At 62.2% G+C, this 57,545-nt stretch carries 51 protein-coding genes and 1 pseudogene (1 of these 52 only partly in view); 28 read left to right on the top strand and 24 right to left on the bottom strand.

Going from position 1 to position 57,545, the window contains the following annotated elements; all coding sequences use genetic code 11:
• The 5 genes in view from ASF72_RS16325 to ASF72_RS16305 are tightly spaced (at most 4 nt apart) and all read right to left on the bottom strand, a layout consistent with a single transcriptional unit that may run on beyond the window.
• Positions 1–822, bottom strand: the 5' portion of a protein-coding gene (locus tag ASF72_RS16325; protein ID WP_056600606.1) for an ATP-binding cassette domain-containing protein. The gene continues 78 nt to the left of window position 1, outside the view; the window shows 822 of its 900 coding nt (coding positions 1–822); its start codon is at positions 820–822; its stop codon lies beyond the left edge, outside the window.
• Positions 819–1,679: an ABC transporter ATP-binding protein gene (locus ASF72_RS16320; RefSeq protein WP_056600604.1), complete on the bottom strand. Its 861-nt coding sequence runs from the start codon at positions 1,677–1,679 to the stop codon at positions 819–821. The genes ASF72_RS16325 and ASF72_RS16320 overlap by 4 nt, the downstream gene beginning before the upstream one ends.
• A complete protein-coding gene (locus ASF72_RS16315) occupies positions 1,676–2,596 on the bottom strand; it encodes an ABC transporter permease (RefSeq protein WP_056600602.1) in 921 nt (306 codons plus the stop codon). The genes ASF72_RS16320 and ASF72_RS16315 overlap by 4 nt, the downstream gene beginning before the upstream one ends.
• Entirely contained in the window at positions 2,593–3,528 is a 936-nt protein-coding gene (locus ASF72_RS16310; RefSeq protein ID WP_050685394.1) for an ABC transporter permease, read from the bottom strand. The genes ASF72_RS16315 and ASF72_RS16310 overlap by 4 nt, the downstream gene beginning before the upstream one ends.
• A gap of 4 nt (positions 3,529–3,532) precedes the next feature.
• The gene (locus tag ASF72_RS16305; protein ID WP_056600600.1) at positions 3,533–5,158 is read right to left on the bottom strand and encodes an ABC transporter substrate-binding protein; all 1,626 of its coding nucleotides are present in this window, start codon (positions 5,156–5,158) and stop codon (positions 3,533–3,535) included.
• 192 nt (positions 5,159–5,350) lie between these two features.
• Between ASF72_RS16305 and pdxA the strand changes: the two genes are divergently transcribed.
• Together pdxA and ASF72_RS16295 are read left to right on the top strand one after the other, a co-directional pair.
• Positions 5,351–7,750 (top strand): 4-hydroxythreonine-4-phosphate dehydrogenase PdxA, encoded by a 2,400-nt coding sequence (gene pdxA, locus ASF72_RS16300; protein ID WP_056600598.1) that lies wholly within the window; start codon positions 5,351–5,353, stop codon positions 7,748–7,750.
• A gap of 63 nt (positions 7,751–7,813) precedes the next feature.
• The gene (locus ASF72_RS16295; protein ID WP_056600597.1) at positions 7,814–8,581 is read left to right on the top strand and encodes a DeoR/GlpR family DNA-binding transcription regulator; all 768 of its coding nucleotides are present in this window, start codon (positions 7,814–7,816) and stop codon (positions 8,579–8,581) included.
• 56 nt (positions 8,582–8,637) lie between these two features.
• On the opposite strand, the gene ASF72_RS16290 is transcribed toward ASF72_RS16295, so the two are convergent.
• The 3 genes from ASF72_RS16290 to ASF72_RS21110 form a co-directional block, all read right to left on the bottom strand.
• Positions 8,638–9,093 (bottom strand): hypothetical protein, encoded by a 456-nt coding sequence (locus tag ASF72_RS16290; protein ID WP_157371024.1) that lies wholly within the window; start codon positions 9,091–9,093, stop codon positions 8,638–8,640.
• Between the two features lie 65 nt (positions 9,094–9,158).
• Positions 9,159–9,638 (bottom strand): nucleoside deaminase, encoded by a 480-nt coding sequence (locus ASF72_RS16285; RefSeq protein ID WP_056600592.1) that lies wholly within the window; start codon positions 9,636–9,638, stop codon positions 9,159–9,161.
• A gap of 271 nt (positions 9,639–9,909) precedes the next feature.
• A complete protein-coding gene (locus tag ASF72_RS21110) occupies positions 9,910–10,203 on the bottom strand; it encodes a hypothetical protein (RefSeq protein WP_056600590.1) in 294 nt (97 codons plus the stop codon).
• Between ASF72_RS21110 and ASF72_RS21105 the strand changes: the two genes are divergently transcribed.
• From ASF72_RS21105 to ASF72_RS16260, 5 genes are all read left to right on the top strand, one after another.
• Positions 10,123–10,392, top strand: coding sequence for an HNH endonuclease (locus ASF72_RS21105; protein ID WP_235504755.1), 270 nt, complete (start codon positions 10,123–10,125; stop codon positions 10,390–10,392). The two genes, ASF72_RS21110 and ASF72_RS21105, sit on opposite strands and share 81 nt — an antisense overlap.
• Positions 10,393–10,517: 125 nt before the next feature.
• Positions 10,518–10,892 carry a PH domain-containing protein gene (locus tag ASF72_RS16275; protein ID WP_056600648.1) on the top strand — a complete coding sequence of 125 codons (375 nt, stop codon included), beginning with the start codon at positions 10,518–10,520 and terminating at the stop codon, positions 10,890–10,892.
• A gap of 244 nt (positions 10,893–11,136) precedes the next feature.
• Positions 11,137–11,688, top strand: coding sequence for a hypothetical protein (locus ASF72_RS16270; protein ID WP_056600588.1), 552 nt, complete (start codon positions 11,137–11,139; stop codon positions 11,686–11,688).
• 129 nt (positions 11,689–11,817) lie between these two features.
• Complete coding sequence (locus ASF72_RS16265; protein ID WP_056600585.1) at positions 11,818–12,543, top strand: hemerythrin domain-containing protein; 726 nt, start codon at positions 11,818–11,820, stop codon at positions 12,541–12,543.
• Between the two features lie 90 nt (positions 12,544–12,633).
• Positions 12,634–14,220 (top strand): alkaline phosphatase D family protein, encoded by a 1,587-nt coding sequence (locus ASF72_RS16260; RefSeq protein WP_056600583.1) that lies wholly within the window; start codon positions 12,634–12,636, stop codon positions 14,218–14,220.
• A gap of 58 nt (positions 14,221–14,278) precedes the next feature.
• Here the strand turns inward: ASF72_RS16260 and ASF72_RS16255 are convergent, their stop codons facing one another.
• The gene (locus tag ASF72_RS16255) at positions 14,279–15,316 is read right to left on the bottom strand and encodes a bile acid:sodium symporter family protein (RefSeq protein WP_056600580.1); all 1,038 of its coding nucleotides are present in this window, start codon (positions 15,314–15,316) and stop codon (positions 14,279–14,281) included.
• 131 nt (positions 15,317–15,447) lie between these two features.
• On the opposite strand from ASF72_RS16255, the gene ASF72_RS16250 reads away from it, so the two are divergent.
• The 7 genes from ASF72_RS16250 to ASF72_RS16220 all read left to right on the top strand — a co-directional run bounded on the left by ASF72_RS16250 (position 15,448) and on the right by ASF72_RS16220 (position 21,715).
• Positions 15,448–16,119 carry a GntR family transcriptional regulator gene (locus ASF72_RS16250; protein WP_056600578.1) on the top strand — a complete coding sequence of 224 codons (672 nt, stop codon included), beginning with the start codon at positions 15,448–15,450 and terminating at the stop codon, positions 16,117–16,119.
• Positions 16,116–17,534 (top strand): amidase, encoded by a 1,419-nt coding sequence (locus tag ASF72_RS16245; protein ID WP_056600576.1) that lies wholly within the window; start codon positions 16,116–16,118, stop codon positions 17,532–17,534. The genes ASF72_RS16250 and ASF72_RS16245 overlap by 4 nt, the downstream gene beginning before the upstream one ends.
• Before the next feature lie 166 nt (positions 17,535–17,700).
• A complete protein-coding gene (locus ASF72_RS16240) occupies positions 17,701–18,501 on the top strand; it encodes a transporter substrate-binding domain-containing protein (RefSeq protein ID WP_056600573.1) in 801 nt (266 codons plus the stop codon).
• A 6-nt stretch (positions 18,502–18,507) separates the two neighbouring features.
• Entirely contained in the window at positions 18,508–19,209 is a 702-nt protein-coding gene (locus ASF72_RS16235) for an amino acid ABC transporter permease (RefSeq protein ID WP_056600571.1), read from the top strand.
• Entirely contained in the window at positions 19,206–19,955 is a 750-nt protein-coding gene (locus ASF72_RS16230) for an amino acid ABC transporter ATP-binding protein (protein ID WP_056600569.1), read from the top strand. The genes ASF72_RS16235 and ASF72_RS16230 overlap by 4 nt, the downstream gene beginning before the upstream one ends.
• Positions 19,956–20,747 (top strand): fumarylacetoacetate hydrolase family protein, encoded by a 792-nt coding sequence (locus tag ASF72_RS16225; RefSeq protein WP_056600567.1) that lies wholly within the window; start codon positions 19,956–19,958, stop codon positions 20,745–20,747. It abuts the gene before it with no gap.
• Positions 20,744–21,715 carry a DUF4862 family protein gene (locus tag ASF72_RS16220; RefSeq protein WP_056600565.1) on the top strand — a complete coding sequence of 324 codons (972 nt, stop codon included), beginning with the start codon at positions 20,744–20,746 and terminating at the stop codon, positions 21,713–21,715. The genes ASF72_RS16225 and ASF72_RS16220 overlap by 4 nt, the downstream gene beginning before the upstream one ends.
• A gap of 1 nt (position 21,716) precedes the next feature.
• Here ASF72_RS16220 and ASF72_RS21230 read toward each other — a convergent pair whose 3' ends face one another.
• From ASF72_RS21230 to ASF72_RS16210, 3 genes are all read right to left on the bottom strand, one after another.
• The gene (locus ASF72_RS21230; protein ID WP_327019598.1) at positions 21,717–21,809 is read right to left on the bottom strand and encodes a BBE domain-containing protein; all 93 of its coding nucleotides are present in this window, start codon (positions 21,807–21,809) and stop codon (positions 21,717–21,719) included.
• A gap of 133 nt (positions 21,810–21,942) precedes the next feature.
• The gene (locus ASF72_RS16215) at positions 21,943–22,332 is read right to left on the bottom strand and encodes a VOC family protein (protein ID WP_056600563.1); all 390 of its coding nucleotides are present in this window, start codon (positions 22,330–22,332) and stop codon (positions 21,943–21,945) included.
• Positions 22,333–22,416: 84 nt separating this feature from the next.
• Positions 22,417–22,638: a hypothetical protein gene (locus ASF72_RS16210; protein WP_056600561.1), complete on the bottom strand. Its 222-nt coding sequence runs from the start codon at positions 22,636–22,638 to the stop codon at positions 22,417–22,419.
• Positions 22,639–22,696: 58 nt separating this feature from the next.
• Between ASF72_RS16210 and ASF72_RS16205 the strand changes: the two genes are divergently transcribed.
• The gene (locus ASF72_RS16205; protein WP_235504750.1) at positions 22,697–23,887 is read left to right on the top strand and encodes a GAF domain-containing protein; all 1,191 of its coding nucleotides are present in this window, start codon (positions 22,697–22,699) and stop codon (positions 23,885–23,887) included.
• 44 nt (positions 23,888–23,931) lie between these two features.
• Here the strand turns inward: ASF72_RS16205 and ASF72_RS21100 are convergent, their stop codons facing one another.
• From ASF72_RS21100 to ASF72_RS16190, 4 genes and pseudogenes are all read right to left on the bottom strand, one after another.
• Entirely contained in the window at positions 23,932–24,450 is a 519-nt protein-coding gene (locus ASF72_RS21100) for a tyrosine-type recombinase/integrase (RefSeq protein WP_268760282.1), read from the bottom strand.
• A gap of 320 nt (positions 24,451–24,770) precedes the next feature.
• Positions 24,771–24,899: pseudogene (locus tag ASF72_RS21285) on the bottom strand (hypothetical protein); the annotation flags it as partial.
• A gap of 152 nt (positions 24,900–25,051) precedes the next feature.
• Positions 25,052–25,363 (bottom strand): hypothetical protein, encoded by a 312-nt coding sequence (locus tag ASF72_RS16195; RefSeq protein ID WP_157371023.1) that lies wholly within the window; start codon positions 25,361–25,363, stop codon positions 25,052–25,054.
• A gap of 738 nt (positions 25,364–26,101) precedes the next feature.
• On the bottom strand, positions 26,102–27,301 hold the full coding sequence (locus ASF72_RS16190) for an HNH endonuclease (protein ID WP_056600554.1): 1,200 nt from the start codon (positions 27,299–27,301) through the stop codon (positions 26,102–26,104).
• 420 nt (positions 27,302–27,721) lie between these two features.
• Between ASF72_RS16190 and ASF72_RS16185 the strand changes: the two genes are divergently transcribed.
• Positions 27,722–28,627: a phage major capsid protein gene (locus ASF72_RS16185; RefSeq protein WP_082484359.1), complete on the top strand. Its 906-nt coding sequence runs from the start codon at positions 27,722–27,724 to the stop codon at positions 28,625–28,627.
• A gap of 676 nt (positions 28,628–29,303) precedes the next feature.
• Positions 29,304–29,822: a glycerol-3-phosphate dehydrogenase/oxidase gene (locus ASF72_RS16175; protein ID WP_056600548.1), complete on the top strand. Its 519-nt coding sequence runs from the start codon at positions 29,304–29,306 to the stop codon at positions 29,820–29,822.
• Here ASF72_RS16175 and ASF72_RS16170 read toward each other — a convergent pair.
• The gene (locus tag ASF72_RS16170) at positions 29,819–30,940 is read right to left on the bottom strand and encodes a hypothetical protein (RefSeq protein WP_157371022.1); all 1,122 of its coding nucleotides are present in this window, start codon (positions 30,938–30,940) and stop codon (positions 29,819–29,821) included. The two genes, ASF72_RS16175 and ASF72_RS16170, sit on opposite strands and share 4 nt — an antisense overlap.
• Positions 30,941–31,528: 588 nt before the next feature.
• The gene (locus ASF72_RS16165) at positions 31,529–32,119 is read right to left on the bottom strand and encodes a helix-turn-helix domain-containing protein (protein WP_082484356.1); all 591 of its coding nucleotides are present in this window, start codon (positions 32,117–32,119) and stop codon (positions 31,529–31,531) included.
• Between the two features lie 51 nt (positions 32,120–32,170).
• On the opposite strand from ASF72_RS16165, the gene ASF72_RS20415 reads away from it, so the two are divergent.
• Both ASF72_RS20415 and ASF72_RS16155 read left to right on the top strand, forming a co-directional pair.
• The gene (locus ASF72_RS20415; protein WP_157371021.1) at positions 32,171–32,401 is read left to right on the top strand and encodes a hypothetical protein; all 231 of its coding nucleotides are present in this window, start codon (positions 32,171–32,173) and stop codon (positions 32,399–32,401) included.
• A 402-nt stretch (positions 32,402–32,803) separates the two neighbouring features.
• Positions 32,804–35,071: an AAA family ATPase gene (locus ASF72_RS16155; protein ID WP_056600540.1), complete on the top strand. Its 2,268-nt coding sequence runs from the start codon at positions 32,804–32,806 to the stop codon at positions 35,069–35,071.
• Between the two features lie 339 nt (positions 35,072–35,410).
• On the opposite strand, the gene ASF72_RS16150 is transcribed toward ASF72_RS16155, so the two are convergent.
• Positions 35,411–36,583 carry an ATP-binding protein gene (locus ASF72_RS16150; protein ID WP_056600647.1) on the bottom strand — a complete coding sequence of 391 codons (1,173 nt, stop codon included), beginning with the start codon at positions 36,581–36,583 and terminating at the stop codon, positions 35,411–35,413.
• A 96-nt stretch (positions 36,584–36,679) separates the two neighbouring features.
• Positions 36,680–36,943 carry a hypothetical protein gene (locus ASF72_RS16145; protein ID WP_157371020.1) on the bottom strand — a complete coding sequence of 88 codons (264 nt, stop codon included), beginning with the start codon at positions 36,941–36,943 and terminating at the stop codon, positions 36,680–36,682.
• A gap of 981 nt (positions 36,944–37,924) precedes the next feature.
• On the opposite strand from ASF72_RS16145, the gene ASF72_RS16140 reads away from it, so the two are divergent.
• From ASF72_RS16140 to ASF72_RS20410, 4 genes are all read left to right on the top strand, one after another.
• The gene (locus ASF72_RS16140) at positions 37,925–38,575 is read left to right on the top strand and encodes a helicase associated domain-containing protein (RefSeq protein WP_056600537.1); all 651 of its coding nucleotides are present in this window, start codon (positions 37,925–37,927) and stop codon (positions 38,573–38,575) included.
• A 513-nt stretch (positions 38,576–39,088) separates the two neighbouring features.
• Positions 39,089–43,087, top strand: coding sequence for an Eco57I restriction-modification methylase domain-containing protein (locus ASF72_RS16135; RefSeq protein WP_056600535.1), 3,999 nt, complete (start codon positions 39,089–39,091; stop codon positions 43,085–43,087).
• Entirely contained in the window at positions 43,084–46,473 is a 3,390-nt protein-coding gene (locus ASF72_RS16130) for a helicase-related protein (protein WP_082484354.1), read from the top strand. Before ASF72_RS16135 ends, ASF72_RS16130 begins: the two co-directional genes overlap by 4 nt.
• Before the next feature lie 128 nt (positions 46,474–46,601).
• Positions 46,602–47,480: a hypothetical protein gene (locus ASF72_RS20410; RefSeq protein ID WP_157371019.1), complete on the top strand. Its 879-nt coding sequence runs from the start codon at positions 46,602–46,604 to the stop codon at positions 47,478–47,480.
• 86 nt (positions 47,481–47,566) lie between these two features.
• Here ASF72_RS20410 and ASF72_RS16120 read toward each other — a convergent pair whose 3' ends face one another.
• Positions 47,567–48,439 carry an endonuclease NucS domain-containing protein gene (locus ASF72_RS16120; RefSeq protein WP_200933669.1) on the bottom strand — a complete coding sequence of 291 codons (873 nt, stop codon included), beginning with the start codon at positions 48,437–48,439 and terminating at the stop codon, positions 47,567–47,569.
• Between the two features lie 218 nt (positions 48,440–48,657).
• On the opposite strand from ASF72_RS16120, the gene ASF72_RS16115 reads away from it, so the two are divergent.
• The 3 genes from ASF72_RS16115 (at position 48,658) to ASF72_RS16105 (ending at position 50,559) form a co-directional block, all read left to right on the top strand.
• Entirely contained in the window at positions 48,658–49,503 is an 846-nt protein-coding gene (locus tag ASF72_RS16115) for a hypothetical protein (RefSeq protein WP_056600529.1), read from the top strand.
• Between the two features lie 77 nt (positions 49,504–49,580).
• Positions 49,581–50,237: a hypothetical protein gene (locus tag ASF72_RS16110; RefSeq protein ID WP_056600527.1), complete on the top strand. Its 657-nt coding sequence runs from the start codon at positions 49,581–49,583 to the stop codon at positions 50,235–50,237.
• 79 nt (positions 50,238–50,316) lie between these two features.
• Entirely contained in the window at positions 50,317–50,559 is a 243-nt protein-coding gene (locus ASF72_RS16105) for a type II toxin-antitoxin system Phd/YefM family antitoxin (protein WP_327019597.1), read from the top strand.
• 150 nt (positions 50,560–50,709) lie between these two features.
• Here ASF72_RS16105 and ASF72_RS16100 read toward each other — a convergent pair whose 3' ends face one another.
• Both ASF72_RS16100 and ASF72_RS21280 read right to left on the bottom strand, forming a co-directional pair.
• Positions 50,710–51,459: a hypothetical protein gene (locus tag ASF72_RS16100; RefSeq protein ID WP_056600525.1), complete on the bottom strand. Its 750-nt coding sequence runs from the start codon at positions 51,457–51,459 to the stop codon at positions 50,710–50,712.
• 517 nt (positions 51,460–51,976) lie between these two features.
• Positions 51,977–52,285, bottom strand: a complete 309-nt coding sequence (locus tag ASF72_RS21280; RefSeq protein WP_442854170.1) for a zinc finger domain-containing protein — start codon at positions 52,283–52,285, stop codon at positions 51,977–51,979.
• 465 nt (positions 52,286–52,750) lie between these two features.
• Here ASF72_RS21280 and ASF72_RS21085 point away from each other — a divergent pair, with 465 nt between their 5' ends.
• Both ASF72_RS21085 and ASF72_RS20405 read left to right on the top strand, forming a co-directional pair.
• A complete protein-coding gene (locus ASF72_RS21085) occupies positions 52,751–52,966 on the top strand; it encodes a tyrosine-type recombinase/integrase (RefSeq protein ID WP_056600522.1) in 216 nt (71 codons plus the stop codon).
• Between the two features lie 985 nt (positions 52,967–53,951).
• Entirely contained in the window at positions 53,952–54,113 is a 162-nt protein-coding gene (locus ASF72_RS20405; protein ID WP_157371018.1) for a hypothetical protein, read from the top strand.
• Between the two features lie 14 nt (positions 54,114–54,127).
• Here the strand turns inward: ASF72_RS20405 and ASF72_RS16085 are convergent, their stop codons facing one another.
• The gene (locus ASF72_RS16085; protein WP_056600520.1) at positions 54,128–57,118 is read right to left on the bottom strand and encodes a hypothetical protein; all 2,991 of its coding nucleotides are present in this window, start codon (positions 57,116–57,118) and stop codon (positions 54,128–54,130) included.
• Positions 57,119–57,545: the final 427 nt, after the last annotated feature.

Here is a 57,545-nt window from a genome sequence, read left to right as displayed (position 1 = left end):
GCGGCCGGTCATGGTCAGCGGGTCCAGCGCGGCGGCCCGCAGCGCACGGGTATAGGGGTCGCGGGGCGTGGTGAGGACCTGCTCCGTTGGCCCCTGCTCCACGATCCTTCCCTTGGACATCACCAGGACGTGGCTGCTGCTTTCGCGCACCACACCCAGGTTGTGGCTGATCATCAGGTACGTCAGGCCGGTGGCTTGCTGGATGTCCGCCAGCAAATCAAGGACCTGCGCCTGGACGGAGACATCCAGGGCGCTGGTGGCTTCGTCGCACACCAGCAGCTCCGGTTTGGAGGCCAGCGCCCGGGCAATGCCGATGCGCTGCCGCTGCCCGCCGGAAAACTCTGCCGGCCGCCGGCCCAACGCCGAGGACGGCAGGCCCACCTGGTCGATCAGCTTGGCTGCCTCGGCCCGTCGTTCCTTCGCGGAGCGGATGCCCCGGAGGGTCAGCGGTTCGGCCACGATGTCCTCGGCCGTCAGGTGCGGGTCCAGGGAACCGTAGGGGTCCTGGAAGACCATCTGTACCTTGGCGCGAAGGGGCCGCAGCTGGCGTGCCGGCATCCGGGCGATGTCCTGGCCGCTGAGCAGGATCTGGCCGGAGGTGGGGGTGAGCAGCCGGACGATTGCCTTGGCGATGGTGGACTTGCCGCAGCCCGACTCCCCCACAATCGCCACGGTGCTGCCCCGGGGCACGTCGAAGCTGACGTCGTCCACGGCCCGGAAGGTGCTGCGGTGCACGGCGTAGTCCACGGTGAGGTTCTTGACGGACAGCACCAGGTCCTTCGCCGGCAGCGTTCCGGCCGGGGTCTGCAGGGTGGCGCTCACGGGTGTGCTCCGTTCAAAGTGTTGGACGTGGCCGGGTTGAAGACCGGGGCATTGTGCTGTGGTTCCCCGTCCCAGTGCCCCAGCTTGGGCACCGCGGCCAGGAGCTTCTGCGTGTATTCGGTCTGCGGGTGCTCCACAATCTGCTCCACTTCACCGCTTTCGACAAACTTTCCGTCCTTCATCACGTGGATCCGGTCCGAGACCAGCCGGGCCACGCCCAGGTCGTGCGTGATCATAAGGATGGCCACGGAGGTGCGTTCCTGCAGTTCCATCAACAGGTCCAGGATGCCGGCCTGCACGGTAACGTCCAGGGCGCTGGTGGGTTCATCAGCCACCAGCAGCACCGGATCCACGGCGAGCGCCATGGCGATCAGGACGCGCTGGAGCATGCCGCCGGAGAGCTGGTGCGGGTACTTCTTCAGCTGCGCGTCCGGGCTGGGGATGCGGACCTGTTCCAGCAGCTCCAGGCAGCGCCGGTTCAGGTCGGCTTTGGACATGGCACCTTTGCGGAGCACGGCCTCGCCCAGCTGCCGGCCGATGGTGTGCACCGGGGACAGGGCCGTCATGGCGTCCTGCGGGATCAGCGACACGGACCGGCCGCGGAGTTTCGCGAATTTCTTCGGTTCGGTGACCACGTCCACGCCGTCCAGCATGGCGTGGCCGGAGATGACGGCGAGGTCGTCCGGCAGGAGCCTCAGGAGGCCCATCGCCGTCGTACTTTTTCCCGATCCTGACTCACCGATGATGGCGACGGTCTGGCCGGCGTCGATGCTGAAGGAGACGCCGTCCACGGCGCGGATCACCCCGCCGGTGGTCATCAGTTCGATGGAAAGGTCGCGGACCTCGAGGACGCTCATGCTGTGGTTTCCTTCCGGCGGCGGACGCGGTCCCGGAGGCCGTCCGCCAGCAGGTTGACCCCCACCACCAGGATGGCGATCACGGCGCCGGGCAGGGTGACGATCCACCAGGAGGTGGTGAGGAAGTCCTGGCCGTCGGAGATGATGCGGCCCCAGGTGGCGAACGGGCGCTGCGGCCCGGCGCCCAGGAAGCTCAGGGCGCTTTCCATCAGGACGGCGGTGGCCAGCAGCAGCAGGACCACCACGATCACCTGGTTGATGACGTTGGGGATGATGTGCTTCACCAGTGTGGTGATTTGGGGCAGTCCCAGCACCTTGGCGGCCTGCACATAGGGCTTTTCGCGTTCCACCAGGACCAGGGACCGGGTGAGGCGGGCGGGTTCGGGCCATTGGGCGATCGCGATCACAAACGTGATGACCGGGATGGACGGGCCAAAGAGGGCCACCACCAGCAGGAGCATCATGAGCAGTGGCAGCGAGAGCTGGGCTTCGATCAGGCGGGACACCACGGCGTCCACCCAGCCGCCGAAGAACCCTGCGAGGGCACCGAGGACAACGCCCACGACGCCGGAAATCACCACGGCGAGCACGCCGATGGTCAGTGACACCTGGCCGCCGTGCAGGACGCGGGAGAGGATGTCCCGGCCCAACTGGTCAGTGCCGAAGAGGTGGCCGCCGCTGAGCGGGGGCAGGAAGCGGGACGTGATGTTTTGGGCATCGACGTCCGGCAGCGGGAGGACCTGCGCCAGGACGATCGGCAGGACCACGATGGCGGTGAGGAACGCCCCCAGGACCATCTTCACCTTCGCCGAGCGTTCCCGGCGGGCCGCGGAGGAGCGCTTGAGCAGCTGCTTGGTGACCGCCGTCGGGCGTTTCATGGCCTGGGCGGCGAGCGGGATTTCGTTGATGGTGCTCATGCCACGGACACCTTTCCGAGCCGGACGCGGGGGTCCAGCAGCGGGTAGCAGAGATCGATCAGCAGCTGGACGCCGACGGCGAGGACGGAGGTCACCAGCACTGTTGCCTGGATGAGGGGGTAGTCGCGGGTTTCGAGTGCCCGGACCACCAGGGAGCCGAGGCCCGGCCAGTTGAACACCACTTCCACCACCACCACGCCGTTGAGCATGCCGGCAAACCGGGTGCCCAGGGTGGTGAGGATGGGGATGGAGGAGTTGCGCATGGCGTAGGCCCAGGTGAGTTTCTGCTCGCCTGTGCCGCGGGCGCGGGCAACCGTCAGGTAGGGGGCGGCCAGGTTGGACCCCACCTCGCGGCGGACCATCCGGGACACCAGGGCGATCTGCAGGATGGCGATGGTGGCAACGGGCAGCACCACCCCGGACCAGCTGGTGAAGCCGGAGGACGGGAAGATGGGGAACACCACGGCGAACAGGGTCAGGAGCATGATGCCGATCCAGAAATCGGGCATCGACTGTCCGGCGATGGTGAGGACGTTGACGCCCAGCTCACGCTTGGTGTCGGCACGCTTGGCCATCCAGACGCCCAGCGGGATGGCCACCACGATGGCCAGGAGGATGGCGAGGACCGCCAGAAAGATGGTGTTGGGCAGCCTGCCCAGCACCACGTCCAGGGCGGGTGCCTGGAAGGAGTATGACTTGCCGATGTTTCCGGCGGCCAGTTCCTTGAGGAAGATGCCGTATTGGGTGAAGAGGGGTTCATTGAGCCCCATGGAGGTCCGGATTTTTTCCAGGTCCCCGGTGGAGGCCAGCGGCCCGGCCAGGGCGTAGGCCGGGTCGCCGGGAGCCATGCGGATGAGCACAAAGACTGTGGACACGGTCAGGAAGATCGTGAGCAGGCTTTGGCTCAACCGTTTGGCGACGTATGTGAGCATGGGGCTAGCCGTTCACCTTGACTGTGGAGAGCTGGTACGAGTTGATGGGGCGGAGCTTGACGCCGTCCACCCGGGCGCGGCGGGCCAGGACGGCGTTGGGGATGAAGGCCCACATGCACGGCCACTTGGCCCAGATGTCCTTCTGGACCTGGGTGAGCAGTGCGGTGCTCTTGGCCTGGTCCGTCTCTGACGTGGCGGTGATGATTTTGCTGCTGATTTCGGGGAAGACGAAGCCGTGGTACGTGTCGCGGGTGGCTTCCTTCTCCGCCGTGCCGGCGTACATGCCCTGCAGGTTGGTCAGGGCCAGGCCGGTCTGGTTTCCATAGCCGTTGCCCAGGATGTCCCAGTCGCCGGCTTTGCCCTGCCGCCAGGAGGAGATGTCGCCGCCCGGCTCGAACTGCTGCAGCTCGGCCGTCACGCCGATTTCTTTCATCATTTCCACCAGGGCTTCCATGATGGAAACGTCGGCGGCGAATTCACCGGTTTCCCAGATCACCTTGACGGACAGGTTGGACACGCCCAGCCCGGCCAGCAGGGACTTGGCCTTGCCGGGATCGTAGGCGTATTCGCCGGTTTCGACGGCGCCGGCCAGGGTCTGCGGGACCACACCCTTGGCGGAGGTGACGGTGCCACCCAGGATGCCTTCCACCACGGACTTGCTGTCGAACCCGTAGGACAGGGCCTCGCGGACCTTGGGGTCCGACATGGGGCTGTCCGCCGCCTTGCGGAAGTTGTAGAACAGCTGGTTGTAGCGGGTTCCGGTGACCGATTCGATCTCGATGCCGTCCACGGATTTCAGCTGGGCCACCGAGTCCGGGGTGATGGAGTCAATCACGTCCACCTCGCCGGAACGCAGGGCCACCACGCGGCTGGACTCCTCAGACATAAACCGGACGTTGACTTCGCTGACGCTGGGCTTCTCGCCCCAGTAGTTCTCGTTGACGACCAGCTTGTAGGTGCCGGTGCCGCGGTCCGCGGAGGCCACCTTGTACGGGCCGGTGCCCACGCCGTCCTGCAGCTCTTCGGGTTTGTTGGCGGCGGCCGGGGTGATCAGGATGTTGGACATCAGCGTGCTGAGCACCGGCAGCGGCGCCTTGGTGTCCAGGGTGAAGGTCAGCTCGTCCTTCTTCGTGACGGTGGGCCATTCCGGGAACTGCGGGGCCAGGAAGGAGCCGTTGACCTGGCTGTACATCTCCAGGGCCTTGGCCACATCCTCCACGGCCACGCTGGAGCCGTCCGAGTACTTGATGTCGTTGCGGAGCTTGACCGTCCACTGTGTGGGGCTGGTCAGTTCAAAGGACTCGGCCAGGACGTTCCGGGGCTTGAGGTCATCGCCGATTTCCGTCAGGGCCTGGCGGACGGCCCGCTGGACGGTGACGGCGGCGTCGAACTGGTTGAGCTTGTTGTCCAGGCTGACCAGGGAGCGGTTCAGGCCCAGGGTCAGGGTGGTGGAACCGGTGGCTCCGCCGCCCGGGGCGCTCGGCGCCACGCAGGCTGTGACGGCGGGTGCCAGCACTGCGCCTGCTCCGGCCAAGGCGCCCCACCGCAGCAGGGAACGCCGGGAGAGGGAACGCTGTGCCACTTCGCCGAGGAATCCGCTGCCGCCGGCAACGTTGTCGGATCGAGTCATCTTTGACCTCCAAGTAAGGGGCCGGCACCTGCCGGCCGAGGCGCTGCATCCTGGTGATACCTGCCCCGCTGGTGTTACTGCCATCACAATGCCACGATTGCGCAAAGCGCGCAATAGGGCTAGCGTGTTTTGTGCAGACCAGATAGTTCTCGGTATGCAGGATCCATAACGCCGATGCCAAAGGAGGCAGCAATGCTACGCATACTTGCCATTGCTGACGACCTTTCCGGCGCGGCCGAGACCGCCGCGGCGCTGCTGGGCGGCTCTTCCCACTTGACCGAATCCTGTGCGCAGAGTGCGCATTCCTTGCCTTTAAAGCAGGGAACGGACGACGGCGGCCCCCAGGTCCGCCTGCTTCCGCACGGTCCGGAAGACCTTGCGGCAGCCGTGGCCTGCCTGCCGTGGGCGGCCGCCACTTTGGTTCTGGACACGGACAACCGGGCGTTCCCGGCGGACGTTGCCGCGGACAGGCTCCGGTTGATCCTGGGGGCGCTGCCCTCCGGGGATGCCGCTCCCCTGGTCTTCCTGAAGCTCGATTCGCTGCTCCGCGGACCGGTGGCGCGGCAATTGGAAGTCCTGGCGGAGGGCGGCCCTGTCCTCCTGGCCCCCGCGCTGCCCGCAATGGGCCGCAGCACTGTCAACGGGATGGTGCACCATGGGGGTGTCCCGCTGCACCGGACCCCGCTCTGGGATGCCGAACCGACGGCAGCGCCCGAGTCTGTCGCCGCAACCCTGGCTCCCCTGGACACCACCCTGATCAGCCTGGCGGCCGTCCGCTCCGGAACCCCGGCCCTGACCGCCCTCCTGATGGCGGCGAGCGCCGGCCACCCGGCAGCCGTCATCGTCTGCGACGCGGAAACCACAGCGGACCTGGACCTCATTGCCCGGGCCGCCCGCGGCATCCCGGGCCTGCGGCTTGCCGGCGCATCCGCATTGGGCGCTGCCCTGGCCCGGACTGCAGGGTACGCACCCCGCCCAAGGGCCGCCGTCGTCCGCTTCCACAAAGCCCGGCAGGACGCCAAGGCGCCGTTGCTGGTGGTGGGCTCGGCGTCAGGACCGGCGCGGGAGCAGCTCCACGTTCTGGCAGCGGGCGGCGTCCCCGTCATCACGTTTGCCCCGCAGGATCTCCTGGCCGGAAACCCGTCAACCGCCGCGCTGGAAACTGCCCTCCGGGCGGGTCCGGCGGCGGTCACCGTGGCGGCGGCCAACGTGGATCCGGTGGCGTCGGCCCGGATCGCCGGCGGGCTGGCCCGGACAGTTGCACCGTTCGCCCGGGACAGGCCGTTGATGCTGACCGGCGGCGAAACTGCGCGGCACGTGCTGGCTGCACTCGGCGTCCAGCAACTCTTGGTGCTGGGCGAAATCGAAAACGGCGCCGTCCTGTGCCGTACCGCGGCCGGGATGCCCGTGGTCACCCGGCCCGGAAGTTTCGGCAGCCGGGACAGCCTCCGCACCATCCTGGCCGCACTCGCCGGCTCCCCTGAACCTTCCGCGGCGGAGGATCCCTCCCCCACCGCACTCCCCCTGCCGACGGCACCCCAGCCGTCCCTGCCCCCTGAAGGACACTTCATGAACAACACTGATTCTGCGGAACTGCCCTACGTGGCCGTCACCATGGGCGATGGCGCCGGGGTGGGACCCGAGGTGGTGGTGGCCGCCGTGCTGGATCCGCAGAGCAACGCCGAGTGCCGGCCCGTGGTGGTCGGGGACGCGCTGCGGCTGCGCCAGGCCGCCGAGGTGCTGGGCATTGAGGCGGACATCCAGGTGATCACGGACGTGGAGGACGCGGTGTTCACGCCGGGCCGGGTGAACGTGATCGACTTGGCGCTGCTGCCGGAAGACCTGCCGTGGGGGCAGCTCTCCCCGGTGGCCGGGCATGCGGCGTACGAGTACATCCGGGTGGCCAGCGAGCTGGCGATGGCCGGGAAGGTGCAGGCCATCTGCACGGCGCCGCTGAATAAGGAGGCGCTGCACGCGGCCGGCCACATTTTCCCGGGGCACACCGAGCTGTTGGCGCAGCTGACGGGCACGGTGGAGGTGTCCATGATGCTCTCCACACCCAAGATCAAGGTGATCCACGTGACCACGCACATCGGACTGATGGACGCCGTCCGGAAGATCAACCCGGACCTGGTGGAACGCACCATCCGGCGCGGGAGCGAGGCACTGATCCGGGCCGGGATCCCCCACCCGAAGATCGGCGTGTGCGCCATCAACCCGCACGCCGGCGAGAACGGCCTGTTCGGGCAGGGCGAGGAAGCCGAGAAAATCGAGCCGGGCGTGAAGGCTGCGCAGGCATCCGGCATCAACGCCGTGGGCCCGCTGCCCGCGGATACCCTGTTTTTCCTGGCCGGCCGCGGCGACTACGACCTGGTGGTGGCCATGTACCACGACCAGGGCCACGGCCCGGTGAAGGTGCTGGGCATCGAGGCGGGCGTGAACATCACGGTGGGCCTGCCGGTGATCCGCACGTCCGTGGACCACGGCACCGCGTTCGACATCGCCGGCAAGGCCATCGCGGATCCGCGGTCCATGGTTGAGGCGCTGCACCAGGCGGCGGAGATGGCAACCCGGCCCGCCGTGGCCGTGTAGCAACCATGTTTTCGGGACGCCGGAACTAGCATGGGTACTTATCCCACGGGAAGGAGGCCGGGAATGATGTCTGCGGATGCGCGGCGCGAGGAGATCTACCACCTCGCCGTGACCACCGGCCTGGCGTCCGTAGAGGAGCTGTCCGCGCGCTTCGAGGTGACGGCGTCCACCATCCGCCGCGACCTGGCACTGCTCAACGGGCAGGGCCGGCTGGCCCGCACCTACGGCGGTGCGATGGCGTTGGGCGCGCACCCGGAGGCGTCGCTGCGGCAACGCACGGGCGAGGCGTTTGAGCAGAAGCATGCGATCGCCCGCTGGGCGGCGGCCGTGATCCAGCCTGGGGAGAACATCCTGCTCGACGCCGGCTCCACCGTGGGTGCCCTGGCGCATGAACTGCGCGGCTTCGACCGGTTGTCCGTGACGACGCCGGGCATCAACACCATGCAGGAACTCGCCGAGTCCGACGGCATCGAGGTGGACTGCCTGGGCGGCCGGCTGCGCAGCCTCTCGCAGAGTTTTGTGGGCCCGCTGGCCGAGGCGGCGCTGGAGCGGATGAGTTTTGACCGGGTGTTCCTGGGCGCCGACGCCGTCACCGCCGAGGACGGCATCTGCGAAGCAGACCACGCCCAGACCCGGCTCAAGGAGCTCATGGCCCGGCGGGGACGTTCGGTTTACGTTTTGGCGGACTCCTCCAAGCTCGGGCTCCGGCCGTTCCACGCCTGGGCGCGCCTTGCTCTCCCGTGGACTTTGGTGACGGACGACGGCGCCGACCCCGCCCAGGTGCAGAAGTTCCGGGACGCCGGGGTACAGGTTGAGGTGGCTGCTGTCTAGCGGTTGGTGATCCTGTCGGTTCTTCCCAGCGCGGCCGTGGGGCCGTCAGGGTCTGTTCACCATCGGCTCTTCTTGATGGGTTGTGATTGCGTGTAGGCCTCGGGAAGCTTGGTCTTGGCCCCCGTGATGCGGAGCGGATCAGGCGATCCGCGGCGGATGCGCACTTGTCGGGCGCGGTAGACAACCACCGATTCCCAGATAAGGTACGCCGCGCCGAGAGCCATCAGCAGGGCACCGAACAGGGTTGCCCATTGCGCCGTCGCCGTCCCCACTGGATTAGTGATGGCGACGTACATGCAGAGGCCGAACATCGGCAGCAGAAACAGCAGCCCGGGCAGGTTCTGCCACCACCGGGTGCTTCCGTTCGGCGGACCTCCCAATTCCGTTTTGGTGTAGCTGTGAAGCATCCCCTCCGCGGTCAAATACAAAACCCACTTTTCACCGCGGGCAAGAGCGGCTTTATGCTCGGCATGCACCGCATCATCGTGTTCCTGGTGACTGCTGACCGACATGATTCCCCCAACTGTCATATGGCCTTTTCAACGCCCCAGTTTAGGGGTCGCGGCAGGACTCGCGGCTACTCAGCGATGTCCTCCGCCCACAGGTCCGGTTTGTCGGCCTGGAACGAGCGCATCATGTCCACGCAGCGCGGGTCATCCAGGACCACGACGTCAACGCCGCGCGAGCGCAGCAGGTCCAGCTCGCCGTCGAACGTGCGGGCCTCCCCCACCACCACGCGGGGGATCTTGAACTGGATGATGGTCCCCGTGCACATGGCACACGGGGCCAGGGTGGTGTAGAGCGTGGTGTCCCGGTAGCTCTTCTGCCGGCCGGCGGCGCGGAGCGCCGACATCTCCCCGTGCGCGATCGGGTCAGCGTTCTGGACCCGTTCGTTGTGCCCGCTGGCGAAGACCACGCCGCCGCGGGCGATGGCGGCACCGATGGGGATGCCGCCTTCGGCCAGGCTCTTCCGTGCGGCCTGGTACGCGGCTTCAAACGCGGGGAGGTCGGTGCTGTCCAGTTCCGGCGCGGCGGTTTCATGCTGTTGGTGGGTCATGGCGTCATTGTTGCACGGGCAGATCCCCAGCCTTCGACAGCGAGAAGACCCCCCAACCGCGCAACCCGAACGCGTGCCAGCCACTCATGAGGATGAAAGCTGGGCAAACCTTGAGCTAAATCCGGGCACTCAGTGGACGGGTGATCTATACGATTTCCACAAAACCTGAATGGGGGAACAGATGCCGGAACTCGGCCGCATTTACTGGACCAGGCGAGGTCTTCTTCTCACGTACGTGGTAGTCCTGGTCTGGCTCGCCGTCGCCGCGATATCAGCGCTCACGAGCAACGCACCGTCCAGTGCTGGAGCGGGAGAAGCCGCCGCCGGAATGTTGCGGAGCCTGCTCGACGACGTCATCGCTGCGGTTGCGCTCCCTGGCGTCATCGCCGTGGTGTTGGGGATTGGTGCAGCCGCCGTCGGACTCCGCGATGTCCGACGCCGTGACCCCGTACGGCGATTCACGCGGCAACAGCGCCGCGAAGGGATGATCCGTGCTGGCGGCCGGTGCGAACTGGAAGCGGCTCTTGGTCGCCGCTGCGGACGTCCCGCCGAACATGCCGACCATTTCTACCCTTGGTCCAAGGGAGGCTCCACCAGCCTGCAGAATTTCGTGGCGGCCTGTGCGAGGTGCAACCGCAGCAAGCGCGCCAGCATCCCGTCTCCGGGACAACAGCGACGGATGGAACGACGACGGCGGGGGTATGCACCAGCGTCGTCCTCGGTCAGTGTGGGCGAGCGCCAGCCACTCCCCTGACAGAGGGCAGGGCCGGAAAGGACCGTGCCGGTATCGTGGGCAGCAGCAGTTCCTCGCCACGGTCCTTTCGAAGCGCACCAACGTCGGACCTGGCGCGGGCACAACACAAGTTGGGGGAGATCGTAATGGAAGCCGCCGCAATAACTACATGGACGTTCGTCGAAGAATGTCCCATTCCGAATGACGTCATGGAACTCATGGTGGCTGGGGAACAACCTGTCGCGGCGTACAGGACTTTTCGGGACAGCGCTATTTTCACCACTAAGCGGATGATTGTCAGGGACGCCCAGGGCATTACAGGCAAGAAAGTGGAGATCTACTCACTCCCCTACTCCGCCATCAACATGTGGTCGTCCGAGAATGCCGGGAAATTCGATTTAGATGCTGAACTGGAGCTTTGGACCCGCGCTGGCCACATCAAAATCAAGGTCGGCAAGAAGGCTGATATCCGGCGGCTCGACATGTTGATCGCCCACTCTGTTCTGGGGACGCAGCACTGATGCGTTGAGTCTGGCTAGGGCTGGGCGACCTGCCGACGTGCTCTGGCTGCGGTTCAGCGGGTAACGCTTCTGAATGGCTGATGTCACATTTCCCGCATCCGAAGCCTGTCGGCAGGCGATTCGAACTGCCGGGTTATGCTCTCTGGCGATAGGAACGGCTGTTGACTTGTGAATACGGGAGCGTAATTCCATGGATCTATTGAGTGGCTTGAGCCAGGACCAACTCCGAATATCCGCGTGGGTCATGGCCGCTGCATTACTGATCGTCGGTGGCCTCTGCAACTGGCGCAAGATCCATTGGACGGCGCTGGGCTCCATCTTCGTCTTCGCTGCGGTCAACGCGGGTGCCGGAATCTATGTGCTGAACCACCTGACGGATGCCCGCTGGGCGCCGGAAGGCACAGAATCCCTGACCGCCCCGTCGTTCGCCGGCACTCCCCTGGTGGGGCAGTACCTTGGCCCGTTGGATTCTGCCCTGGCCTCAGTGATGAGCGGGGTTAACGACTTCCAGACGTTCCAGCACGCCCTTCCCGTCGCATTGGGTTTCCTCGGCACGTCCAGCCTGGCCCTGTTGTGGTCGTTCCCCATGATGATCGTCACCCTGGTCATCAGCTTCTTTGTGGGCAGGCGCGAACGGTCCAGGTTCCGGAAGTACCGCTCCACCGTTGACCGGCTCAGCGTGGAACTCGAACAGGTCAAACTGCAGCTTGCTGAGCTGGCACCGGCCGAACCAGTGCTGCCGGCGCAGGCGGCAGTCGTTGACGTGCGGATGCACGAGCGGCCATTCCCCGCATAGGCCGCGAACGCCCAAGAAAGGTGCTGACTTCCGGACGCCAAATGCGCAACCGTTGTGAACCATAGGGCCCAGCGATACCATTTTGGCGGGGAGAGGCCGCGTCTCGATGACGAGCGTTAGGGGCCTGACATGACTGACTTTTTCACGATGCATCCCGGCGAAACCGCGGCTCCGCTGCCGCCGGGTCCGGTGCTCTGCTCAGGGACCGCGGGCATGCGCCGGATCCACCGTTTCTTCCTGTGGGCGTATGGCGAAGCGCCGGGACTGGTGCGGTCCGCGGCCGCAGGCGATATTTCCCGCGCCGCCTACGTGGGCGAGGCTTTGGGCAACTTCGACATGGTGCTCCACACGCATCACGAGGGCGAGGACCTGTTGATGTACCCACAGCTGTCCGAACGCGCGCCCGGCTGCGCCTTGCACATCGGGCAGATGCTCGCCCAGCACCGGCAGGTGACGGAACGGCTGGAAACTATCGAGCCCCTTCGCCTGCGCTGGATGGAGACCGCTGACATAGCAACCCGCGAAGAACTCGCGGAGCTTTACGCCGACCTGTCCGCTGTCCTGAACGTGCACCTGCGCCGAGAGGTGACAGAAGTGATGCCGGTGGTGGACAGATTAATGACCGAAAAGGAACTGAAAGCGGCCGCAGAGCACGGCATCCAGCAGTTCGACAAGAAGTTCCTGGTGGGATACCTCGGAATGGTGCTTGCGACGAACCCGCCTGCGGACCGCGTGGAAATGTTCAAGGATATCCCCGCACCGATCCGCCTGGCCTACCGGCTGGTCGGACGCCGGATGTACCGGCGGCAGTACTCTGCGCTGTTCCCCGGCCGCGAGGTTCCGGCAACGTTGTGAGCGCCAGAGTTAACAATTTTTGTCATGCAGTTAACCAGTGATTCATACGATCCTGGGAACTTGGCCAACCGGCCTCCGTAGGTTCGGGGCATGGACAAAATTTCGCGCAGATCCCTCCTCACTGCCGGCCTGGGCGCGGGCCTCATTGCCGCGGCGCCCAGTGCAGCCGTCGCGGTTTCGACGGCGGACGACGCCGGCCTCCACACCTACCCCTTCGCCCTTGGCATTGCCTCCGGCGAGCCGTGGCCGGACGGCTTTGTGCTGTGGACGCGCCTCGCGGTGAACCCACTGGCCGAGGACGGCCTCGGCGGCATGCCTTCACGCAACGTCGCCGTGCAGTGGGAAGTGGCAGAGGACGCCGGGATGCGGAAGGTGGTGGCCCGCGGCGTCGAACGGGCGCGGATCGAGACAGCACATTCGGTGCATGTGGAGCTCCGGGGCCTTCGCCCGGGCCGCGAGTACTTCTACCGGTTCCGCGCCGGCAAGCACGTCAGCCCGGTGGGGCGGACCCTGACCAGCCCGGCGCCGCACGAGACTCCCGCCGCGCTGGCCATGGCGTTCGCCAGCTGTGCGCAGTACGAGCACGGTTACTTCACCGCGTACAAGCGGCTGGCTGAGGACCACCCGGACCTGGTGCTGCACCTCGGTGACTACCTCTACGAATACAAGAAGGGCAGCTACGTGATCGGCGGCGGCAATCCTCGGGATCACGCGGGCCCGGAGACGGTCACGCTGCAGACCTACCGCCAGCGGCACGCCCAGTACAAGTCCGACGCCGACCTGCAGGAAGCGCACGCGATCGCACCGTGGGCAGTGGTGTGGGATGACCATGAGGTGGACAACAACTGGGCGGACGATGTCCCCGAGAACAGCGACGCCGGCCAGCTGAACGACACCCTGGAGCACTTCCGGCAGCGCCGCAGCGCCGCGTTCCAGGCCTACTACGAGAACATGCCGTTGCGCCCGTCCTCCCTTCCGGCTGGACCGGACATGAAGATTTACCGCAGGCTCCAGTGGGGCCAGCTTGCCAATTTCCACATGATGGACACGCGCCAGTACCGCGACGACCAGCTCGCCGGCGACGGCTGGCAGAAGAATGTGGCCGAACGGCTGGCGGAGGACCGCACCATCACCGGCGCGGAGCAGGAACAGTGGCTGCTGGACGGTTTCAAGGGCTCCACCCAGCGCTGGGACATCCTGGGCCAGCAGGTCTTCTTCGCCGAGCGGGACCGCGCTGCAGCCCTGGACGTTGACGATGTCTCCATGGACGGCTGGGACGGGTACACCGCCTCCCGCCGTCGCATCACCCAGGGCTGGGTGGATGCGAACGTCCGCAATGCCGTGGTGCTCACTGGCGACGTGCACCGCAACTGGGCCAACGAGGTCAAGGTGGACTACAAGGACCCGGCCTCTCCTGTGGTGGGTACCGAACTGGTGTGCACCTCCATCACCTCCACCGGCAACGGCACCGGCTCCACTGCCGATCCGACGATGGCCTGGAACCAGCACCTGAAGTTCTACAACGACAACCGCGGCTACGTGAACACCAAGATCACCAGGGACGCCATGACCGCGGACTTCCGGACGCTGGACCAGGTCACGACGCCGGGCGCCCCGGTATCCACGAAGGCCTCCTTCGTGATCCAGGACGGGGTGCCGGGCCTCGTCGCCCAGTAAGCCCAACTGAAAGGGGCGGGCACTGCCAATCGGCAGTGCCCGCCCAGCCAAGTAACGCCTAGCGAGCACCTGCCAGGACGGCCGGACCAGCGTCCGTGTAATGCTGGGGTTCAGTCCGGCGTGCCACCCGTCGGGCAATCGCGGCGCAGACGATCAGCTGCATCGCGTGATACATAATCACCGGCAGGATCACCACCCCGCCCAGCGGACCGGTAAAGAGGATCGCGGACAAGGGCAGTCCGGTGGCCAGGCTCTTCTCCGAACCGCAAAACATGATGGCGGTGGCATCCGCAGGCACGAACCCCAGTTTTTTGGCCACCAGGGACGTGATCCAGAGGCTCAGCGCCAGCATCGCCGCGCAGATACCGGCTGTTACAGCCAGCTGCGCCGCGGGGATGCGGTGCCACACACCGTCGGCCACAGCGGCGCCGAACGCGACGTACACCACCAGCAGGATGGCTGCCCGGTCCACAACCTTGAACGCCGGGGCCCAGCGCTGCGTCCATTTCAGGGTCAGTTTGTGGAGCAGCTGGCCCAGCACAAAGGGGGCAACAATCTGCACGGCAATCTTGGTGATCGATGACAGGTTCATACCGCTGTAGGACCCCAGGGCCAGCGCCACAAGCAACGGCGTGGCCAGCACGCCGAGGAGGTTCGAAATGGAGGCCGCGCAGACAGCGGCAGCGGTGTTGCCCCGGGCAATGCCGGTGAACGTGGTGGCCGTCTGCACCGCCGTGGGAAGCATGGTCAGGAACAACAGTCCCGCCACCAGCTCATGGTTCAGGTACCAGGACGAGCCTGCCGCCACACCGAACCCAAGAATGGGGAACATAACAAAGGAGAACCCCACGATGACCAGGTGGAGCCGCCAGGCCTTGAGGCCCTTCAGGGCTGCGGATGAGGGCAGGCGCAGGCCACTGATGAAGAACTGAACAGCCACCGCCACGCCACCGGCGCCGGACAGCGCAGGGACCAGCTCTTTGTCCGGCGGGAGGAGGGCCGCCCCGGCCAGGGTTGCCAGGAGCAGCAGCACAAAAGGATCCAGCCAGCCGCGCCAGCGCCGGGCCTTGCGGGTGGCTGTCGATGTCGTTCCCATTTCCCACCATTCTTCGTTGGATACAGCAAAGAATACTGTAGACAATCTACAGAAGGAACCTCCCATGTAAACCCTGTGTAAACTCGCGGAAGCTATGGCTCTGCGGCGACTGTAGACAGTAGTCTGGGGGCATGATCGTCCAGGAAAGCCTCGTTTCGCTCGCCACCACCGAGATCCGGAAGTTGATAGTGAGCGGTGAACTGGCGCCCGGGGACAAGCTGAACGAGCCTCCGCTGGCGGAACGCCTGGGAATTTCCCGACCCCCGCTGCGGGAAGCCCTCCGGACGCTGGAAAGCGAAGGCCTCTTGGAACAATCACCCCGGCGCGGCTACCGCGTGGTCTCCATGACGGAGACGGATATCAACGAGATCTACTCCTTGCGGCGGGCATTGGAAATGTTTGCCCTGGACTACCTCCTGGCGAGGAAGGACCCCGCCACCTACGCACCCCTGGATCCGATCATGAAGGCCATGCGCGCCGCCGCCAAACGCGGCGACCGGGCCGCCGTGGTCCAGGCCAACATTGACTTCCATACGGCGCTGGTTGACGCCGCCGGCCACCGCAGGCTCAGCGACACCTACCGGTCGCTGATGCTGCAGATGCAGCTCTGCATGGCAGCCAACGTGCTGAACGAGGCCCGGACCAAAGGCGATCTCACCAAGGGCGTGGACCGGCATACCGAGCTGCTGGCCTGCCTGCGCTCCGGAGACCCGGAGCGGATCCGCCGCGAATTCGAGGAACACGGTGAGCGGGACTACCTTGAAGGCGAGACCGCCCTGGAACAGCAGGCGGCTGGGGCATGAGCCACTCACTGCTGGCCGGCCTGAACGCCGGATACCAGGACGCCACCGCCATCGCGGACGCTGTGCGAACGGGCGCGGTGACCGCCGGCGAGGTTGTGGCCGCAACCCACCGGCGCGCGTCCCACCCCGAAGGCCAGGCGCTCAATGCCTTCGTGACGGCGGACTGGGAGGGCGCGGCGCAGGCTGCGGCCACCCTCGACGCCCGCCGAGCCGCCGGTGAAACGCTCGGCCCGCTGGCCGGGGTGCCCTTCAGTGTGAAGGACGTGATCGCCGTCGCCGGCCTGCCGGTCACGGCGGCCAGCCGGGCGTTCGCCCATACCGTGGCCACAACCACAGCACCGGCCGTTCAGCGGCTCCTGGATGCAGACGCCATCCTGGTGGGCAAAACCAACTGCCCCGAATTCGCGTTTGGCATGACCTGCGACAGCCCGCTGCTGGGCAGGACCCTGAATCCGCGCTATCCAGCAGCCACCCCGGGAGGCTCCAGCGGCGGCGAAGCGTCTTCGGTGGCCGCGGGGATCTCAGCCCTGGGGGTCGGCACGGATTTCGGCGGATCCTTGCGCTGGCCCGCCCAGTGCGTGGGTATCGCTTCGCTGCGGCCCGGACTGGGGACAGTACCCGGTGAAGGGCAGGTCCCGGGACTTGACGGGAACTTCGGTTCCGACGGCGTGGTCCCCGCCGTGAGCCCGGGTATGCAGGGCTCATTCCAGACCATCGGCCCGCTCGCGCGGTCGGTGCGTGACCTGCGGGCGGCGTACCTGGTGATGTCCGGGGCGGAAGCCGACGCCGGCTCCCACTTGGGCGCTCCCCTCCGGATTGCCTGGAGCGACGGCAGCACGTTTGGTCCAGTCCGCCGCGAGGTCACCGCACTCATGGAAAAGCTCGCAGCCGCAGTTGCCGCGGCGGGCCACACGGTGACCCGCCAGCCGGATCTGTTTGCGAAGTGCCTGCCCGCCTACAACCGCCTGCGCGCGGTGGACCCCATGCTGGATCACGTAGCCGCCATCGCCGGCAAGGAGGCCGGCATCTCAGCGGCCAACCTGAAAACCATCCGGGATTCGCTGGCGGCGTCCCCTGGCGAGCTGGACCTGGCCCGCACGGCGGCCGACGCTGCGCGCTCCAGCGCCCTGGACCAGATCGGTGCGGTGGATGTTGCCCTGCTTCCCGTCGCCGGCGGTCCTGCCGCCGATCCGGAAGGCGCCCTGGATGTGGACGGCACCAGCCTGCAGGGCTGGGAGGTCATGGGTCCCTGCCGGGCCGTGACGTTGACCGGATGCCCGGTGGTGTCCTTGCCGGTGGGACTGTCCGCGGACGGACTCCCCCTGTCGGTCCAGGTGGTGGCAGGTCCCGGCGGGGAACTGAAGGCACTCGCGTTTGCTGAGGTCCTCGAAGGGCTGGCCGCAAGCCTCACCTAAGGGGCCGCGCTGCTGGGCGTCTCCGACTGGCAATGAAAACTGTCTACAGAATTCATAATTAACATTTCCGAAACGAAGCAGGTAATCCCCGGACACACGCAGCCCATAGCGTCAGTCCTGTCAGCAAACATCACTGGCACGGATCACTGAAAGTGGGAAGCACCGCATGTTTTCACGCACACGCAAAGCCGCCGTCATAACCGCCCTGGCCGCCTTCACCCTCGCCGCCAGCGGCTGCGCAGCCAGCAGCAATGCTTCCTCGGATACTCCGGCGAAGGAAAAGTTCACCATCGCCACCAGCGGCACGTTCCGTCCCATCACCTTCTCGGAGGCCGGCAAGCTCACCGGTTTCGACATCGAGGTGGGCACGCTGATCGCGGAGAGGCTGGGCATGGAACCGGAGTTCGTTGAAGGCCAACTGACCGGCCTGCTGCCGGGCCTCAACAGTGGAAAGTTCGACGCCGTGATGTCAGGGCTGACCATGACGGAACCCCGTAAGCAGTCCATCACTTTCTCCACCCCCTACCTGGCAGACGGTGCGGTTGCGGTGGTGAAGAAGGACAACAACTCCGTGGAGCAGCTCAGTAAGCTGGACGGCCTGGTGGTGGGCGCCATCGGTGGCTCCGGCACGGAAACGGACGTCAAGGGCATCGGCGGGTTCACCGAACTCAAGGCCTACCCCGGCGCTCCGGAAGGGTTTGCCGATGTTGCAGCGGGCAGGATCGCGGTGTTCGCCACGGGCCGGATCGCTGCAGAGAACTTCATGAAGAACTCGCCGCTGGCCTCGGACCTGAAGATCGTGGGAGATGTGTACGGCACCAAGCCCGCCGGCGTCGGCCTCCCCAAGGACGATACCGAGATGAAGCCCAAGGTGGACAAGATCATCGAAGAGCTCAAGGCTGACGGCACCCTGGAGAAACTGAACCAGAAGTGGTTCGGCTTCACGGTCGAGATCCCCGCCGCCTGATTCCCTATGGACACCTACGAGCCCGGCTCTGTTGCAGCCGAATATTTCCCGATCTTCCTGGCCGGTGCCATGACCACCCTGGGAATTGTGGCCGCAGCCATCGTCTGTGCCACCGTCCTGGGCTACATCATCGCCACGCTGCGGCTCTCCAGGATCCGCGCCCTGCGGATCTTCGCCGCCGCGTATGTCTGGTTCTTCCGCGGCCTGCCGCTCATGCTGTCCCTGTTCTTCTTCTATTACACGAAGCCGTTCGGGCTGACCATGGACGCATTTACCGCAGGGCTGATCGCGATGAGCCTCAACTCGGCGTCGTTCTTTTCCGAAATCATCAGGGCCGGGCTCAAATCGGTGAACTCAGGGCACCTCGAAGCGGCGGACTCGGTAGGTATGAATCCGGTGCAGAAGTTTGTGCGGGTGACAGCGCCGGAGGGCATCCGCCTCATGACTCCGCCGTACATCAACAACTGCATCATCATGCTCAAGGAGTCGGCGCAGATCTCGGTGATCACCGTCCCGGACCTGATGCTGCAGGGGCAGAAGGCTTACAACTCCACGTACAACGTGATGGAAACCCTGGGGGTGGTAGCGGCCATGTACCTGGTCATGACCAGCCTGCTCATGGTGGTCCAGATCATTATCGAAAAGAAGATGGGCCGCAAAATGGGCACCACAAAACAACTCCGCGAAGCTGTTGGGAGCATGGCATGATCGGCATCACCGGACTCACCAAGAGCTACAACTCCCGCGAAGTACTCAAGGATGTGGACCTGCGCATCCTTCCGGGCGAGGTGGTGGCCATCATCGGCCCCAGCGGTGCCGGGAAGAGCACGCTGTTGCGCTGCATCAACATGCTGGAAGTGCCGGATTCCGGGCGGATCCACGTGGACGGCCGGCAGGTTTTCTACACCCCCAACGCCCGGGGCAAGCTCGGCGTGGTGGACCAGTTCCGGCTGACCTGGCTGCGCCGGGAGATCGCCATGGTGTTCCAGCAGTTCAATCTCTGGCCGCACCGGACCGTGCTGGACAACCTGCTGGAAGGCCCGGTGATCGCCAAACGGCAAAAACGTGCCGACGCCGTTCCGCGGGCGCTCGAAAAGCTCCGCTCGGTGGGCCTGGAGGACAAAGCGGACGCCTACCCGGCAGACCTGTCCGGCGGCCAGCAGCAGCGGGTGGCCATCTGCCGGGCGCTGATGATGGATCCCAAGGCCATCCTGTTTGACGAGCCCACATCCGCCCTGGATCCGGAACTGGTGAACGAGGTCCTGGACATCATGGCGAAGCTGGCGAAGACCGGCATGACCATGGTGATCGTGACGCACGAGATGAAGTTTGCCCGCGAGGTGGCGGACCGGGTGATCTTTATGGAGCACGGCGGCATTGTGGCGGAGGGCCCTCCGGATGAAGTGTTCCAGCACCCGCGGCTGCGTGTGTACGCATCCCACCTGAGCCACTGAATGCCGCGGTTTCCGTTCACTCACTCCGGCGCCGGTGCAGACGCACGCCCGTCCCTGTCCTGCGCGCTGCTGCCGGGAGTCCGCATCCCCGGGCAGCTGATCGGCATCGGCGAAAACTACTGGCCTGACCATGGTGCCGGTCAGCCGGCGCTCCCGGTGCCCGCCGGAGGCACAGCCCCGGACCGGCGGGCAGCGGGGCGCATCCCCCTGGTGTTTGGCAAATTCGCCGGCAGCCTGGCTGCTGACGGCGAGCCAATCATCCTCAACCCGGCACGTGCCGGAACGGTGGTGTGCGAAGGCGAGCTCGCCGTCGTGATGGGACGTGTCCTCAAGGACGCCGCCACTCCGGAAGAGGCACTCGCCGCCGTTGCAGGGGTGACGGTGGCCAACGACGTGTCGGCGCGGGACCTGCAGGCGGCGGACGTCCAGTCCACACGCGGCAAAAGCATGGACACGTTCTGCCCGCTGGGGCCGGAGCTGGTGACCCTTGATGAGGTCCCGGACCTTCAGGCTCTCCGCATCGTCACCACAATCAACGGCTCCATGGTCCAGGATTCCGCCACGTCCCGCATGGTGTTCACCGTGGCGGAACTGCTGATGTTTTGCTCCCGGTTCATGACCCTCTACCCCGGCGACGTGATCCTCACGGGCACGCCCTGGGCCGCTGACGAATCCGGCCTCGAACTGCGCCCGGGAGTTACAGTTTCGGTGGACATTGAAGGGGTGGGGACCCTGACCAACCCGGTGGCTGCGGTGGACTCCCCCGCCGGGCACGTGCTGGCGCCGGCTTGATCGTCAGCAGTTACGCAGCGGCTCCCGCCCTGGACGGCTGGGATCCGGAGCAGGAGGCGGCGTTCCTGGCCGCAGCGGCATCGCTGCCGCACGTCTCAGGGCTGGAGATTCCGCTATATGCCACGGGAGAGCTGCACAAGTACGACGGCGACTGGTTCCTGAAGCAGTTACGGTACCTTCCCGACCATCTCACCTACGTGGTGACCACCATTCCGGACACCATGGACCGGCTGGCCCGTTCCTCTGACTTCGGACTCGCCTCCACAACAGAGGCGGGACGACAGGCGGCCATCGGACGCGCGGCGGTCGCGGCGGAAGCCGTCCGCACCTTGAACGATGCGCTGGACCGCCGTGCGGTCCGCGCCGTACACCTGTTCAGCGCTCCACGCCTGGGCGCCGGTGTTCCGGGCGCTTCCCCGGGCGTGAAGGAGCTGACCGAATCATTGCGGCAGGCTGCAGGGTTCCGTTGGGATGGTGCCCGGATCGTCCTGGAACATTGCGATGCGGCCGGCCCGTCCCACGCGCCTGTGAAGGGGTTCCTGCGTTTTGAGCAGGAGGTTGAGGCTGTCCTTGCCGCCGGCACCGGTGCGGGGATTGCTGTGAACTGGGCACGCTCAACGATTGAGGACCGGGACCCGGGTGCGCCTGTCCGGCACGTGGAACTTGCCTCAGCTGAAGGCATCCTGGCTGGCGTGGTCCTGTCCGGGTGTTCCTCGCAGGCGACAGATTTTGGAGCGGCGTGGGATGACTCGCACCTGCCGCCGGCTCCGGTGGAGCCTGCATCGGTGCTGACGCCCCAGCGCATCCGCACCTTGGCCGCGGCGGTAGACGCCGGCCTGAACGTCACGGGGCCGGAACCATACCGGGGGCTGAAGATCTCCGCACCGCAGGGATCCTCCATGTCGGAGCGTGTGGCGCTCCTGGAAGAGTCGATCGACGCAGTCCGGAGGGCTGGTTTCTGTCGCTGACTTAGCCGGCAGTGGGCGGGATGTTGCGGTTTATACGGAACAGGTTGTCCGGGTCGAAGCGGTTCTTCAGGGCCTTCCGCGCGAAGGCACTCAGTTGCCCGTCGTCCGCCGAGTCCTGCCAGAACCCGTAGACGTTCAGCCAGTACTTCGACGACCCGACTCTGACCGGGGTGGGCGTGGACGCGGAGTACGTGGCGTCGCACCGGGCCGGCCGGTTTTCCTAGCGTTTACGGGCTTGGTAAGGGCTCGAGCCGCCGGCGGAGCAGGCAGAACTCGTTGCCTTCGGGGTCGGCGAGGACGTGCCATTGCTCGTCTCCGGACTGCCCTACGTCGGCCGGCCGGGCGCCGAGGGCCAGCAGGCGTTCCAGCTCGGCGGCCTGGTCCCGGTCGATGGGGTTGACGTCGATGTGCAGCGGCAGCCGCCCGGTCCGCGGGTTGGTGCTGGGGCTCAGGATGATGGTGGGCTGCAGGCCGCCGAACCCGACCTCGGGCGGGCCGATCTCGATGGAACCGTCCTCCCGGTCGAGTTCCACATAGCCAAGGACCCCGCACCAGAACTTCGAGAGCAGTTCCGGGTCGGCACAGTTGAGGACCAGTTCGCTGATGCGGGAGACCATGCTGCCAAGTGTACTGACGACGACGGATGGCTGGCTGTGTTGGTTGACTGCCGGCAGCTTCCAGTCCAGTGTGTGGCTGCCGCATCAGGCGAGGTCGACCAGCGGTACCTCGACGGCGGTTCCGATGCCGACGCCGACGAACGTGCGCCGCCTGCCGAGGATGTGGGTGGCGGTTGTTACGTCCACGGCCATGAATACCGCAACGGACGCCGCCGGCGAGTAGGACACTGTTTTTGACGACGGCCTGAGGTTTTCGGACCCGGCGAAGTACTCGCGTGCCCTGCGCCGCGCCCACGAACTGGTCATCTCCGGCGTCCCGCGCCCGGATATCCAGAGCGACCTGGCGGATTCGTGGCGCCGTTCCATGGCCCTGGGCATCAGCCCGGACCAGCACAGCCCGCGGCACCTGCACGAGGTCTCTGACGTCCTAGAGCTGCGGCGGGAGCACCGCCTCCAACAGGTCATGCCGGCCCTCCACGACCTGCTGGCCGACGATTCCAGTTCCGGCCGGCACCTGCTGGTGCTGACCGACGCCCGCGGCGAGATCCTGTGGCGGGTAGGCAGCCCGGAGGAGCTGCGGCGCGCGGACCGGCTGGAGTTCTCCGAAGGCGCCGACTGGTCCGAGGCAGGCATCGGCACCAACGCCATCAGCGAGGCGCTGGTCACAGGCCGGCCGGTGCAGCTGTTCTCCGCCGAGCACCTGGTCCGCACCCACCATGAGTGGGCCTGCACGGCGGCGCCCATCACGGACTCGGCCACGGGTGAGCTGCTGGGCGTGCTCGACGTCTCCGGACCGCTGGACACCATCAGCGCGGTCACGCTGCGGATGGTGCGCTGCGCGGTCCGGGTGGCGGAGGCGCCGTTGGGAGCGCCCGACGGCGGGACGCCCTTGGGTGGATTGTCTCCCGGTCGGGCGTCCCGGCAGGCCGTCCGCCGGCCGGTCGCGACCGTCGAGTCCTTGGAGCTGCTCGGGGACAAGCCTGCCGCAGTGCTTGCTGACGGCAGCCGGGTGCCACTGACACTGCGCCGGGCGGAAATCCTGGCTCTGCTAGATTCGCGCAGCCAGGGATGGTCCGCCGAGGAACTGGCCTACGAGCTGTATGGCGATGCGGGCACTCCGCAGGCCATCTGGACGGAGATGTTCCGGTCGGTCCATGCTGGGCGATACACGGTGGAGTCGAACACTTACTGGTTCACGGCGGGCCTTGTTGGCCGGTCTGGTTCGGGGCGGGTGCTGTGGCTGCTGCATGAAGGGCACGTGGCTGACACGCTGGGGGCGTATCGGGCTTCGCTGCTCAGCCGCTCGGGGACCCTGGCCGTGCAGCTCCTCCGGGACCAGCTGGATCTCGCTGTCGGATCGACTGTGCGGTCCAGCTACGAGGCCGGGCTCCTCTTCGAGTGGCTGTCCACGGACACGGGCGCCGCGGACTTTGAGGCAGTCGAGGCACTGGACCGGCTGGTGGGTCGCGGCGATGCGCGGTATCGGTATCTGTCGTTCCGGGCTTCGTCCACTCTCGGCAACATGGGTTCAAATCCCACCGTCACCGCCACGTAGAGAGGCCCTGCTTTCCTTTGTTCATAAGGGAAGCAGGGCCTTTCTCATTGCTCAAATGAGTGGATTGCCCACATCTTGCCCAGACTCGCAATAGAGACAGCGTGATCCAGCGCGTCCGAAACGGCGTCCAGGTCCCCGTCGAACAGGTCCGCGTAAACGTCTAGCGTCATGGCAGCGGAACTGTGGCCCAGCATCTTCTGCACTGCTTTGACGTTTGCGCCGGCAGACACGGCGAAGCTGGCCGCCGAATGCCTCAGGTCGTGCGGGGTGATGCGCGGGACGCCAGCGCGCTTCACAGCACCGGCAAACCAGCTCATATTGTCCTCGTGCACCCTCGCCAGCCGCAGGTGATGCCCGTTCTCTCCAGGAAATACGAGATCGTCCCGGTCTTTACCCTCGCACTGCCGCGCCAGCTGTTCTCCGAGGAACCGTGGGAAGGGCACCGTCCGCTTCTTGTGATTCTTAGGAGTGCCGAACCAACTTGTACGGCGTTTTCTTCGATCAGGAACCGCCGCCGCAGCATGTCCAGATGCTTCACCCGCAGGCCCGTCACCTCGCCCCACCGGAGACCGCAGTAGGCCAACACCAACACGAGTGCTGGGTACTTACTCGCAGCTGCCAAGGCATGCACTTGCTCATGGCTCAGGTACACGTGGGGTTTCTTCACTTTGCTCGGCAGGCTGACGCCGCGAGCGGGGTTGCTCATGGTTCGACGATCACTCACGGCGTCGTCAAGGATCGCGGTAAGCACGCCGTAGGAGCGAATAACCAGCGTGGCCTCCGTAGGCTTACGCTCTGGTGTCGCCGCAGGATCGCCCTGGGACAATTCGGAGACCCATTGCTGCACCGCAGTTTTACGCACGTCTGCCACGGAGACATGGCCCCACGCTGGCAGCACGTGGTTCCGCCAGGCTGATTCAACGGGTCGGTAAGCGGACGGTTTCAGGTGGGTTTGCCGCCCCAGCCATTCCGCTCCTAGCGGCCCAAATTGTGACTCTAGCGGCGGTAGCATCTACAAACTCACCGCGAGCCTTGGAAACCTCCACAGAGGCCAGGAAGAGCTCAGCGCCGCGCTTGGTCTTGAAGCCTCGCTTGTCCGTTTGAGTTCGGTCAGGTTTCCGATAACGGACCCGGTAACGAGGACCAGCCTTCGTTTGATACCTCTCAACTGTCGCCACGGCTGTCCCCGGTTTTGGTGTTCCACCACTGGTCGAACTCCCCTATCGGCACCGCTCCCCGGCCAATGCTCATGGTGAGGCTGCGGACTTCAAGCCACGCCGGCAAAGACGCGGCCTGGAACCGCCGGGTGTCGTCGTCGTCCAGAGGTCTCTCACCGATCGCCCACTGCCACAACTCGTCGTTGCGGACTTCGCCGTTGCCAAACTCTGAGGATGCGTCCCCCTGATTACCGTGTGGAAGCAAGAGGGCTAACGGTGAAGCTCTGAGCACCAAAGCCAGCGCCATGAGATCGTCCACGTCCGCACGTCGCTCCCCCGCCTCGATACGACGCAGCCCCAAGGGCGGAATGGGTGGGGTCCTTCCAGGGCTATGAGGAGTCCACAGCCACAGGAATGCTCCGCAGTGGCAGCCATCCGGTGGCCGTGCTCAAGACGCTCCAGGCCCGTAGGGACGGGCGATGAAACAGGAAGCTGACCGACGGCAGGACCTCGGCCTGTCCTTGCTGCCCTTGGAGCCGGAGCCACACCGATGCGAAAACGGGTGGCTGCCTGACGTCGACGGGTGTGCCATGCCATGTCTCAAGTGCAAGAGCCACCTGCACCTTGTCCGGTCCAGGGACGGGCGGGCGTCCTGGTGGATCGATCGATGAGCTCTTCGGCTGTGGCCTGTGTTGGCACAAGTGAATCACCTGCTTTTGACTCAGTTGTGCCACGTCCAAGCACGGCTCGTTCGGGGCGCGGGCCGCCCCATCCCCGTCGGACAACATACCAATTGGCGAAAACGCCGAAGCAACCAAAAACGGAAAGGTTTAGAACATGAGCAAGGAAACGACCGCACGGCTCGAAGCTATCGCGGTAACACGGGCGCTTTCATTGGGCGCTGGCTAGGACGCCCGTGTCATGCTGACCGAGACGGAGGACCCGACAGAGCTTGCACATGCGGCGTGCAGCCTCGCCGCGTCGCTGCTGCACACGCTCGTGCCCGGTAAGGGCAGGTAATCCTAGACCGTCTCACCCAGGCGGCAGTGGTAGAAGGCTAGGCAGTTCCTGGTTGTTTCGCCATCCAGTCCGTCCAGACCTTCGCCAGGGCGTCGTCGTGGGGTAGTCGCAGTAGGTGGGACAGGTCGGCACGGATGATGGCCAGGTCGTCCAGTGCCGGCCCGTCGGCCTTGGCATGGAGATTCAGGTCGGTGTCGACGCACCAGTACTTGCGGTCGAAGGCGAGGTGGTGATTCGCGCAAAGGGGCAAGCCATTGCGCGCATCATCGCTGCCGCCGTCCTTTTTTGGCACTAGGTGGGCGGCCTGGACGAGGCCTGTCACTGCCAGGCCGCAGACCGCGCATTCGCTTCCGTATCGCTTGTAGACATCGAACGCGAACCGGACCTGGTTGGGACGGTTCTTGCGCAAGCTGTAGGTTTCAGGTGTTTCGTCGTCGGTGAGTTGGAAGGCGGCCTCCAATTCTTCTTTCGTCGGCGGCGGGGGCAGTTCTCCATCAGTGAAGGTTATTAGCAGAACCTTCTGGGTGTCGTCCATGTCCTCGATGTAGCCCCGGTGGACCGTGCGGGTGCTCTGGGGTGATCCGGTGGTGATGAAAAATACTGGAAGGCCGAGAGCGAAGGCGGCTTTGGCCGCGTTGACTTCGGATTCGTCGTGTCGTCCCTTGCGGGCGGTCTTTGGGTAATGGTAGATGGCCCCTGTTGGGGTCACTTCGTCGTCGTAGTGCTTGCCTGTGTTCAGGAAGGAGACGGCAACGCCATCGGGTGTTGCTGGTGTCCTGGTCATTGCTGGAACACAGAATCCTGGCTGTCCCTCGAAGATTCCCAGTGTATTCAGCAGGCCGCGTTCGACGTTTGTCGGTCCGCCGTTGTTCAAGAGTGCTTGCCACATCTCTTGCCGGCGCTCGAGTTCCTGTTGCCGGTCGTATCCGTCCAGAGTCAGTGCGCTGGCCGCGGCCCATCCTTGCGGGCTAAGAGTCCAGACGTCTTCGCCGGTGTGCTTTTCGAGAAGTTCGTCCTCGGACATCCGCGCGTGCTCAGTGCCGAGGCGGGACCACCATTTGGTCTCGGCCGGTCGGGACGGGAAGCTCTCTTTGTCCCCGGCTGTCCACAAGTGCCCGTAAATGTCGTTCACGCGGTTCTTGGCCTCAGTTGCGCCAAGTGATCCGGACGCTGCTGATGCAAGAACGGACAAAATGCGTTTCCGCAACACCTGGTGCGGGGTGAGCTTGGGGGCCATAGCCTTATCATGCCCTGCCGGTCGGACATCTTCACCCTCTAAACGGGGGCGGGCGTGTTACTTGTTAGTGGTCGTTGACCACGTTAATCTTGCGTCAGCGCAAGCGATGCACCACCGGCAGGTTAAGGATGAGGGGTATAGCGGCCTAAGTTTGAGGGCCTTCCGGACGATGGATGCGCAGCGTGAGGGATACGGCCAACGGTCATACCGGAATCTTCCGGGTCAGACCGCCCGTCTATAGGTCCCGCCGTGGAATGTGTGCCCACCAGCGGCACCGGTAAAGGGTTAAGGATGACGCGGAAGCGTAAGTCTGAGGGCCTCTTGAGCCGGGACGCCGTCCGTAGGAGCCCGCCCGGTGTCCCCTCATCCACTTGAGTGCGCCTAGTTTCGGCGTACCTTCCTGCCCTGGAGGGCAATCCCATGAGCACACAACGTATGGAAATGTGGCGCGGAATCGCTACCGCAGCTGCACAAGACGCACGAACGATTGCGGAAAAGGCTACCGCTGCCGGCCGCAATCTCACGGCAGAGGAAAAGGCGGCCTACGACCGGCACATGACCAAGGGGCGTGAAGCCCTTGAGGAATTCAAACGCGCGAAGTCTGACGACGAGATTCGTGCGCAAGTAAAAACGCTGGCGGCCGAAATCGGGGAACCGGTCAACGTCTCCGCCGATGGTCACCGTTCCGGCGGGCGCGGACGGGGGTCCTGGGCCAAGGCAGCCGCGGACCGCATGGCAAAGACCATGACAACGGAAATTGACGGGCAGAAGTCGCTCATTACGGGCAGCATTGGCGTGCCGGCCCCCATCGAGACCGACATCATCACCATGTCCGAGGCTCCGCGGTCCCTCCTGGAACTGATCCCGGCCAAGGGCCTCACCGGAGGATACGGCACCGGCAACAGCTTCAGCTTCCTGCGGCAGACAGTCCGGACCAACAACGCGGCCCCCGTCGCGGACGGGACGCTCAAACCGACGTCGGTGTACTCGCTGGCCGAAGTTGAGGACCGGGTTCGGGTTATCGCCCACCTTTCGGAGCCGGTCCCGGAGCGGTACTTCGCGGACCATGCCAACCTTCAGGACTTCCTGCGCACGGAGATGGAAGCCGGCCTTTACTCGGCACTGGAAAACCAGGTCATACACGGCGACGGAACTGGGGAAAACCTGACCGGCCTGCTCAACACGTCCGGGATCATTGTCCAAGCGTTCGCCACGGACGCGCTGACCTCCATCCGTAAGGCCATGACAAGCCTGGAGGTCTACGGCATCACGCCGACGGCGTTGGTACGGGATGGATGGGAGCGGAGCCACCCATTCCGGCGATGATGCCCCCAGCGCCCACGCATGAAGCCCGGCCTTCCCTACGGGAGACCGGGCTTCATTCTTGCGCGCCTCCGGCCGTGGTTGCCAAATCTTCGCATGTAGGTGGTTGGACCACTGGGAACCCAGGGGCCGAGGCGGGCACGTCCGCCTCCTACGAAAGAAGGTAATAAGCCATGTCCGAGCTACTCACCGAGCTTCTCAAATGGCTCGTCGTCCTGGCACACCTGGCGATGAGGCGGTGCGCTGCGGCGGTCATCCTCGCCCTTCCTGGCGCGTGGCAGAAAGTCCAAGGAATCGTGCCGCCTGAGCAGCTGGCCGTCTTCAGCGTGCTGATCTGCCTGTGGGCGGTCCCGGCACCGTCTACAGCAAGCGCGTGGCAGACAGGACCAAGGCCGGGAAAGCGACCAAAGTCTCAGCATGCGCCGTCCTCCGGGTACTGACGTGGCTAAGCAGGCACCTGGGCGGGTAGGGGCGTCTGAATCGCTGGAAGAAGTGGGGCGGCCCCCTGTTGCCGGCAGTGATCCATCTCCCCCCGGGGACTGGAGGGGGTCGCGCCCGAGGGGGGCTACCCGTCTAGGAATTGTGGACGTCCTACCGCTTTGTTGAATAGGCCTGCGATTCAAGACGCCGGCTCAAGCCGCGGGGACAACGGATAGCTGCTGACCAGTAGCATGACCAAGTGACTGACTTGAGTACATTCCTGCCCCCACTGGTCGGCAGCGCACTTGGCGGCGCTTTCGTGGCTGGAGGCTTCGGTATCTATAGCAACTGGACCGCTAAAAGACACGAGCACGAAAAGTGGCTTCGCGACCAGAGGATGGAGGCCTACCAACATTTCGCGGATATGCAGGGCGTCTTGGTGTACGCCTTGACAGCCGACTGGGCCGGTGAAGGTTCACGGGAGGACGTGGTCAAGGCTTTTGGGACCGCACAGGGCACTTTGGACATTGTGGCACCTGGCAACGTGCGCAAAAGTGCAACGGCCCTAAGTGAGTGTACGAGTAACGCTGCCCAGGAATACCTCTTCGGCTCGCTCAAGCGTGATGAGGACAGACTGCTGGCTTTCATTTCCGAGAGCAAGAAACTTGCGGAGGCGTTTATTCAAGTGGCGCGGAAGGACCTTGGTATTGACTCAGAGGATTACTCGGTCAGTGGCAGCGACCTTGATGATCGCGGCGAGGACAGACCTCAGGCTTAGGATCTGCCGTTATCGTCGGGCTCGTCTTCGTCGTCTTCGGAAGGGTGAGGCATGCGCTCCAAAGCAGCTATCGTCCAGTCATTGCCCTCATGCTCGGCCCTGCGCGCCTCGTCCACATGACGAATCCAAGCCTCGTCATTTACGGCCCTAAGTGCTGTTCGCGGCGGAGCAGGAGTCTCTACGGCGGGGCTGGCTTCTTCTTCCACGACGTCATCAAACGGGAGCGCAAGTTGCCTCCCAGCCGGAATGTGTCTCAATACCTCCACAATCGAGTAATCGTTGCGGAGGTTACCATCCGGAGTGCGGCGCTGCGTGGTCTTCATCTGGACCTTGAGAATGTCACCTTTGCCAAAACGTTCTTCGTTATTCTCGACCTTTGTGAGGAACGCGGTGTCTTCAATAGCGGCCCACATAACGCGACTACCGTCGCTGACTTTCCATTTGTTGTTGTCCTGGAACGCGATACTCACCGGCTGAATAGCCATCTCGCTGACCGTTTCGTTGATGATCTCTGACTCCAGTTGTGGGAGCTCGAAAGCATCAAGGTCCGTGTTCTGGACGGTCGCTTTTGATCGCCGGGAATCGAAAACAAAGGACGTGATCCCCTCCTTAGTGAGCGGCTCTACGACGTCCTTAAGGTGACGCCGGGCGTCGAGGTCCCGGATGAGAGATTCCGAGATCATTGGAACCTCAATCACCGTTCCGTCGGTAAAAGTGATTTTGGACATTCCAGGGGCTGCGCCCTGTTCACGCTTCTTAATTTTGCGTCGTTGATTGCTGGTCACCAACAGCAGGACAGCGCCCGAGACAGCGGCCACTATGTCATGCGCGTTCAAGGCCGCTGTTACCTCGCGCGAGTTGAAAAGCTCGAGGGCTTGCTTCACCAGATTGGGAACGTCAGCCATGATGATCAGGTCCACAATGAACGAGCCCTCATGGGTGGCGCTTATGTGGACCGCTGGCCTGTTGGACTCGGGCTGGGTTAGCTCCTGGGTCCGCTCGATGAGATCCCCAAGCGCCAGAAGCGCCGGGGCCAGGTCCTTGACGTTCATGCGTCCTGCGCGAAGTGCGGGTCCGTCATAGGTTATGACGAAGACTTCCTCGTCTACTTTTCGCATGGTTCCTCCGGAGTTGCCTGAGCTCAGCCTATGACAAAGCCACGACTACGTGGACCACGCTTGGACTTCGACGCGCGCCGCCGCGACAAGAAATGGTAACGACTAGCCGACGCCCCCTTGTCCTTCCGTGTATTCCGCCCACATCTTGCCCACACTTTGCCCACATGAGGAGTTATTCACCGTGATGTGAAGTGACGAAATTTCCCGAAATCTAGGGATTGCCTATTTCAAGGAAGGGGCAGGAGAGGTTTCAAATCCCACCGTCACCGCTGATGAGAAAGGCTCTGCTTCCCTTGTAAACAAAGGGAAGCAGAGCCTTTTGCTTTGCCTGGGGTTGCCTCGTTGGCAAAGAATTGGCAAACTCTGCTGACGTGCCTCTGCCTGCCGACAGCTTTTCCCGCCGACCTGATGAGTTTTTAGGTCTGCTGGAGCGGCAGCAGTTCCCGGGTCTCGTCGACGGCGGCGAAGAACAGTTCCTCTGGCCTCATCGTTCGCTTCGTACCTGACGAGTGCTCCGATTCGGGTCATCATCCGCTACGCGCCATATCGAAAGATTGACACACCCGCACGAAGCGAACGGCATCGCATCTAGGCTTCGATGTCCAGGCCGTCGCCGAGTTCGTTTTGGAGCCAGTCGCGAACCTCACGGACAGTCCTGTCGTCTGCGCGCACCAACAGGGATACCACGAACCCCAGGTCAGCTGCACGACTCGCCGAGGGCGCCTCGTGGACCGACCTCAAGAAGTCGAGACCTTTCGGCCGCCCCGCTGCGCCGCGCGGAGAACTAACCCTACTGCGCCGCGCTTCGCGAATACGGCTCTTGAACTCAACTAGCACCGGCTCGTCATTGAGCGGATCCATGAGAATCAAGTCCGGCCGGTCCCCGCCCGGCTGGAGATATCCCACAGCGCCGTCCGCATCGTACGCATCCAGAAAGCCGCGCATCTGCCCGAGGGCGGGGGTGCGCCTGCCAAGCTCGATGAGGCGCAAATACTCAGCGGACACTCCAAGTGTCGCCGCCGCATCCGTGCGGGCCAGACCACCATGCTCGCGCAGCCTCGCTAACAACGCCCCGAACCGGCGGTTATCCGTGGACATGCCTGGACCAACCTCCATGTCGAAATACGTTGGATCCTCATGCGGTGGCCTCTCTGCCAAGTTCTGTTCGACTCCATCCATGCCCCAAGCATACTCCAACAACTCCAGTTGTTGCCCGCAGTTGTGCAGGAGTTGGAAATTGAAGTAAAGTCCAACTACTGCCAACAAGTGCAGCCAACTATTGGAGCGGTGAACATGGAAAACAACGCTAATTACGAGACGGTTATCAGCGGGGTGCGTCAACTCTTCACCTTGATGGCCCGAACCAATACCGACAAGATCGAGGTCCGGATCGCCAAGGAGATCTTTCGCTGGTCGTCAGTAGTTGCCGGGGCGGCTGTCGTCGCGGTGGCCGTCCTGTGAGCCGCGGCCTCGGCAGGAAGTACCGACGGAGTCGCGATGCATGGCGACGGGCATCACAACCCGCTAGTATCCGGATTTTGGATACTAGCGCCCACCGCCAAGGCGTCGCCGGCAGGTCGTTCGTGCAGTCCGAGATAAAGCCGCTTCCGACCCTACGAATGACAGCTGTATTCAATTCTTCATTTCTTCCGTGAGTCGCGAGGCATTTATGGAAATCCGGTGGAGAATCTGATCGAAAGGAGCAAACATTGCCCACGAAAGTTCAGGTTCAGTTCAATCCGCTCGGCTCGGCGGCCTCCGAAGGCGGTAGGAACAATGCACGTTTCACGGGCCTCCACATCGTGAAACACCACATCGAGACTGTGAAAATCTCGACGTGTCTGCCCGCAGGCGGCATCATCGATGCTTAATTCGCTGCAATTGAGGGGCACCCCCGCATTTGGCTCAGAAGGCGACACCACCATTGGCCCGCTCACACCGGTCACGTTCATTTTCGGCCCGAACGGCTCTGGAAAGACAACCATCAGCCGGGCATTCGCTGACCCGGGTCGCTTCCCGGGAACCGAGATCGTATGGAGTCCGCAAACGGACGCGCACGACATCAAGGTCTACAACCGTGACTACGTCACCAATACCCTGAAGCAGGCCGCGAACCTTCCAGGCGTGTTCACGCTCGGTGAGACGAACGGCAATCTACGAGCTGAGATTGACGAGCTGACCACGCCCTCCGGGATCATAAGCACCACGAAAAAGCGACTCGGACAGTCTCGCGACGATCTAGCGAAAAAGCAGGCGGAGATCGAAGCTGCTAGGGACACGCTAAAAGACGCTGCTTGGAGCAAGCGCACTGAAGTCCCGTCCGGGCTCCAACAGATGTTCGTCGGATTCAGCAATAACAAGGAAAAGCTGCTCAACCGGCTACTCCAAGCCGCGACCGAGAACAAATCGACTGCTGAGGATTTCGATGCCTTGGAAACCGAAGCGACGGCTGTACTTGATGAGCGAGCCGTTCAGATCGCGGAAATTCCCCTTGGACGACATATCCGTCTCGAAAATGAGCCGGGATTCTTCCTTCTCGCAACTCCAATTGTTGGCAGCACCGACGTGCACCTTGCACCGTTGATCCAACAGCTTCAGAACGCAGATTGGGTAGAGCATGGGCGTCACTATCTAGACAGGGCAGCGGACGTGTGCCCCTTTTGCCAGCAGAGGGTTCCAGCCGACCTCATCGAGCAACTCGACGCCTACTTCGATAGGCGATATGCGCAGCAGATAGAGCAGCTAAAAGGGTTGCAGCGGCACGCCCGATCCTGGGTCGACGCCTGGCAAATCTACTTTGACGACGTCCTCGGGCAGCCGAGGGTGGCGGATCATCTCAATGTCGAGCGTTTCCACGCAGCACGGCTAGAACTTGAGCAAGCACTGGAGCAAATGGCATTGGCACTCGCGACCAAACTGAGCGGGCCGTCCGCGATCGTGACGACCGCGTATCCCGCTGCCGAGGTGGATGCAGTGAATACCCTCGTCGTGGAGGCCAACGCCTCCATAAGAACGTTTAATCAGCGTCTGCAGAACCGAGCAACCGCAAAAAAGGCTCTCCTTGACCGCTGTTGGATCAGCTTCGCCCATATAACACTAGGAACGGAAGTGGCACACCTTGAAGGTGCCATGCCTAGCTTGGTCAAAGGCAAGGAAGGACTGGAAACCAAGATCGCATTGCAGGAGAGCACCCTACAAGCGAAGGAGGCACGCCTCCGTGAACTCCAGGCAAAGATCACCTCCAGCCAACCGATTATCACCACCATCAACAGTCTCTTGAAATCGGTCGGCTTCCACAGCTTTTGGCTGAAGCCATCCACCGCGGTAAAAGACGGATACTCGCTGGTGCGCGAGAACGGCGAGATCGCTTCCGAAACTCTCAGCGAAGGCGAGCAAACATTCATCACATTTCTGTACTTCGCACAGTCACTTCTCGGCACACCTCAGGAGAGCAATGAGCGAAACGAACTTGTCGCAGTCATCGACGATCCCATCTCGAGCCTCGATAGCGAAGTGCTCTACTCCGTGTCGACGCTCGTTCGGCGCATAGTCGCTGACATCGCCGGCGGCAAGGGCCGAGTTCGGCAGCTAATCCTGTTGACGCACAACGCATACTTCCACAAAGAAGTCACATACAAGGCCCAAGGCGAAAAGAACAGCGGATGGCAGTACGGGATTGTCCGTAAGCGGAGCGACCAGCCGAGCGAGTTTTCCCTGAATAAGAAAAACCCGATTCAGACTGCTTACGCCTCGTTGTGGGCAGAGGTCAAACAATCATCGCAGGATCCATCCGCATCGGCTGGGAGTCTTCAGAACATTCTGCGCAGGATCCTCGAAACATACTTCAAGGTGCTCGGTGGTGTAGACAACACCGCGATAATAGAAAAGTTTGAGGGGGAGGATCAAACCATCTGTCGTGCCTTGTTCTCTTGGATAAATGCCGGTTCACACGCGATATTTGATGACCTTGACTACTCACCCACAGCAACAACAACCGAGATGAATCTGAGGGTGTTCCGCCGAATCTTCAAGGAACAAAACCAAGAAGGTCACTACCTAATGATGATGGGCCTGTCAACGGAGGCGTCCAAGACGGAAGAAGAGACGCAAGACGTTCCCGAAGCGGCATAAACGCTGGCAGGCCGCCTGGAGACATCGTGACACCTGTAGCCGATCGAGCGGACCGTCCGGTGATTTCAAGACGCACACGATAACAGGGATTATGTTGTGGATCGACTGCGCACTCTCGGCCCGACATGCTGCCAACAGCTTGTCGGTGTTTGCACGATGACCCACCTGTATTCGCACCTGGGCCGACAGACTTCGGTCGGCGGGTGACGCGGGAGGATGGTCTCGCCTCCAGTATGGGACACCTGACACTAGGTTCGAGCCATCCTTTGGGACCTCGGTCGGCACCCGCGGGAATGACCCCAGATAGCCTCCTCGAGCGGTCGAGAGTCGGAGTTGCGGTCAGGCGTCCCTGAATCGTGAAATGTAGTCCGCCATCCCGGGAACGGTGAACGCCACCCGACCGAGCGCCGGTGGGTAGATAATGCCCTTGCGGATCAGCGAGGACCGGGTCATGGTCATCGAGCTTTGCTTCTTTTGCGCCCTGGTGGCCAGGTCAGCGGTGCTGGACCCCTCGTCGCCGTCGAGGGCCATGAGCTGTAGGTACGACTTTTCGGCCTTGGACGCCCGCTCCCAGCGGGACGGAAAGAAGCCCTGGTCAAGCTGCTGTCGGCCGATTTCCACGGCAACCTGAGCGTCGCCGACGGTGATGACCTTCTCGGGTGCGGTCTCCCATGCGGCGAAGCCGTATTCCTGCAGGAAGTACGGATAGCCGCCGGAAGCGTCCAGGAGCAGGTCTCTGGCGGCCGGCTCGAAGGACGCGCCGAATTTCGCGGCGGGGACAGTCAGGGCGGATTCCGCCGCCGGGCGCGGCAGCGGGCCGATGCTCCGGTATTTGAACAGCCGCTCGGCGTAAGAGCGGGATTCGCTGAGAACAGAGGGCAGGTTGGGCAGGCCGGCGCCGGCGATGTAGAACGGCCATTCCCGTTGGTTCGCCAGATGCTGCACACTGAGTAGCGCCGCGATCAGGGGCGCGTCAAGGTCCTGCATCTCGTCGATCACAAAGACCAGGCCAGACCGTTTCTCTGCCAATGCCGTGCATAGATCCTCGACCAGCTCTTCAAGGTCAACCTCGATGGATCCCGAGTCCGCTCGGCCGCGGTTGAGTGCGACGCCGATATCGATACCGGTAACCCCCAGTTTGGCGGAGAAGGAAGCCACACTGCCAAGGGCGGATTTCAAAGTCGCTCCGGCGCTCCTGTTGTTGAGCTTTCGCCCCGCCTGGAGAAGATTCCTCGCCAGCTTCGCCCTGACGGCATCCGGGCCGCCGTCAGCGTCCCGGCCTTCAAGGGTGACCACCATGAATTCCGCACGTTCGGCCTGCCGCCGGAACTCGTTCAACAGCACAGTCTTCCCGACACCCCGGAGCCCGTGCAGGACAATCCCACGGTCCGGTCGACGCTGCCGGGCCTTGGCCATCAGCAGGTCGAACGCGTCCACCTCGTCCTGCCTGCCAGCCAGCTCTGCCGGACGCCGGCCCGAGCCGGGCGAATACGGGTTCAGTGCGCTTTCCATATCCGTAAGCATAAAGCCATATCCAGAAAAATGGATAATAGCTTATGCGGTCTTATTGAGACTCTTCGATCGCAGCTAAAGTCCGCTGCTGCCCTTCTATTCCTCATCCGTCACGCGCTTGATGCTCGCTGACTGCGCCCAGCTCAGGTGATACTCGCCGGACACATCCAGCCACTCGATCAGACCGTAACTATGCGACCAGGCCACGGCCTTGCCGTAAATCCCGTTGACGCACACCAAGGGCCGGCCGTACCTGGGGAAGTCCCGGATTGGCGAGCTGTCGTCCATCGGGCGGATCCGGTCGGCGTCCAGGCGCGCCATCATCCGCTCCATATCCTCCGGAGAGCCTGACTTGACCACGGCTCAATTTTAGAACGAATTTGGACCTTTATCGAACATATGTTCTCCACAGGTTCCTCAACATGTGGATATGTCTTCGATTGCAGCCGCGAGCAACTGCGATGACCGCCGCAAGTACGAGGGCGCGTGGACACCTGACGGGCTGGCAAATCCCACAGCCATTAGCGTGAGCGATTCCGGTTCCGGTTCCGGGCAGACGGCTACCAATGTCTTCACGTACCCGTCGGGACGTCCAGGGGTCCCCAACTCAGTCGATAAGCTTGAAGGACCAGCAGTACCAGACGAGGAGGTGGCAATAGGGAGCACCAGCAGGCGCAGACTGCCGATAGACGCGGCCCCCGTTCAAGCTGACCGCGTCCTGACACCTGAGCAGAAACGCGAGCTCACCATCGACGTGATGGCCAGTTGGGCTCTGGAGGGTATGCAGCCTACCCGCTAGGCGGTCGAGAACATCAATGCATTCGTCAGCGGCGAAGTCACGATGGATGAATACCTGCGGAAGTTGAAGGGATCCCTTCCGCGGTAGAGGCTGGCAGGAGCATCGGAACGTCCCACACGAGAGCTTTTTGAGCCCGCGCCGTGGACGGATGAGCCCGTCGTGGACGGGCGGTTGCAGCTGCCGCGCCGTACGCGGAAGGGGCGTCGATGTAACCGCTAGGGACGGCCAGGGTCATACTGCATTTCTGATGGCGCGCGTTCAGTAGCCATGGCAGACGCAGCTCACGAGCACGGAAAATGAAGCTGGGCCCCACTGATAGGTGGGGGCCAGGCGCCGGCGGTCGGTCTTACCGGATGCTCACAAACCATCCTTTTATACAGTTTTACATTTCTTATATTCTTTATATTTTATAAATATGCCCACGCAGCTGCCTTGGCGACTCCCTACAGTCATCATCACCGCTCGGCCCCTGTCAGGCGATTTTCGGACTTACATCCATCGAGGACCTCTCCAAGCCAACGCAGTGGCAGGATGACACCATCATGGACAGCAAGTTGCGGCGCGCTCCTGACGCGGAATGGGTGTTGATGTACCGGCTCGGGCTGAGCCGGAAACGCATCGCTGAGCTGGTGCGCGCCGAACCCGCCACGGTCGGTTACCACTTGGCCATCGCTCGCCGCCAGGACCCGGGGCTCGAGGCCGGCCATCTTGCCGCGGCCAGCACCGGAACCAGCCCCTCTCCCGCGGGCCTGACCCGCATGGAGGAGATCATCGCTTGGATTGAGGTCGAGGGCCGGTTTCCCCGTTACCGCTCCGAGGACAAGGGGGAACGGTCGATGGCCCGGTGGCTCTCGGACCGACGTCGCGAAGCAGTCGACGGCACAATCCATCCCGTCTACCGCAAGGGCCTCGCACGGGTCCCCGGCTGGGCTGGGAACCACAGGGCAGCAGCGGATGTAGCGCGGTGGCAGGACCGGCTCGCCCAGCTTACGGCCTTCCGCGCCGCCGGCAACGACTGGCCCCGCCACCACCACTACGCCTCAGACCATGAACGCACCCTCGGGGTGTGGATCCACGCCCCGAGGCAAAAGCACCTCTTGGGCGAGCTCGAACCCGCGAAGATCAAGCTCCTGGATGTCGCTGTTCCCGGCTGGCGTACCGGGCGAACAAGGGGTCGCCCGGTACGCCGATAAACGCGGTCGTCCACCCGGCAGACTTGCCCAGGACTCTTCATCCGGGGCAGTCCGACGGACCTGACAACGTCCCCGCCGCGGCCGCGGTACTGTGGACCCGGACGGCAGTCCTATCCCGATCGGATCGATTTAGAGCTCCTGAGATGTCCCGGCTGATAAACGGCAGGGACACAAGTTCCTGAATCGAGGAGCCGCTGAGGCGGGTACCAAATGAAGCCGTCCTTGGCGGTTCCGATCAAGTCGACACAAAAACCCGGTCGGCGTCCAACGGGCCGGCCGGCACTAGCCCCAAGTCCTGCACGATCCAGCGGGTATTTCGGGCGCGCATCAGAGCTCAGCCTGTTCAGCTCTTGAGCCAGACCCCCGGCGCCGCCCGAGATACTCAACCGTGCCCACCGGGGCTGAAAGTTACCGGCCACTCCGTCGCGGAGGTCCAGAATCCGGCATCAGTGGGGCATGCTGTTACCTAGGCAGCGACAAACGACCAGACGAGAATTACAACGAGGACCAGCATTGACAGACTTTCTAGCGGATTTCGACGAGCGGACTTGGGCCACCGAGCCCGGGATCGCAGACATCCTCCCTACCTACTACTTTGTTGGTCAGGGAGGAGCTTCCGCCGTAGAAGTTGCGTACGCCACCGGCTCAAAGCCAAAGCTCAGTGATATCCGGGAAGCTTGGAACGCACGGTGGAATAAGCGGGCCAATGCTGTCCTGTTGGTCGTCGACCACGAAAACGGCATGGCAACCCTATGTGGGCTGAGGGACAGTGCAGTTGCGGTTCGCATGCCTCTTGCGTCCGCCGAGCGGATTGCAACGGCCTTTCTGACGGAGCCCAATCCCATTACTGCTGAGCGACAGGCAGAGGAAGCACTTACTTCCTTGGCTAACGATGAGAGCCCTGGCCTTACTAATCGAGGCCTATTCTCCGCTCAGGAACTCTTGTCGGGCGTACCAGGACGACGAGATTGGCAAGAGCACTGCAAGAAGTCGGATCAGCTGCTCAGCTACAAGGGTCTGGAGCTTCTGGACCGGATGGGCTGGAAGACATCCGCTTACGGGTCGAGCGCCCAACGACTTGCGGTAGACAACGAGGATCGGGCCTTGGCCGTTGTCCTGACGACTGATGAGCGCTTCGAACGGCGATCAAACAGGCTGGGCGGCTCACCCGTGGCGCATGGACTAGCCCTTGCCGCAGAGTGCGATATTCCCTGGCTTATTCTCATTTCGGGTTCCCGGCTGCGTATCCATTCCTCGCGCCCCGACACCGGGGTCGGTAAGAAGGGGCAAACCGAGACCTATTTCGAGCTCGAAACGTCGCATTTGGATCCGCAGCTTTCCGGGTTCCTTACACTGATATTTTCCCCGACTGCTTTGGCAGCTGCGGGCACTATCGAACAGGTACTCGCGGCGTCCGTCGAGCATGCGGCTGCCCTAGGCGTCCGTTTGCGAGAGCGTATCTACTACGACGTGATGCCGAGACTCACCCTAGACGTCCTGCGCTCCCTTTCAGATGAAGATTCCACCGCTGCAGTAGAGCGCGCGTACCACTGCTCGATGACCATCCTGTTCAGATTGCTATTCGTGGCATATGCGGAGGACCGTGCGTTACTTCCCCATGGCGAGAACGATGAGTATACGAAGTTCTCCCTAAAGACACTGGCGCAGAAGTTAACGGAGGACGGCATTGGCGCCGAGCATTCAGACGTGTGGCAAAGATTACGCCTGGTTTGGGATAGCATCGACAACGGCAACGACGCGTGGGAGATTCCCGCATACAACGGAGGGCTGTTCTCAACGACAAGTCCTATGGGTCTCGTGGTCGAGGAACTGCAACTAAGCGATTCTCAGCTCACCCCTGTCCTGAAGGCACTGCTGGTCGATAAGGGATCCGACGGGACTGTCGGACCTGTCGATTTCCGATCCCTGTCAGTGAGAGAGTTCGGCACAATTTACGAGGGTCTTCTTGAATCTTCCCTAGCTGTTGCCGATGTCGATCTCACGCTGGACGTCAATGACGTTTACAGGCCGGCGGGCCCCCGCGATTCGGTCGTTGTTAAAACGGGTGAGCCTTACTTCCACAACACGTCCGGAAAACGAAAATCTACCGGTTCGTTCTTCACGAAGGCCTTTGCTGTCGAGCATCTTCTGGACGTTTCCCTCGAACCGGCCATCAACAGGCATCTCAATGACGTTGAGGTACTCCTAGCGAATAACAACGAGGCGGGAGCTGCAAAGAAGTTCTTTGACTTCAGAGTCGCAGACATGACGATGGGTTCTGCACACTTCCTTGTTGCGGCACTTGACCGGATCGAGGCGAGGTTCCGGTCGTTCCTTTCAGTGCACCAAATCGGTCCGGTAACCAAGGAACTGGAGCGCCTGCACGCAGTTGCGGCCAAGTCGGTGGGCACTTCCACCCTGGAAATAGACAACACAGCCCTGCTCCGACGCCAAATTGCCCGACACTGCCTGTACGGGATGGACGTCAACGAAATGGCCGTGGAACTTGGCAAGCTGGCCCTGTGGATCCATACATTTGTCCCGGGTTTACCAATGTCTAGTCTCAATCACACGCTTGTTCACGGGAACAGCCTCACAGGTATCGCTTCACTGGAGGAACTCACAGAGATCTTCACCCCCCCGGCAAAGGGGAAGAAGGTCATTACGTCAAAGCATGGCCAAAGCGACTACATCATCGACGCGATCAGAGACGACTTGCATTCGGCGCGGCAAGCGATAGTTCGCATTGGAGTAACGAGTGAAGCCACCAAAGCCGAGGTTCATGAAGCACAGGCGGCCTACGAACGCGCCCTCGACGAGGCAAGATCTGCCAATGCCATTTTGGACGGCGCTCTCGCAGTCCGCCTAGGCGAAGCCGCCTACCCCATGTCTGTGGAGGATGCGGTAACCATCGGCCGCAGCGGTTCGACGCAACAGCTTGTTTCCGAGCTCAACCCGATTCATTTCCCGCTCGCCTTCCCAGAGGTGTTTATGCGCGACCGACCAGGGTGGGACTGCGTAATTGGAAACCCTCCATGGGAAGAAATAACCGTCGCCGTCGATAAGTTCTGGCAGAAACATAGCCCAGGGCTCCTGGGACTGAAGGGCCAGGCCTACAAGGACCGGCTAACCCAGCTGCAGAATGATCGTCCGGACCTCGTTGCCGAGTATGAAGCAGAACAGGTCTCCGCCCACAGACTTCGCAAGGTGCTGTTGTGCGGCCAGTTTCCACAGCTTGGGACCGGGGATCCCGACCTTTACAAGGCCTTCTCATGGAGAATGTGGCAGACCTTGCGCCAAGACGGATATATGGGAGTAGTTTTTCCTCGCAGTATTCTCCAGGTCGGCGGATGCTCCCAGTGGCGCCGTGAGGTACTCACCAATGGAGAGTTCTCATCCATTGTCACCTTGGGCAACGATAAGAAATGGGTCTTTGACGACGTAGAGGCCCGGTACACGTTTGCTCTCGTAGCCGCCCGTAAGACGCCCGATCTAGCCGGCGTCATTCGGCTCGCTGGTCCCTTCTATTCCCTTGACGAGTTCAAGGCAGGAAGATCGGGCAGTGCAGAGCTATCTGCCAGAGCTATCCTTGCCAATGAGGACGTCGCCCTGCCGGTGCTCCCCAGCAGCACTGGAGTGCGAGTCATTGCCAAGTATCTCGAACATGCACCGCTATCAGCGCCAGGGGCGTGGCAATTTCAACCTGTGCGAGAGTTCGACGTCAGCACTGACCGGGCGGTTTACTCCACGCGCGTCGAGCATGGGCCAAACTGGCCCACCTTAACCGGAGCAAGTTTCTCATACTGGAATCCTGACGCAGGCGACATCGTGTGCGAGACCGATGCCCAGAAAGCAATTGCCCATCTCAAGAAGAAGCGATGGAATCAAGCCAGGCTGGCACGATCTGCCTTCCACGGACTAACGCCAGCCCAGCTGTCCGCCGATGAAACGCTACCGTGCTTCCGACCGCGAATTGCATATAGCAGTGTCGGCCGAAACACGGACACGAGAACCATGCGTTCGGGCATAGTCCCTCCCAATGTTTTCCTGACCAACGCTGCTCCCTACCTTTACCGCAAGGCCGGAGATGAGTTGGACGAAGCTTTCTTGGCGGCCGTGATGTCCACGGTGATTTTTGACTGGTACGTCCGAAGATTCGTGGAAATGAACGTCCAGGTCGGCTTCGTTTCCAGTTGCCCTGTACCCCGCCCCGATAGGGATGACCCGGTGTGGAAGGAGCTCGCCACACTCTCCGGTCGACTCGCAGCGGTTGACGACAGATACCAAGAGTGGGCTGCAGCGTGCGGCGCCGAGACAGGTCACATATCTCCTGAGGAGTCGACAGCCATGACGAACAGAATCGAGGCCTTGACCGCCTTGGCCTATGGACTCAGCGCCGCAGACGTCGAATACATCTACGCCACTTTCCACAAGGGCTGGGATTACTCCAATCAACTCCGCGCAGTTCTAGAGCAGTACCGGTCTTCAGCACAGGAGAGAGTGCGCGCATGAACGGAAAACCGGACTTCCTTACCAATAGCCGCGAGACCTCGGAAACGGTCGCGGACGGTCTAAAGGACATGTTTGCAAGTCTCCGCCACACGGGGGCACGCGAGGGAGCAATTTCCATCGCCTCGGCCTACTTCAACGTTGCTGGTTTCAACCTGCTGGCCGAGGAGCTTAAGTCAGCTTCTCGCGTTCGGCTTCTACTCGGAGCCGAACCGCAGATGGAGGACGTCGCTCCAAGAGTAAGACGGCTAACGGAAAAAAGGTCACGCCGAGGCATCCCCCAGCACGTCCGGGATGCCGTCATTAGGCACGAAGAGCGTCTCAGTCAAGACCGGAACTTGCTTGGATTCACTGTGGAGGAGCATTCCAATGCAAGAGCCCTAGTTCAATGGCTCATCAGTGCGAAAGTTGAGGTGCGCCGTTTTGAACGAGGGTTTTTGCATGGAAAAGCTTACATCCTGGAATCCACAACGGAGAGCGGCGAACGCGGACATCCCCAGGGAATAGTTGCCGGTTCGAGCAATTTCACATACGCCGGCCTGGCATTAAACAATGAACTCAACCTTGGCAGATACGAATCCGACTCTCTGCAAAAGTCCGTCGAGTGGTTCGATGATCTATGGGAGGAATCAAGCGAATACGATTTAGCGCGGCACTATCAGGAGATTTGGTCGCCTCATAGCCCCTGGTCAGTCCACTTGCGCATGTTGTATGAACTCTATGGCGACCAAGAAGAAGGTGTAGACCGTAAAACGTCTAATCTCGGGCTAACTGGCTTTCAGGCAGACGGCGTCTGGCGAGCCAAGCGAATACTCGCTTCCAGGGGAGGGGTGATTATTGCTGACGAGGTGGGCTTGGGTAAGACCTATGTGGCAGGTGAGCTTCTCTACGAAGCAGCCATCAACAGGCGGCAGAAGGTCCTAATTGTTTGCCCGGCGTCCTTGCGAGACTCCACTTGGAAGCCCTTCCTCCTGCGCGAAAATCTTCCTGCGGAAGTTATGTCGTACGAAGAACTTATTAGGAACATCGAAAACTCCGAGACGCTCGAGACCATTCGTCAACGTCTCGACGAGTTCGCTCTAGTCATCGTCGATGAGGCTCACAACCTCCGGTCTGCTGGGACACAGCGATCCGAGGCAATGAAAACCCTGCTCGCGGGGGACATAGCCAAAGACCTAGTCATGCTCACCGCCACACCCGTAAACAACAGCCTGTTCGATCTGTATAACCTTATTTCATTCTTTCAGACCTCCGATGCTGCCTTTGCATCCGACGGTGTGCCCAGCCTGTCGAAATACTTCAAGAACGCCAACGCAATGGATCCCGACGACCTGAACCCAGATTCCCTATTTACAGTGCTAGAACAGGTCGCCGTTCGAAGAACGCGCCGATTCGTCAAGAATCACTACGCCGGCGATTACATCGTCGTAAACGGCGTCAGGCAAACGATAACCTTTCCGACCTGCACGGTGAATCGGCTCGACTATGCACTAGCGGAGGACGTTCCTGGGATATTCGAGCAGCTAACCACTGCGCTTGCCGGGGGCCCGAATCACGATACTGGAGACGACCACTCCCACGGTCGATTGAGAATGGCCAGATACACGCAGTCCCAGTACCTACTGACAGGCGATTCGGAAACATACGAAACGCAAAATGCTGGCCTCCTAAGATCTGGACTGCTAAAGCGATTCGAGTCCAGTGGACATGCCTTCCGCAAGACGGTCGAGGCAATGATCGAGTCGCATGAACACTTCCTCGCCGCCCTGGAACGAGGGTGGGTGCTACGTGGAGATGCGTTGAAGGAGTGGTCGACAAGTGACTTCGACGATTTATCTCATCTCATGGACGACGACACCGCTGACGCCTCACCTGTTTCCCTTTACAGCTATGAAACCCTTCACGCTCATGTGAAAGAGGATCTGAGCATCCTAAATTCCATCCACGCGTCTGCTGTCGTCCTAGATGCTGGGAAAGATGACAAAATTGAGGTTTTAGTCAAGGAGCTCTCTGCAATCGCTCGAAAATCAGCTGAGCAGGGAGTTTCACCATCAGACCAGCGCAATCGGCGAAAAGTCATCGTGTTTTCCTACTTTTCGGACACGGTTGACTACATCTATAACAAGCTAGTGGAAAGAATAAATGACACCGGGGAGCTCCATGTATTCCGGGATCGCATAGTGAGAATCTCCGGTAAAGACGCACCCCAACACCGAGACAGACTTATCGCAAACTTCGCCCCCGACTCGGTGTGCAACGGAGCTGCTGACGACCTGTACGACGTGGTGGTCAGCACCGATGTCTTGGCCGAGGGTGTGAACCTGCAGCAGGCCAAGCACATCATTAACTACGATCTGCCTTGGAACCCGATGAGGCTCGTTCAACGACACGGGCGTATAGACCGGATCGGTTCCTCGCACGACGAAGTCTTCATGCACTGTTTCTTCCCGGATGAACAACTCGATGCCTTCCTCAATCTTGAGGAGATCCTCCATAGAAAACTGAAACAGGCTGCGTCCGTGGGCGTTGGAAAGGTGCTGCCTGGAATCGATGGCTCGGAAAATGTCATTACTGAGACCCGGGAAATCATTGAGCAGCTTCGGCAAGAGGAATCACTTGTCTTCGAGTCCGGTGGGCTCGGGGGGCTGTCCGGTGAGGAGTTCCGTCAGCGCCTGTCCACGGCTTTCCAGAGCGACGCGGTCAAAGAGCACGTGCTTTCCTTGCCTTGGGGTTCGGGCACCGGAATGAAGGCCCCTATGAACGGGTTCGTATTCTGTGCACGAATCGGTGATCACGAACAGCCTTGGTTCCGCTACGTACCCTGCTCCCCAGATTTCGACGTGGAACGGGACGCAGAGGGAAATCCGACGGTGGTCCGCGACACCATTTCCGCTCTGTCCTACACGATGCCTCCTACGGCAGAGGAGCCCCAGTACCTGTCGGGGAACGCGCAGAACAAAGTCTATGACGCTTGGACGGCAGCCCGAGGAGATATCCTAAAGGACTGGCTGTTCCGCTCCGATCCCCGCAATACAGCCCCGCAGATTCCTAAGACCATGCGCGATGTCGCTGCATTCGTACGAGCCCATGGGCATGTGTTAGGCGCCGAGGAAGAGACCCTTTATCAGGCCCTTCAGACCCCGTACAGCAACGTAATCCAGCGCGAGCTCCGAACCATCCTCAACAGTGCTGATTATTCAACAGACGAATCACGGGTCATCGCTATAAGGAACAAAGCTGAACAGCTTCGCTTGAAACCCGCACCTCTGCCGGATCCTCTGCCAGAAATCGGCATGGATGATATTCGTCTCGTCACCTGGTTGGCCCTAGTGTCGGAAGATCACGGCAGGCCGGAAGACCAGCGAGATTTTGTCGGCGATTATCACTAGAGGGTCGAACGGATTGTTAATTGAGCCGGTAATAGCTCCGCGGCTGATCTTGTGTTCCATTTATACGATCAGCCGGGAAAGTGGCAGTAGCAACCTTCAAACACTTCTTCCACGGGAAAGTTTAGTCGTTGAGTGAAACCAAGTCGGGGCTCGGCCGCCGGTTATCCGAATCCGAGTCAGAACAAGCATGGGCATCGTTGCGAACTGACTTCGCAGAAATTAGCCGTTGGCAGGATGAAGGCATAAGTTCAGTCGAGGCGAAACCGGGCTCTCTACTCGGCATCGTGGATGCGATGACTGAACCCTTCCAGGCTTCTCATCATGTCGGGTATCTCCTCCACACCGCAGTGGACCACTTGCACGGCCTGAAAATGCTGATGGATCAGACTGGGGCTCAACATACTTTCGCCCCGTACACCCTTGTCCGGGCCGCAGTTGAGAGCGCATCTACGGCGCTCTGGATCCTCCAACCAGAGGCACCTCGTGAGGTAGCGCGACGGTCGTTGCGACTCGAATTTGCCGATCTGAACGATTTGAAGCGAGCAAACACAACCGATGATCCGGATGCAGGGCACGACGAAGTCCGACTAGGGACTTTTGACAGCTGTCTCTCCAGACACGGCTGGAAGAATCAGGAGGCCAAGGAACGTCCGCCAGGTCCTTTAGTAATCATTCAGGAAGTGTCGGAGCACTTCGATGTTTTTGGTGCCGCCCTGATGTGGCAGATTTGCTCGGCCGCGGCTCACGGAAAGCGTTGGGCACGCCAATATCTGACACTTTTTGAGTTCGATGACGACGGCACATCGAAGGTTCTCAGCGGTCGACTCACATCGGATGAATCAGCCATCGCAATGGCCGTTCACATCGCCTGTGACATGGTCGGCAAGGCCAAAGCCGTGCGGGGGATCCACTCCAAAGATCCTTTGCATTCAGGGGCAAGCTTCATTCGTCGAAAGCCGGCCTGCAAGTCGTCCAGCCGGGACTTTTCGTTCCACGCAGATTGGTGACGGGCGACCTCCGAGTTAACCCCTGAGTGCGGTTCAGCCCTCGCTGCTGTTGTTGTCGTATTGGACACCCCGCGGGGAAGAGTCCCTCAGGATTCCAGGTGGAATTCGACCCTGTACCGCATGAAACGGATGTTTCTGGCAATTGACAGCGCCCGACGGATTTTTAGGTCGTCCTCCTGGGCGATGATGACACCCTCAACGCTCTGTCCGGGTTCGAGCAGGGCTTCCTGAACGAACCCCATGTACCGCTGGATCTGGCCGACCACGGCATCGCTGGCTCGTCCCCGTTTCAGCTCAACAACGAGGAGACTGGTGCGGTCCTTGCTGATCCCGAGAATGTCCATGGGCCCGGTGTCGGTAGGGTACTGCTGACCGACAGGCTGGCCCTCTTCCTCGTAGATATCGTACTCCCGGCCCAGGGAGGTGTTTCGCCAGTTATGGACCAAGAAGTCCTCCAGCTGCTTCTCCATCTGGAACGCGAGCTGGTCCTCGATCTGGGCGGAGATCGCTTGGGCGATCGGCTGAGCTGGCTCTGCCAGCTGCGTGAGAGTGGCCAGCTCTGGGGAGTGCGCGGTCAGCTGGAAGACCGTCATCAACGAGCCGGCCGAGGAGGCCAAGGCGGGGCTCATGTCGTCCCTGTTCAGGGATCCCTTCCAGTCGACCCGGCGCCGGTGCGGAAGCTCAGTGCCGGGATGATACTCGTACTCCCCGGTGACGATTCCGTACTGGTAGGACCGACCCGGTTTCGGGGCAAGGACAAGGTCGCCTTCGCTGATGCCCTCGCAGGCCGACCAGAGGTTGCCCATGGACAGGCCTGCCGAGATGCGGCTTTTGTCTGGGTACATGTTGAGGAAGACGCTGTTCATCGCACCCCGGAAGGCCTCGGCTCCGCGGCCAAGGTGAGGCTTGATGTCATAGTCGCCGATGAAGTCGACCCCGATGTAGCCGGCTTCGATCATCTCTTCTGCGTTCCGGCCGCCAGTCCCTTGGCGGACTACCCATGCTGTCGTCATTGCGCTCCCGGCATTGGTGACCCGACAGGGCCAGTAGTTCTTCCTGCATTGAACCTATCCCACATGGCCCGGGCCTGAGATCGTCCGGCGGGTGCGCGCCGGGGTTGCCGGTAGAGGGTGCTAGTTTGAGGGGTCGTTCGGTCCAATGAAGCGGAGGGTGGCACGTGCCGGTGCATTTGAAGGAACTCGCGCTAAGTGTCGCCCAATGCCCCGAGCTGGGCCGCGTCAACGATCCCCAGCCGGACGGTCGGCCTCATCCCTGTCACAAAGTCGTCCTTGCCCAGGACAGTTATGGGGGTCCCTTCCAGGTCCCGGAGGCATGGGCCGGAAATCTGGAACAGGCCAAAGTTGTCTTCCTGTCCTCCAACCCCGCCATCAGCGAGGGTCGGCCGGACGCCAAACTGACCAGCAAACGCATCGCCGAGAAATACCCCACGGTCGATTGGGACGACGATACGACCGCTGACTTCATGACCCGTCGCTTCTCGTCCAGAAACAACTGGGTCGTTAACCGCAGACACTTGAAAGAAGACGGCAGCCGGGGAAGCCAGGAGCCATATTGGGGTTGGATCATGAGGCAGACACAGGCAATCCTCGGCCCGGAATCCATCTGGCATGAAGATGCTGTTATGACCGAGGTCGTGCACTGCAAATCGAACAAGGAGCAAGGGGTCCGTGAAGCGGCCCTCCACTGCTCCACGCTTCACATGGGGCGGATCCTCAGTGCCACATCGGCCGGACTCGTGGTTGTGGTCGGCGATAAGGCACGCATGGCATTCCAACAGGCCTATCCGGAGCTGCTGACGCAATATACCCGTTTCGGTACCGACGAACCTGACGGACGGCCGGACCCGGCGCACAATATTTTCCCCATGGATATCGGCGGCCAACCACGGCTCGTGTGTTTTCTCTGGCATTATCAGGCCGGCAGTTTCTCCAAGAAGATAACCAACCTCCCGGATCTTTACCCCCAGGATTTCGACAGGCTCCAAGCCGCCGCCGGCGCTTAAACCTGTGACCCGGAGCCTGTCGTGTATAAATACGAAGGAGGCCGCCGAACGGCGGCCGACGACGACCCGGGGGACCCATGACCGACACCGCTGCACGCGACTTTGACCAAGACCTGAAGATAGTACTGGCCGGAGTAGACTCCCGCCTGCAGAAACCGTTCCCGGAATGGCCGGGCGGTTACCCGGATCAGGTCGAAGCGGCGCTTATCGACGCCGTCCTGTCTATCAGGGCCCGCTACGGCAAAGCCGACACCGGCGTCCGTGCCGCGGTGCGCCGCTACAAGGATGCCCTAGGCGATCAAGCCCCGAATTCCCTGTCACGTCTCGCCGATTTCGACGCGGTAAAGCTTGCCGACGTCCTGCAAAACCATCAGGTGACGGGCGCCGGAACAAAAGCTGCCGCGATCGTCAAGGCTGCTCGCACCCTCTCGGACATCGGCGTTGAAGCAGCTGCCGACATCGATCCCAAGGATCCTGGCCAGAAGGCTGCATATGTGAACGTCCCTGGGCTCGGCCCGGTGACCTGGTACTACTTCACGATGCTGATCGGCGTCGAAGACGTGAAGCCTGACGAATGGGTCAAGGGTTTCGTGGAGCTCGTTCTCGAAAGTCCCGTGCAGCAGTGTACGGAATACGTGCGCCGCCTGATGAACGCCGCGGCCCCCGAGCTCGGCGTCGATCCGCGCATTCTGGACCACGCCATCTGGCTGTACATGCGCAATCGCGAGGCATAGGCCCGGCTGCTAAGCCGTCTCTGTGCGGCACCCGGGCACAAAGTCCTGGTACTAGCATGTCTCGTACAACCAGGAGGTAATGATGTCCATGTCAACGAGCGCAGCCCGCCGTGATCTTGTCCGCCTCATCGAGCGTGTAAACCTCGACCGCATCGAGGTTGAGATCGTGTCAAGGCATGGATCTGCGGTTCTAATGTCAAAGGCGGAGCACGACGCGTTGGTGGAGACAAGCTACCTGCTCCGCTCCCCCGTCAACGCTCACCGGCTCATGTCCGCTCTCGGATCCGCCCGCAAGGAAAAAGCTGCCGAGCACAAGCCTTAGTGCAGTAGCCGGACTTGCCGTAGCTTGGACTGAGCGGCCTGCGCCTCCCTGCCGAGCCAGCGTCGGCTCGGGACACCGCGGGGATTCCCCGCTCAACGTCGGGGCCTAAACCAGGATGTCCTTCGTTTAATCCGGGAGCTGGTCAGCACTTCAGTATCTGCTTGGTGATCCACCACGCTGGTGCGGCCCGGCGATCGGCGGCAGTTTCATCCCCGCCAGTCGCTTCACCGTCGGCGACGTCTCGCGGCGCAGTTGTTCGTCGAGGGTGACTTTCAGCCGAGCCGCGAGGATTTCGCGGCGCAGCGTGGCGAAGACCTGATTCGTCTTTGCCGGGACGGCTCTTGTGGCGTTGCCCGCAAGACTTCGTTGCATTGCTTCGTTTTCTCCGGTTGCCGACAGATCCTGCTCTTCGTCTCGGCGGTTGGCTGCGAGTTTGTCCCGCGCGAGCGCACCCCTGCATTCCGCAATGAGCTGCCGAATCTCACCGTCGTGCATCTTCGTGTACGAGCCTGCCCAGACAGAGTCGAGGATCGACTTGTCCTCGGGACCGGTCAGATCACTACGGGCCAGCGCCTCAAGAATCGTGGTGCCGCAGAAGTACATCGTGTCGTTGGTGGAGGCAGCAGCCCCTAGGGCCCACTGGGTGCGCCGAATCCATTCGGCCCTGTCGTTCGCCTCACGCCTCCACCTCAGCCTGCCGGTATGGGTTGCCGCTTTGCCAAAGATAGCCCTCGTTTGACGCCGCAGGTTCAGCAATACAACAACCGCGGCCCCGAATACGGTCGCGGAGAGGGCGATGGATGTGAACGCTGAGATCTGCGTCCACCACCCAGAGCCTTCCGCCATTGGGGTCTCATGGGGAGCAGCTGTGAGTACCCGCAGCATCGTGTCTGTATTCATAGCAGGGGCATCCTTTGTCACTGCAGGATGGTGGAGGCTCAGTCAAGTTCATCCAGAATTCCGGCTATTTCACGAAGCGTCGCTGCACCAACCTGAGCGCTCTGACACGCATGAAAATTGCGCACGCCTGCGCGGCGCATACTGCGGAGCAGAATAAGTTCCGCCTCGACGCGCTCGGAGTGGGGTCCGTTCTCCTCCAACAGGTATTCAGGGCTAACGCCGAACACCGCTGCCAGGGCGTGCAAGAACTCCTCCGGGAGGGTTGCTCCTTGCCGGCTTTCAGCCGGTCCCACCGTTCCCAGGAGACGTAGAGGCCGTACGCTTGGGCCGCGTCGCGAACTGCCGGATAATCGAACGCCTTTCCGTTCTCAGCCGGGATGGCGTCCAAGAGCAGTTCGACTTTCCGGGCAAGCGTCTCGGACAGTCGCCGCCCACGGTCATGCTCAGGGGTCAGATCAGAAGCTTCCACGTATACAACTCCAGGTCGTTGCTGTGCCAAACGATTGAACGGTGCCATCTATCCGCGGCGAACACTTTGGCTTGTTCGCGGCAGGATTGTGTATCTTCCCTTGTGCATAGTTGTCTCGGTTCCTGCCCTGCTGCGGCAGGCCGCGCCTGGTGCACTTTCACATCTCGGGCACGACCGTGCCATGCTCTTTCGCATCTGTTCTTCAAGCCTGCGATTTTCCTCCGCCCGGATTCGCTCCCACTCCCTGGCCTCGATTCGCTCTGTAACCAGCTGTGGGGGGCTGGAGTGCGCGCTGATCCCCTCCGCGTAATTAACCGTGAGCTCCGGCCGCTTCTGGCCAAGGTCAGCCAGCCACACGATTTGTTTTGGGGATAGTGGCGTGAAAATCGCTCGAAAGACGAGCCGCCCCCGTGCGTATCTGACGCACAGCCAGGTGGAAGCCCTCGCATTGGAATCCAAAATACCCGGATTTCGTTCGGTTCCTGGCCTACACCGGGCTCCGATGGGGTGAGGCCACCGGCCAGCGGGTCGGCCACGTGGACCCGTCAGCGCGGCGGGCTCTGATCGTAGAGAACGCCGTGAATGTCAATGGCAAGATGGTGATCGGTACACCCAAGACACATGAGATCCGTTCCGTTGTTTACCCAGCGTTTTTGGCGCCGGCCGTTAAAGCCGCCTGCGCCGGCAAGGAGAGTCATTCCCTTCTTCGGGGCGACGGTGTGAGTTATCTTCGCCCCGGAAATGCCCTCAGCGGTTGGTTCGGGGCGGCCCGGAAGCGTGCGCAAGCCAACGACCCGGCGTTCCCCACGCTGACACCCCACGCTGACACCCCACGATCTAAGGCACACAGCAGCCTCCCTTGCCATCAGCGCAGGAGCGAACATCAAAGTGCTGCAGCGGATGCTCGGGCATGCCTCTGCAGCTATGACGCTGGACCGCTACGCCGACTTGTTCGAGGATGACTTGGACACGGTCGCCGGCGCGCTCCACACGGCCCGACAGGATCAGCTCTTTTCAACGGGACGCCACGGCGACTGAGACCGAATGACAGAAGATCGGCGCGGCGGTTATGGGCCGCTCCGCTCCACTCGGCTGCAGCAGCGCTAGCCAGCTGCGGTGAGTCCATCCAGTCCGCGCTGGGAAACCTTTCAGGCGGGGACGCCTGCCTAGGCTGCATCCACGGCCGGCAGCAGGTACAAACCACCAACTTCACTTAGGACCATGGCCGGGGACAGCCCTACCAGACCATCACCCCGGCGGGACCGTCGTCGGCGGAAACCAAGACCGCCCGCTAGCAGAGAGACGCGGCCGGCACCGGCTGCGGCGGCCCCCGCGGCAGCCCTTGAGAACCATCGACGGGAAGGGCAACACCCTTCACCTGGGAACGTTATGGCCGGTGTGCGTGAAAATGCGATATGGACGTGGCTGCGATTAGAGACCAGGAGCAGATTTTTCCGGGCGCACCCGGTCGTCGAAATTACTCCCAGGAAAAGATCAGAACCAGCCTGCGGGAACTGGCAGCCATGACAAATGGCACTCGCTGGACGTCAACTCCGGAGCCGCGCGTCCGAGCCCCAATTGGATCCTCAGCGAAACCTGAATGCTATTTTGGCGGCATGGACGTCGGAGATTTGGCAACTTGGGCCGGGCAGTCGCAACCACCGGTGCACTCGTGTTCGCCTTTGTTGGCCTGCAGAACGAACGAAACCAGAGACGAGCCGCCGAACTAAGAACGGCGCAGCAGGCGCGCAAGTCGCAAGCCGAGTCAGTCGCTGCTTGGTACGGAGGCTTCAGCATAGAGACGGAAGCCAACTGCCGCGGCTACGACTCTCTCATTGTCCGAAACGACTCTCGACTGCCCGTCTACGACGCAGTTGTAAGTCTTGTGCGTGTTCAAGGAGCTGGCGCGCGGACGAGCGAGCAAGTAGCCGAACACGCCAGCTACGGGTTCTCGCTTCGCAAGGAGACGTTTGTGATTTCACCGGGAACATGGCGCTTTCGAGTGGTAGAAGGCTGGCGCGGTATGCACGCACGAGCCGGCGCGGAGATCGCTTTCAAAGATGCAGTGGGGACCTTCTGGGTGCGCCGTGCCGACGGATCACTCGAGGAGCTCCCGGGACACCCCTTCGACCATCTCGAAGTGCCTCGACCCATCAACGACTACCCACTGGAATCAGCGACATAGACCCACGATTGGGGCTAGGAAGGGATCGACGTTGTGGTCAGTGCCGTTCGAACGCTGTGCGCGGGATCCGCAGCTAACTGGTCACGAACAACACTGTGAGCTTCCGGGGATAGCTGGGCCAGCGCGCGCGCCAAGGCGCGGCGGACGCGGACATCGGGATCCCGCGCCAGACGTTCGCCGAGGTGGACTGGTTCGCCGTGGTCAGCCCACAACGTTGCTGCGAGGCTTCGAATCGCCCATCCTTGGCTGGCCAGGAACGCCAGATCATCCATTACGGTGTCGCCGATTCGCTGCAGCGCGCGAGTCGGCCAGTAATCGGCTTTCTCGCCTAGAAGCGAGTAGATGACTCTCCTCACCTCGTTGCGTTGGCTCTCGTTCGTGGCGAGGGTCGCGGCCAGGAAGAGTGCTTCTCCACGACTACCGCGGGGCATCCCATTCATGCGGACGCCCCCTAGTTTGTGTGTGAACTGTTCGTTGAGACCGTCGTGGTCGGAGGGTGTGGGGGATGTGGCTAGTCGCATTGCGACCTCGAAGTATTTGTCCCGCTGAACTTGATCAAGCTGGCCGCCGAGATTGGTGGCGGCGATCAGGTATTCGCCGCGGTCGGTGGAACTGATGTGGGGGTGGTCCGCGCGGACGAGGAGTTCGGAGACGGCAGCATCGATCGACTTCGTGGGAAAGTCGCCGATGAGGAGCGAGTCTCCAACCGCGTTGGTCCCAAGGCTGTACACGCCCGCCACATATGTAAGCGGTGTCGTAAGCCGCGCCAATGCCTCGGCAGCAACGGTAGGGTCGACGTGTTTGTTGTCGTTGAGGGCAAGGGTCTCCCGCGCCCAATGATTTCCAGCCTCGGCAAGCACGGTGAGGGCGTCCTGAGCAAGCGGTTGGTTCTTGGCTATTGCATCGCGAGCGATGCCGCTTCGCGCCCCCTGTGCACGTCCCAAGAGAGGCACAAGGTGTGCGATGGCGCGCGCAGTAAGTGAGGGATGACTGAGCGCGATCTTCGCCACAGCCAGCGCCTCATCGTCATCGTGGTAGCGGTAGTGGTTTTCCGTGACTTCGGGCTGCTTCTCGAAATGAGCCAGAACAGCCTCGGCGGAAGCGGCGTCGATGCGGTCTGCCAAGCCCCCTAGCGCCTTGAGCGCGTTGTTATATCGAGACGTCGTGAACGAGCGCAAGTCCGGTCGACTCCCGGTATCCGCAGCATCCAACTCGTCGGTGATGCATTCGGCGATGCGATCGACCAAGGTGTCTGGAATGAGGTCTGCCTGCGCGGCAATGAGGCGGTAGGTTGCGCCGACCATCCAGTAGTTTGGCGCATCCAGGTCGTCGGTGATGTCGATGAACTCAAGGGGGAAAGACTTTCCGAGCGATTCGATCGCCTTGATGGCTCCAGCTCGGGCAAGGTGGCGAGCGGAGAGTGTGGCCTCGTCCGACTCCATAAGGATCGATGCGAGCACTTTTCTTGCGCGTTCCTCTCCGACCCAGTCACTCGTTGTTGCGGCATCACGCAGGGCGCGCTGAGCCGAGATGGCGGCAGGACGAAAGTTTTGATCGCTCAACGCCGACAATGCGTCCTCATAGGCGGTGTCCGACGTGGGAACGAGCGGCGTAGAAGTACCCATCTCGCGGATCGCCGTTTGTAGGGGCAGAAGCTCGTTGCTCGTGAACGGGTTCCACCGCGAGCGGAAGGACCGACGACTGAAAATCCATGTCGAAGCTTCGCCCCATTGCCCGGCCAACGAGGCCAAGCCGGAGGCGTCATCCCAGGCCAGATCTGCCTCCTCGAACTTCTGATTCAGGGCGAGGGTGCGTGCATGACGAGCGATCACCAAGCCCGACAGTCCGTAGCCGAGCTTCAACTTTCGAGCATCGGTGAGTATCTCGGACCAGTCTGCCGTGGTTTCTGCAATGAGGAGCCGCAGCCGTGTACGTAGCACCTCGTCGATGGGCGCGAGCCGTGAGAACTCCGACAGGGTCGGCGCGGACTCCACCAACCACTCCGTTTGATCCCCGGCAAGTGCCGTCTCCCCGGCAAGCAGGACAAGACGCAGCTGGTCTGTGGGATCCCCCTGCCGCAAGGTATCGACATCCGGAACGTAGCCGAGTGGGTTTGAGTACAGACTTATAGCTGCCTCGATCACCTTAAGGTAGAGGGCCACCTTTTCGTTATTGGGCGTGAGTTTCGATAACTCATCGAGGCGAGATTGCGTCATGTGCGCCGTCGCGGAGAGACCTTGATCGAGGGCCGCCCAGAAGTCATCAAGTATCTGTCGAGCCGCCTCATCCGCCTGGCCGACGCGCGCCAGAAGACGGATGCGCTCCTTGTCGTGCAACGCAGCATGAGGCCCAAATCCTGCATCCCGGAGGATCGCTTGTCCCTCTCCAATCAACGAGAGTGCCTGCTTTGCGTCAGTAGTCGCTGCCGCCTTATCGAAGACCTGCTTCGCACCAGTGGACACTTCGGGTGTCCGCGCGATCGCCTCGCGAACCGCGGCTGCGTCACCGGACGGCACGAGCGCGACGTTGATCTTGAACGGTAGGCAGAACGCTTCGGCGGTCGGCATCCCGAAGTACTCGATGACAATCTCAGGGCGATTCCGCAGGAGCGTTGAGAGCTCCTGTGCATCCCAAAGCTCGAGGACGATCGGGTGGAGCGCCTTTCGCTGTACTGACAGCTCGTCGATCGCACCCGTGCTCTTGACAGCACAGGCAACACCGATGATCAGGCGATCCACCTCAAAGGGACGCTTCGTCGTGCGGAACTTCTTTACAGCGGCCTCCAACTGGGAGGCATAGAAATGTTTGTAGTTCTTGCTCTGGAGGGCGACACCCGCACCATCCGGTGCCAGCGCAACGATGTCGAGACCGAGTTGGGACTGACCACGATCTCCGTACATCTGGGCGTCACGCAGGCCTTCAACGTCGCGCATCATTCTCAGTTGAAGGCGCTCGAAATTCTCCCACGTCAACGAGTTGAACGGGAGTTCCTCAAGCTTCCCCATGACCGGCGCCGGCGTAGGTGCTAAGGGCGGGGCATACAAAGAAGATGCCAAAGACAAGGATTGCCAGCCCGTCATTATGCTCCCCGTCTAAACGCTGCTCGTTGACCCTTGAACAGGGTCAAAACCTTCGAGCCCTTATCTTATAAGCCGAGCCATGGGCGGATATGTCGTTAGTCGAGCAACGAGCACTGGGAACATCGGGAGAAGTCGGCCGTTCCGGACCTTGAACGGTTTGTTCGGGTCCTCATAGAAGCTCATGCCAACGACGCGGAACGCGAAAAATTGAAAATGCTTCAGCGCAACGAATTTGTAATCAACCAACTGACCATTGTGGAGGGCTAAGTCCAGGCCTGCAGTTCACTCTTGGCTTACGCCTGCGGAACATAACCCGCGCGGTAGCTCTTGACGCTGCCGACCGCCGCAGCGG

The sequence above is a fragment of the Arthrobacter sp. Leaf141 genome (genome assembly GCF_001424565.1).
Lineage (GTDB): Bacteria > Actinomycetota > Actinomycetes > Actinomycetales > Micrococcaceae > Arthrobacter.
Note: the sequence above shows the minus strand (reverse complement) of the source record. Positions and strands in the feature narration are given on the sequence as shown.

Coding starts and splice junctions, on each gene's coding strand:
- ASF72_RS16320 (WP_056600604.1), bottom strand. CDS start 1,679: ATGAGCGTCCTCGAGGTCCGCGACCTTTCCATCGAACTGATGACCACC.
- ASF72_RS16315 (WP_056600602.1), bottom strand. CDS start 2,596: ATGAGCACCATCAACGAAATCCCGCTCGCCGCCCAGGCCATGAAACGC.
- ASF72_RS16310 (WP_050685394.1), bottom strand. CDS start 3,528: ATGCTCACATACGTCGCCAAACGGTTGAGCCAAAGCCTGCTCACGATC.
- ASF72_RS16305 (WP_056600600.1), bottom strand. CDS start 5,158: ATGACTCGATCCGACAACGTTGCCGGCGGCAGCGGATTCCTCGGCGAA.
- pdxA (WP_056600598.1), top strand. CDS start 5,351: ATGCTACGCATACTTGCCATTGCTGACGACCTTTCCGGCGCGGCCGAG.
- ASF72_RS16295 (WP_056600597.1), top strand. CDS start 7,814: ATGATGTCTGCGGATGCGCGGCGCGAGGAGATCTACCACCTCGCCGTG.
- ASF72_RS16290 (WP_157371024.1), bottom strand. CDS start 9,093: ATGTCGGTCAGCAGTCACCAGGAACACGATGATGCGGTGCATGCCGAG.
- ASF72_RS16285 (WP_056600592.1), bottom strand. CDS start 9,638: ATGACCCACCAACAGCATGAAACCGCCGCGCCGGAACTGGACAGCACC.
- ASF72_RS21105 (WP_235504755.1), top strand. CDS start 10,123: ATGATCCGTGCTGGCGGCCGGTGCGAACTGGAAGCGGCTCTTGGTCGC.
- ASF72_RS21110 (WP_056600590.1), bottom strand. CDS start 10,203: ATGGTCGGCATGTTCGGCGGGACGTCCGCAGCGGCGACCAAGAGCCGC.
- ASF72_RS16275 (WP_056600648.1), top strand. CDS start 10,518: ATGGAAGCCGCCGCAATAACTACATGGACGTTCGTCGAAGAATGTCCC.
- ASF72_RS16270 (WP_056600588.1), top strand. CDS start 11,137: ATGGCCGCTGCATTACTGATCGTCGGTGGCCTCTGCAACTGGCGCAAG.
- ASF72_RS16265 (WP_056600585.1), top strand. CDS start 11,818: ATGACTGACTTTTTCACGATGCATCCCGGCGAAACCGCGGCTCCGCTG.
- ASF72_RS16260 (WP_056600583.1), top strand. CDS start 12,634: ATGGACAAAATTTCGCGCAGATCCCTCCTCACTGCCGGCCTGGGCGCG.
- ASF72_RS16255 (WP_056600580.1), bottom strand. CDS start 15,316: ATGGGAACGACATCGACAGCCACCCGCAAGGCCCGGCGCTGGCGCGGC.
- ASF72_RS16250 (WP_056600578.1), top strand. CDS start 15,448: ATGATCGTCCAGGAAAGCCTCGTTTCGCTCGCCACCACCGAGATCCGG.
- ASF72_RS16245 (WP_056600576.1), top strand. CDS start 16,116: ATGAGCCACTCACTGCTGGCCGGCCTGAACGCCGGATACCAGGACGCC.
- ASF72_RS16240 (WP_056600573.1), top strand. CDS start 17,701: ATGTTTTCACGCACACGCAAAGCCGCCGTCATAACCGCCCTGGCCGCC.
- ASF72_RS16235 (WP_056600571.1), top strand. CDS start 18,508: ATGGACACCTACGAGCCCGGCTCTGTTGCAGCCGAATATTTCCCGATC.
- ASF72_RS16230 (WP_056600569.1), top strand. CDS start 19,206: ATGATCGGCATCACCGGACTCACCAAGAGCTACAACTCCCGCGAAGTA.
- ASF72_RS16225 (WP_056600567.1), top strand. CDS start 19,956: ATGCCGCGGTTTCCGTTCACTCACTCCGGCGCCGGTGCAGACGCACGC.
- ASF72_RS16215 (WP_056600563.1), bottom strand. CDS start 22,332: ATGGTCTCCCGCATCAGCGAACTGGTCCTCAACTGTGCCGACCCGGAA.
- ASF72_RS16210 (WP_056600561.1), bottom strand. CDS start 22,638: ATGACCAGTTCGTGGGCGCGGCGCAGGGCACGCGAGTACTTCGCCGGG.
- ASF72_RS16205 (WP_235504750.1), top strand. CDS start 22,697: ATGGCCCTGGGCATCAGCCCGGACCAGCACAGCCCGCGGCACCTGCAC.
- ASF72_RS16190 (WP_056600554.1), bottom strand. CDS start 27,301: ATGGCCCCCAAGCTCACCCCGCACCAGGTGTTGCGGAAACGCATTTTG.
- ASF72_RS16185 (WP_082484359.1), top strand. CDS start 27,722: ATGAGCACACAACGTATGGAAATGTGGCGCGGAATCGCTACCGCAGCT.
- ASF72_RS16170 (WP_157371022.1), bottom strand. CDS start 30,940: ATGCGAAAAGTAGACGAGGAAGTCTTCGTCATAACCTATGACGGACCC.
- ASF72_RS16165 (WP_082484356.1), bottom strand. CDS start 32,119: ATGGATGGAGTCGAACAGAACTTGGCAGAGAGGCCACCGCATGAGGAT.
- ASF72_RS16155 (WP_056600540.1), top strand. CDS start 32,804: ATGCTTAATTCGCTGCAATTGAGGGGCACCCCCGCATTTGGCTCAGAA.
- ASF72_RS16150 (WP_056600647.1), bottom strand. CDS start 36,583: ATGGAAAGCGCACTGAACCCGTATTCGCCCGGCTCGGGCCGGCGTCCG.
- ASF72_RS16140 (WP_056600537.1), top strand. CDS start 37,925: ATGGACAGCAAGTTGCGGCGCGCTCCTGACGCGGAATGGGTGTTGATG.
- ASF72_RS16130 (WP_082484354.1), top strand. CDS start 43,084: ATGAACGGAAAACCGGACTTCCTTACCAATAGCCGCGAGACCTCGGAA.
- ASF72_RS16120 (WP_200933669.1), bottom strand. CDS start 48,439: ATGATCGAAGCCGGCTACATCGGGGTCGACTTCATCGGCGACTATGAC.
- ASF72_RS16110 (WP_056600527.1), top strand. CDS start 49,581: ATGACCGACACCGCTGCACGCGACTTTGACCAAGACCTGAAGATAGTA.
- ASF72_RS16105 (WP_327019597.1), top strand. CDS start 50,317: ATGATGTCCATGTCAACGAGCGCAGCCCGCCGTGATCTTGTCCGCCTC.
- ASF72_RS16100 (WP_056600525.1), bottom strand. CDS start 51,459: ATGAATACAGACACGATGCTGCGGGTACTCACAGCTGCTCCCCATGAG.
- ASF72_RS20405 (WP_157371018.1), top strand. CDS start 53,952: ATGCACGCACGAGCCGGCGCGGAGATCGCTTTCAAAGATGCAGTGGGG.
- ASF72_RS16085 (WP_056600520.1), bottom strand. CDS start 57,118: ATGGGGAAGCTTGAGGAACTCCCGTTCAACTCGTTGACGTGGGAGAAT.